A 55,796-nucleotide genomic window follows, 5' to 3' on the forward strand; every position below is an offset into this window, starting at 1 on the left:
GGTCCCATTCCGAACCCGGAAGCTAAGCCCTCCAGCGCCGATGGTACTGCACTCGACAGGGTGTGGGAGAGTAGGACACCGCCGAACACAACATCCCAAAATGCCCTGACCTCACGGTCAGGGCATTTTGCATTCGAAACCACTACCCACACAACACAATCGAAAGAACGCGTCCGCACTGTGTACCGCGCTGGATTCGTGTGGCACAGTCGTGTTCGATGAAACTTCCCGTCGACGGCCAGCGCGTCCACAAGGTTCTGCTCGATTTCGACCTGACCATCGAATTCGACAGCGGTGCCACTGTCGCGTTCAGTGAAGTCGTCGTCGATGATCTTGTGGTCGACGAAGACAATCAATTCGAGGGACTCAGGGCGTTCGCCGTGTTACTCGGTCTAGTCTGCGATGACGCCGAGTTCGACGAATCCGGTGTTCTCCGTCTGACATTCGACGGACGGACGCGAGTTGTGGCCCATCCACGACCGGAGGTCGAGTCGTGGGAATTCTGTGCGGCCGACGGGTCGACCGTGCTGTGTGGTGCCGAGGGCAGCGTCGAATCGTGGCCGGCACCGCCGCACCGAAGCGACGAAGTATCCACTCGGGAGGGTCTGCCCTCGATCGGTGCGACCGTCGTTCGTATATCTATCGGCGACGATGCCTCCGTAGAATTCTCCGAGGGAACCTGCCTGAATTTCGATCTACCGCTCGACGCGGGTTACTTGGTGCTTCGGGAGAGCGTTACTGCCAGTTCCGACGCGGGCGGAGACTGGGTCGTCGAGTTGTCGTCGGGGCACGTCATCTTCTACCGACCACGCACCACATAGGGCTTGCCGAACTGAGTTGCGACACCGTCCGAGTACAGCACCGAGTCGGGTGGTCGAGTACTGACCCCCGGAAGACCCGCAGCGGCAACCAATTGATCCGAGCAGTGGGTCAGTTCCGCGTCGACCAGGGCCCAATGTCGATGCACGTTCGGCACGTACAGCAGGCGTCCGCCCAGCGCGGTGTGCAGTCCCCACCGCGCGGTGAGGAAGACCGCCAGCGGGTCGTCGGACATGTCGCGTGTGCCCCGCACGATGCCGAAGTCCGTCGTCGCACCGCGCTTCGGCGGTGCCAGCCGTCGGCTTCGGTAGGAAATTGTCCGCTGGTCGTCGTCGATATCGATCGATGCCCACCGGTAGGGGATACGTGCGGCATTGGTGCCCACGACGACTGCGAGTCGGGTCGCCTCGAGGGAGCGAAAGACGACACCGCGTCGACCTTCTGCGTCGATCGAGTACAGCCGCACATTGATCTCGCCGAAGGTCCCGAAGTACGGCACCGGGTGCCGATATCCGAGACCGGCGCCGACCATGTGGAACCCGATGAGACCGACCCACGACGAACCGTCGAACTCGTCCGGTACGCACCCGTCCGGGAACAGCGGCGCGACGACCGAACTCGGTACTCGCCAGTGCAGGAAAACGAGTCGTTCCCACCGCTGGTCCATCAGAATCGGACGAGGCAACAGCGGTGGCCGGGGCCAGAGGCGTCGGGCATCGTCGCGGTTCATGTACTCGAGGGTAGGCGCGCCACGTCAGGAGGCGGTGAATCTGGCGTGCACGCTGGCGGAGATCGTGATGTTCTCGGGCTTCAGGGCTAACGCGGCGGGCCCGGATTGTGCGGCAAGCATGCGGTGGGACGGCTCGGTGACGCCGCGTTCGGCAGACCCCGTCAGCAGTCCGGGATCGGCAACGGCCACGGCCGTCACATTCACCCTTCCCAGGCTCGACGCGTAGGCCTCTGCCTTGGACACAGCATCCTGCACTGCACGTTCGCGGACCTCATGGGTGTGGGCTTTCCTGCTCGGTTCGGTGAGGTCCCAATCGAAGTGGTCGATCGAGACCCCGTCGAGAGCGGATGCCGCGTACACGAAGGCATCCACCAGGTCGAGTTGGCTGAACTTCACTTCGACGGACGCCTCGGCCTGATAGACGTACGGAAGTTGTTCGCCGTCCTGATTGAACGGACGGTGACGGGAACGCCGAACCTGATCGATGGTCCATCGATCGATCGGCCCGTGTTCACTGTTGTAAAGGGGTTCGATGAGGCGAGTGAGCTCACGTACGAGTTGCCCCGCAGGCTCCGACGCGGACTCGGCGCTGCGGCCGTCGGTACGCACCGTCAGGGACAACGTGCATTGTTCGGGTGGGTATGTCACCTCGCCGTGACCGACGACGGTGATGTCGAGTGCTTCCGGGCTCATGGCGTCCAGTCTGGCATCCAGGCACGGGGATTCATCGAATCTCAACAGTGCTGGCCGACGCGTCAGGTGCGGAGGACAATCGGGTCATGCTCCCTGTGCTCGATCTCGAGTCGTCCGAACACGACCCACAGACCTTCCGACGGGCTCTGCGCGAGGCAGCCCACGACTCGGGGTTCTTCTACCTCGTCGGACACGGCATCGGCACCGACCGGATGGCCGACGTGTTGCGTTCGGCGCGGGCATTCTTCGCGGTGCCCGACGCCGTCAAGGACGAGATCAGTCAACTGAAGAGCCCACACTTTCGCGGCTATTCGCGAGTGGGCGGCGAGCTGACCAACGGTCGGGTCGATTGGCGCGAGCAGATCGACATCGGTCCCGAGCGGCCGGCGATCGAGCACGCGCGGGGCTACTGGAATTTGCAGGGACCGAACCTGTGGCCGTCCCGGCCCGAGGGCTTCCGCGAGATGTTCGAGCAGTGGGAGCAGTCGGTGTCGCAGATCGGACTCGCGCTGCTCCGACATTGGGCGGCCTCTCTCGGCGCGGACGAGCACGTGTTCGACGACGCGTTCGGCACCGCGCCGGCAACGTTGATGAAAGTCGTGCGCTACCCGGGGACGCCGGATCACTCACAGGGTGTGGGTGCGCACAAGGATTCTGGGGTGTTGACGCTGCTCCTGGTCGAACCCGACTCGGCCGGGTTGCAGGTGGAGACGACCACGGATACCTGGGTCGATGTGCCACCTCTGGAGGGCGCATTCATCGTCAACATCGGTGAGCTGTTGGAAGTGGCGACGGGCGGCTACCTCCGCGCGACGCGGCATCGGGTGATCGCCCCCGGGCCGGGTACCGACCGGGTATCGGTGCCGTACTTTCTCAGTCCCGCACTCGATGCCGTCGTACCGATCATCACGCTGCCACCGGAACTGGCACGGCACTCACGTGGCGTCGAGGACGATCCCGCCAACCCCATCTACGACACCTACGGGGCGAACGCCTGGAAATCCCGTACGCGCGCACATCCCGACGTGGCTCTGTTACACCACGGCATCGTTCCCGCCGGGCACAGCTCCGCTCAGTGACGCTGTCTGCGACCCTCATTCGAGGCGCGCCACTGTGCCCAGGCACCGGTGCACCACAGCGCCCACACGATCAGAAGAGGTTGGAACAGCAGTCGGATGCCGCGTGCGGCATCGGAGTCGAGACCGAACGCGTCGGTGTGCGTGACGAATTGAGAGATGTTTCCCGGGAAGACGGCGACGAAGAAGGCGGCCACCACCCATCCCACGAGCACTGAGCGAGCAGTCCAGAACAGGAGCGCAAGACCGAGAACGATCTCGACGACTCCCGAAGCCAGGACGACGACGTCGGTGTCGACGGGCATCCATGTCGGTACCTGGGCCGCGAAGGTGCTGCGTGCCCAGAACAGATGGCTCAGACCGGCGAAGACGAGAAATGCTCCCAGCACGATCCGGCCGATGGTCCGAGATATCGATTTCGTCATTGCGCCATGAGACACCACGGGCACACTGGTGACCATGACCGGGACCACCACGACCGAGCATGCGTCGACCGATGCCACTCGGCGGCGCTGGGTACTGCACGTCGATCTCGACCAATTCATCGCAGCGGTCGAGGTGCTGAGGAACCCCGAACTCGTGGGCAAAGCCGTGGTGGTCGGCGGCAGGGGAGATCCGACCGAGCGTGGGGTGGTGTCGACGGCGTCCTACGAGGCACGGGCGAAGGGCGTCGGATCCGGAATGCCGCTGCGGATCGCAGCGAAGAAGATTCCCGACGCCGTTTTTCTTCCCGTCGACAAGCCGGCATACGACGAGGCGTCGGCGACGGTGATGGACACGCTGCGTTCCCTCGGGGTGGTGGTGGAGGTGATCGGCTGGGACGAGGCCTTCCTGGGCGTCGAGACCGACGATCCGAGGACATTCGCCAGGACCGTGCACGACGCGGTGTTCGGTGCGACCGGGCTGCATTGCTCGGTCGGGATCGGAGACAACAAGCTTCGAGCGAAGATCGCCACCGATTTCGACAAGCCTCAGGGTATCTACCAACTCACCCAGGACAATTGGTACGAGGTGATGGGAGAGCGCGGCACCGATGCGCTGTGGGGAATCGGCAAGAAGATCTCCACCCGGCTTGCTGCACTCGGTATCACCACCGTCCGTGAATTGGCCGATGCGGACGACGCAGACCTTGCCGCGGCGTTCGGGCCGAAGATCGGGCCGTGGCTCGGTACGAAGGGGCGGGGGATCGAGCTGTCTCCGGTGACGTCCGAACCGTGGGTCGCGCGATCACACAGTCGGGAAGTCACGTTCCAAACCAACGTCGCCGACTGGACCGTGATCAGGGCCGAGGTCGCGAATTTGACGTCGAAGGTGCTCGCAGACATCGAAAGCGAGAACCGGCCTGCGGTCCGCGCGGCCTTGAAGATTCGGTATGCCCCCTTCGAGACGCATACCGTCAGCGCGCCGATCGCGGGCCCGCCTACCTTCGATTCTGCGATTCTAACGTCGGCCGCGGTGGCGCTGGTGGATCGGCTCGACCACAGCCGAGAGGTTCGCTTGATCGGTGTGCGACTGGAAATGGTTCCGCCGCAGCCGAAACCAGCGTCCTAGTTCACTTTCGGCCGGCAGCCCACTTCATTCCCCAGCCGTACTTCTTGTCGAGATCGGCTTGGCTGCCCTGGATGTACTCCACCTCGCGCGTCACGGTGATCCCGGCGGACGTGTTCTGCAGTAACGCGATCGAGCAGATTCGCGCCGAGTTCTCGGCCGAGTCCAGGCGAACCTCCACCTGCGGGCCGCTGGTGGGGTACAGGGTCACCACGCCGTCGACCGCAGCCCAGTTGGGTGCGCCGTCGTAGATCATCGCGAAGATCAGGATGCGCGTGAATTTGTCGGGGTCGGCGAGATTGATGTGCATGTTCTCCCCGCCGCTGACCGAACCCGAGCGGTCGTCGCCGTCGAGCGCGATGAACGGCGGCTGCTGCAACGAACCGAAGCTGTTTCCCAGTGCCTGAACGACGCCCTTGGAACCGTCGCGCAGCTCGTAGAGACAGCCGAGGTCGAGGTCCACCCCTCCGGTGCCGTACGACGCGGCAGCCAGCTTCGCCAGAAAGCCCTTCTTCTTCGGTTGCGCGGCAGGTGCCCCACTCGACCAGTTGAGGTTCACCCGCATCGACCCCTGCTTCTCACCGGACTTGGTCAAACTGATGGTGGGTGACGCCTTGGACAGCGTCACCTTGCTCAGATTCACCGACGCGGCGGGCTGGGCGGGCTGAGAGGGCTTGCGGGTGTAGTCGATGGCCATCGTGGAGCCTTCCGAAACGGTCGAGTTCCGGATCGCGATGTCCGGTTTGGGCGGTCCGTCGAGAATAACCGCAACCGGGGTCGACGACGTGGGCCGGGAGTGCACTATGGAGTTCTCACGTTCGAAACCGAAAGGAACCGATGAACCCGGTCGTAGAGGTCGCGCAAGGGAAACTCAGTGGTCGCACAGTTGAGGGGGTGAGTGCCTTCAAGGGAATCCCGTACGCGGCACCGCCCTTCGGTGCACACCGCTTTCAGGCACCACAGCAACCCGAGTCGTGGGAGGGCGTCCGGCAGGCCACCGAATTCGGCCCGACGGCTCCCAAACCCGGATTTCCCAGCCCGATCGACCAGATTCTGTCCGAGGTGGCGATCAACGGAGACGATTGCCTGAACGTGAATGTCTGGACGCCCGACGTCGAGGCTGCGGGGTTGCCGGTACTGGTATGGATTCACGGTGGGTCGTTCACCAACGGTAGCGGCGCGGTACCCACCTACGACGGCACCGCCTTCGCCCGCGACGGAATCGTGTGCGTCACCATCAACTACCGATTGGGCGTCGACGGATTCCTGGCGATCGACGGAGCGCCCGCCAACCGCGGTCTGCTGGATCAGGTTGCGGCGCTCGAATGGGTGGCCGCCAACATTGCGGCGTTCGGCGGCGACCCCGCCCAGGTGACGGTTGCGGGGGAGTCGGCGGGCGCGATGAGTGTGGGCACGCTGCTGTCGATGCCCCGCGCGAAGGGGCTGTTCGGCCGCGCCATCCTGCAGAGCGGCGGCGGGCACCATGTGCTGACGGAGGAGACCGCAAAAAAGGTGACCGCGGCGTTGGCGTCGGACCTCGGTGTGGAACCCACCGTCGACGGCTTCGGTTCGGTGCCGGTGGCAGACTTGACGGCCGCGCAGACCGCGCTGTCGAATCGTATTGCCAAGCAACCCGATCCGCGTCTGTGGGGCGAGCTGGTCCTCAACGTCATGGCGTACGAGCCGCACATCGACGGGGACGTGGTGCCGGCCCGGCCGATCGATGCGATCGCCGCCGGCTCCACCACAGACGTCGAGATCATGGTCGGATCCAACTCCGACGAACATGCGCTGTTCTTCGTACCCAGCGGGGTGTTCCGGCACATCGACGAGAATCTGCTGCGAATGGCCATGGCGGGCATGGGCGCCGACGCGGACCGGGTGCTCGAGCTTTACCGCGCCGACACACCCGACGCCACCGCAGGTGAGGTCATGATGGCCGCGATGACCGACTGGTTCTTCCGAATTCCTGTCATCCGTATCGCCGAGGCTCGTTCGGGTTCCGCGACGTATATGTACGAATTCGCTTGGCCGTCACCGTCGTACGAGGGCAAGCTGGGTGCCTGCCATGCAATCGAGATCCCGTTCGTCTTCGACAACCTCGCCGAGGGCACCGGAGGTTTGCTCCTCGGGCCGAACCCTCCGCAGAAACTCGCCGACCGGACTCACCGCGCCTGGGTGGACTTCGTCACGGCAGGCGACCCGGGCTGGGCCCCGTACGGGTCGGAGCGAACGGTCATGACATTCGACGAGGAGTCGGCTTCGGTGCAGGATCCTCGTGCGGCGCAGCGGGAGCTGTGGGACAAGATCCGGTAGACGACAGCACCGGTGGTACATGCCGTACCACCGGTGCTGGGTCTCGATCAGGGACGCGGAACGTTACGCAGGTTCGACTTCGCCATCCGAACTGCTTCTCCTACACCGCCGTTGAGAACCACCTTGCTCATCGCGAGCGCGAAGCCCTTGAGCTGCTCGCCGGTGAGGGTCGGCGGCACCGACAGTGCCAGCGGATCGGTGATCAGTTGCACCAGGGCAGGCCCGTCCGTGGCGAACGCGGTTTCGAGTGCGCCGCGAATATCACCCGGCTGGTCTACGCGCTGCGCGTGAATGCCCGCAGCCTTGGCGATTCCGGTGTAGTCGACCTGTGGCACGTCTACACCGAAGTCGGGGAGGCCGTCGACGAGCATCTCGGCCTTGACCATGCCCAGGGTCGAGTTGTCGAACATGACGATCTTCACCGGCAACTTGTACATCGCCACGGTGAGGAGTTCGGAGAGCATCATCGAGAATCCACCGTCACCCGAGATGGAGACGACCTGACGGCCCGGGTGCGCGAACTGCGCGCCGATGGCGTGCGGTAGCGCGTTGGCCATCGAGCCGTGCAGCATCGATGCGACGAAAGCTCTTTTGCCGGTGGGGTTGATGTATCGGGCGGTCCACACGTTGCACATACCGGTATCGGTGGTGAACACGGCATCGTCGTCGGCCAGATCGTCGAGCACGGACGCGGCGAACTCGGGATGGATCGGCACGAGCTTCTCGGCATTGCGGGTGTACGCGCCGACTGTCTTGCCCATCAGATCGTTGTGCTTGTCCAACCACTTCTCTGCGTACCGGCGATCGGTCTTGCGAGTGACCAACGGCTGCAACGCGTTCAGAGTTGCACGCACGTCTCCGTGGATGGGGTACTTCACCGAGGTACGGCGACCCAACTTGGTCGGATCGATGTCGATCTGCGCGGTCGCGACATCCTCGGGAAGAAACTGTTGGTACGGAAAGTCGGTGCCGAGCAGGATGAGCAGATCGGCGTCGTGGATACCGGCGTGCGCAGCTCCGTAGCCGAGTAGACCGGTCATGCCGACGTCGTACGGGTTGTCGTACTGGATGAACTCCTTGCCGCGCAACGAATGTCCGACGGGAGCGCCGATGGTGTCGGCGAATGCCACGACCTCGTCGTGGGCACCCTTGACGCCGTAGCCGGCGAAGATCGCGACCTTCTCGGCATTGTTGATGGCGTCGGCCAGCTGTTGGATGTCGGCGGCGGGCGGAGTGACGACGGGAGTCGACGGAATGGCGATGGGATCCATTGCGCCGGCAGCGGACAGCTCGGCGATGTCACCGGGGAGCGTCACCACCGATACTCCGCCGCCGGTGATCGCTGCGTTGATCGCAGCGCGGAAGACGCGCGGTGCTTGCTCGGCGGTGGAGACGAACTCGTTGTACAGCGAGCATTCGACGAACAGGCGATCGGGGTGCGTCTCCTGGAAGTACCCCGACCCGATCTCGCTGCTGGGAATGTGGGATGCGATCGCGAGAACCGGTGCGCCGGAACGGTGTGCGTCGAACAGCCCGTTGATCAGATGCAGGTTACCCGGTCCGCAGGAGCCGGCGCACACGGCGAGGGTGCCGGTGGTCTGCGCGTCCGCCGATGCCGCGAACGCCGCGGCTTCCTCGTGGCGAACATGGATCCAGTCGATGCCGCCCTTGGCCGACCCTCCGGTCCGACGCACCGCGTCGACCACCGGGTTGAGACTGTCGCCGACGATTCCGTAGATGCGCCGAACTCCGGCGTCGACGAGTCCGCGAACGAGTTGATCGGCCACTGTGGTGGACATAGTTTTTCTCCTCGGATGTAGTAGCGCGCCTCGGGGTCGATGTGCCCTGTGCGCATTCTCGACGCCTTCCCGGCGCCGAGGGTGTACGAAACATAGAAGTGCAGCGCGATCGCTACCGCAAGAGCAAAGCCCAGGTAGAGGCCCGACGCGATCTCCGTCACGTGGCGAAATTCCTGCCAGCACTCATCGAAGACTGGGGCTGTCCTGACGTGCTGTCTGCCGATGGCGACATTCAAATGAACAGGCTCTGTACAGGTTCATTCTTGGGATGTACGGTACTGACATGACCGAGCCCGCTATGACTCAGCGCACACCGGAACGCGCACGGCACAAGCGCCAACAGGTACTCGCCTCGCTCAAGAACACCATCGAGTCCGGCGATATCCCCTCAGGCTCGTTTTTGCCCGGAGAGAACGACCTTGCCCGCGAGTTCTCGGTCAGTCGCGGAACCATCCGATCGGCGCTCAGCGAGTTGGAAGAACAGAACCTCATCCAAAAGCGAAGCGGCATAGGATCACTCGTCACCTTCGATGGTCATCAGATCGAGACTGCGGACGGATGGGCGCGGGCCCTGTCCTCCGCGGGCGTCGAGATGCACACCCGCACTCTCCGGGTCGAGCGCATCGTCGACCCCGAGTTGGCAGCCGAGGCCGGTACTTCCACGTTGAACTTCGTTGCCGTCGACCGAGTGCGGCACGTGGTCGACGGGCGACCGGTGTCGCTGGAGCGTAGCCGTGTTCCGGCGCTCGGTTCGCTTGCGGACCTGCCCGAGAACGGATTGGTAGAAGAATCGCTGACGGCAACCTTGAGGTCTGCGGGGCTCGTGGCTGCCAGCGGCGAGCAATGGGTCTCGGTGGTTCCCGTCGACGCGGCCGATGCAGCCGTTCTCGAAGTGCCGGTGGGCACCCCGTACCTGCACAGCATTCGTGTCAGTCGAGACGCGTCGGGTCGGTTCGTCGAGAAGGTCGTCAGCCTGCTCGCGCCCGACCGATTTCGGCTCCATCTCACTTTCAATTCCTGACCGATGACCCCACTCTCTGCGAGGACTGTTTCGATGTCTGCTTCACGCGATCGCGCCCTCGGGGCTTTCTATGGCCTGGCGCTGGGAGACGCGCTGGGAATGCCGACGCAATCGATGTGTCGCGGGGACATTGCTGAGGATTACGGCCAACTACGCGGATTCGTTGCCGCCGGTCCCCGTCAGCGGATCGCGCACGGCATGTCGGCGGGCTCGATCACCGACGACACCGAACAGGCGATCATGTTGGCCCAGTTGATCATCGACGGTGACGGTAGGGTCGATCCCTCGGCTTTCGCCCGCGCCTTGATCGCGTGGGAGTCCGAGATGTCCGCGCGCGGATCTTTGGACCTGCTCGGACCGTCGACCAAGCGAGCTGTGGAACGAATACTCGACGGCTCCGACCCGAACGAGGCGGGCAAGTTCGGCAGCACCAACGGTGCGGCCATGCGAATCACACCTGCGGCAATTGCGGCATCGTTGGACGGCGGTATCGCGCCGTTCGTCGACGCGATCTACAGTTGCAGTTTCGTCACCCACAACACGTCACTCGGAATAGCCTCCGCCGCAGCGGTTGCCGGAGCCATCAGCGCCGGGATCGCGGGTGCGGAATTGCACGAGGCGGTCGACATCGGTGTCGCCGCCGCCACCGAGGGGGCCACCCGGGGATATTGGGTCGCCGGTGGAAACATCGCAGCCCGTATTCGTTGGGCAGTCGAGCTGGTCGGCAAGTCCGCCGACCGGCCCATCACGGACACAGTGGCAGACGTCATCGGCACGTCCGTCGCGTCACAGGAATCAGTGGTAGCGGCCTTCGCTCTGGCCGTTGCGTACGACGACCCTTGGGACGTCGTACTGGCAGCCGCCACCATCGGCGGCGACACCGACACGATCGCAGCAATAGCCGGCGCAATTCGCGGTGCCGTCGGCGGCCTGGCAGCGTGGCCCGGCGAAGCGATACGAACGGTAACCGACGTGAACAAGCTCGATCTGGAGCCCATCGTCGACCGACTGCTTGCTCTCCGTAACACGAACTGACACAGTTCGACTCACCCTTGGAGCACAACCATGACCTCATCCGCTTCCACGTCTGCATCGGATACGACAGTCGACGTATTGTCCCTGGAAACTCGGGGGATCGAGCCAGTCCCGGACGACGAGCGCAACGGTAATCCGCTGCAGTTGTTCTGGGTGTGGTTCGCCGCGAACATTTCCATTCTCGGTCTACCGCTCGGGGCTACCCTGGTGGTCTTCACCGGTCTGAATATCTGGCAAGCATTGATTGTCGCCCTGGTGGGCGCGGCGGGTTCGTTCGCCATCGTTGGAATCGTGTCGATTGCCGGTAAACGTGGCGGGGCACCGAGTCTCACGTTGTCGCGGGCCACCTTCGGGGTTCGCGGAAACATCGGCCCCACACTGGTCTCGCTGATGTCGCGACTCGGCTGGGAAACCGTCAACACCACGACCGCGGCATTCGTGTTGCTGTCGATCTTCACACTGATCTTCGGTGGATCCGGCGTCGCGAAGGATCATGCCGTCGTCACGATCGTCTCCATCGTCGTCTTCATCGTGCTCACACTGGTGGTCAGCGGTCTGGGGCATGCGGCGATCCTCGTCATCCAACGCTGGTCCACGTGGATTTTCGGTGCGCTGAACATCTTCGTCGCAATCTTCCTGATCGCCACCGTCGACTGGACTGCAGTGACCAGTACCCCGGCCGGATCCATCAGTGCGATGGTCATCGGTGTCGGAACCATCGCTGCTGGAACAGGTATCGGTTGGGCGAATGCCGGAGCCGACATGTCGCGATATCAACGAAAGAGTGTGGGAGCCGGCTCGTTGGTGCTGTCCAGCGCGGCCGGAGCCGGAATTCCCCTCGTTCTGCTGATCGGACTCGGCGCGCTGCTGTCGGCAGGCGACAACAGCCTTGCGTCCGCATCGGATCCGGTTGCGGCAATCCGAGAAATTCTGCCGGCCTGGATGGCCGTTCCGTATCTGATCACCGCATTCGGCGGATTGCTGTTGTCCAACCATCTTTCGGTGTATTCGGCCAGTCTCACCACGTTGACCCTCGGTTTCCGGATCAAGCGGGTCTATGCGGTCGGAGTCGACGTCTTCGTCACGTTCGTCGGCGCCATCTATTTCATGCTGATCTCCGACGGCTTCTACGGACCGTTCATCACCTTCATCTCGGTTCTCGCCGTACCTCTGACGGCATGGCTCGGTGTGTTCATGACGGACATGATCAAACGGAAGACGTACGACGCGGCATCGATCATGAACGTGGGCAACACCAGTCGCTACTGGTACACCGGCGGAGTCAACTGGTACGCCTTCGCGAGCTGGGCGGCGGGAATCGTGGTGGGCTTCCTGTTCACTGCGATCACGGTGGACGGCGACGTGATCTACACCGGACCGCTGTCCGGCAGCTGGATCGGTGACAACGGACTCGGCTGGGTGGCGTCGTTCGTGATCGCCGCCGGGCTCTATCTCGTCACCGGTGGAGCGCGGCGGACCGAGACGGTCTCTCGGTGAGTCCGCGACTGATCCATACCGGTCAGGTGATCGTCGACGTGGTGATGGCCGTACCCGAAGTGCCGGTTCCGGGAGGTGACGTCGTAGCGACGTCACTGAACGAGACCGCGGGCGGTGGACTCAACGTGATGGTCGCCGCGATTCGTGATGATCTGCCGGTGATCTTCGCCGGCAGATACGGGTCCGGTCACTATGGTTCGATCGTCCGCGAAGCTCTGTCCGCCAGCGGTGCCCGCATAGTCAATACCGCACCGTCTGAACAGGACTCGGGGTTCTGTATCGCCCTCGTCGATGCGAACACCGAGCGCACGTTCGTGACCTACCCGGGGGCCGAGGCGGAACTTGGTGTCGGGGACCTCGAGGCGGCAGGGGTGCGGAGTGCAGACTTGGTGTACGTCACCGGCTACGGGTTGGCGCACGAGAGCAACGCCGCAGCATTGACCGCGTGGCTTCCGACGCTTCCCGCAGACGTCACGGTGCTGTTCGATCCGTCCCCATTGATCGCCACGCTGAACCGCGACGTGGTGGACGCCGTTCTCGCCCTTGCCGACATCGTGAGCGTGAATCTACGCGAGGGCATGCTCATGACGGATGAGGTCGATATCGATTCCATCGCGGCCGAATTGGTGACGAGGGTGCGGCCCGATGCGGCGGTGGTACTCCGTACCGGTCCGGACGGTTGTCGAATCGCGGGCGGTAGACGAACGTCGCAATCGGTTCCGGGGTTCGAGGTGCAGGCGGTGGACTCGAACGGCGCGGGTGATGCTCACGCCGGGGTGTTGTTGGCAGGGCTGTCCCGTGGGCTCGGTCTGTACGACGCGGCACTGCGGGCCAATGCTGCTGCAGCACTTGCGGTCACCGAGCGAGGACCGGCGACGGCTCCGCCTCGGTCACGTACCGACGCGTTGATCCGCGGTCGTCCTCTAGACGGGTGAGAGACGACTCCGTCCTGGAACCGTCGAGTCGCGCACGACGAGGGTCGGTGTCAACGCCATCGAGGACACCGGAAGTCCATGGGTGACCGCCAGCAGCATCTCTGCTGCGCGCGTGCCGATTTCGCGGTGTGGGCTGTGAATCGTCGTCAACGGAACGGTCAACTCGCTGCAGATCGAGATGTCGTTGTAGCCGACGACGGCTACGTCGCGTCCTGGTTGCAGACCCGACTGACGCAGCACGCCGAGCACTCCGATGGCGCTGAAATCGTTGGTCGCGAAGATCGCTGTCGGGGGAGTCGGCAGCGACAGAAGGGCGCTCGCCCCGCGCCTTCCGGCATCGGGATCGAACCCCTCTTCCCGTACGTACTCGTCCGGAACGTCGATGCCTGCGTCGCGGAGGGCAGCGCGGCAGCCCTTCAAACGGTCGATTCCGGTGCTGGCCCACGCCGGGCCGGACACGATCCCCACTCGGGTGTGGCCCAGTCCGGCCAGGTGCTCACCGGCGAGGTAGCCGCCCCGATGGTCGTCGCACGTCACGGAGGTCATTCCCGGGTATCTACGGCTGATGAGCACGAACTTGATCCCTCGGCGCTGGAGGTTTTCGAGGTTCTCGCTGTCGAGGCGAGCATCACCGAAGATGAGGCCGTCGACGTTGCGGCCGAGCAACAGGTCGATGCGTCGACGCTGCTGAATCGGATCGTCGTGGGTGTTGGCGACGAAGGTTTCGTACCCGGCACGGTTAGCTGTTTCCTCGATGGCGTCGTACATCGCAGAGAGCACCACATCGGTCAATCGCGGGACGAGTACTCCGAACGCAGTGGATTTCTTGGTGGTCAAGCTCGCCGCGTTGGGGTTGGGGACGTAGTCCATATCGCGGGCCAGCTCGAACAATCGCAGATCTCCGGCGCTCGCACCGGCCGGGTCGAGCGCAACGCGTCGCAGAGCACGGGAGACGGTCGAAACATGCACTCCCGCAGCCGCTGCGACCGTTTTGAGCGTGACGCTCCCCGAACTGGTGCTGTCCACTGGCGGTTCCCCTCGATCCTCCGTCGGCGCTGCCCCGACCCCTGATGACCCCTAAGCTAGCACCGTGCGCAATCGTTTGCGCAACAAGTTGCCCCTAGGAACGGACAATAGATGACAGGTCTTGGTGGTCTCAATCCGTCGCCGACGTCACTCACGCTCGGCCTGGTTCAGCAGCAGGTTCCGCTGATCACGAGCTTGGACGATGTCGACGCGACGACCGATCGCGTGTGCAGGCAGCTGCGCGAGGCGAAGGCCGGGTTCGCGGCGCTCGACCTCGTGGTCTTCCCGGAGTACTCGCTGCACGGTCTACGCAAATCGTCGTGGGCGTCCGACGAGGTGATGTGCGACATGGACGGTCCGCAGGTGGAGCGATTGCGCGACGCGTGCCGTGAGTCGACGGTGTGGGGGTGCTTCAGCATCATGGAACGCAACCCCGGTGGAGCGCCGTTCAACTCAGGAGTAATCGTCGACGATCAGGGGGAGATTGCCCTGTACGTCCGCAAACTTCACCCCTGGACGCCCAAGGAGCCTTGGGAGCCCGGCGACATCGGTCTGCCGGTCTGCCCGGGACCGAAGGGTTCGGTGCTGTCGCTGTTGATCTGTCACGACGGAATGTTCCCCGAAGTCGCCCGTGAAGCGAGCTACCGCGGTGCCAACGTGTTGCTGCGCACGGCCGGCTACAAGTTCCCTCTTCGGCAGTCCTGGCGTATCACCAACGAGGCCAATGCATTCCACAACCTGGCGTACACGGCCTCGGTCTGTCTGGCGGGGGAGGACGGCAACGGCATCCCGTCGATGGGGGAGGCGATGGTGTGCGACTACGAAGGAACGATCATCGAGCGCGGCGATTCCACACCCGATCGGGTGGTGACCGTGTCGATCGAGCCGGCCAGGGCCGACGCGGCACGTCGCGAGTGGGGAGTGGAGAACAACATCTATCAACTGGGGCATCGTGGGTACACCGCGCTCGATGGAGGGGCGCGTGACTGCCCGTACACCTACGTCCGCGATCTCGCCGACGGAACCTACCGGGTTCCGTGGGAGGACGAGGTTCGCATTGTCGACGGGTCCTCGGAGGGGTACGGGCCGCCGCGTCGAGACGGCAGTCCGATCGATACGGCCAGGGCCGGGATGCGCGGCGAGTAAGGCGCAGGTTACGCAGCCGGTGCCCGTGTAACGGTGCCATTAATTGGTTTCGGATTTGTGGCCCAAAGCTCGACATCGACCGAGAATCCCCTCTATCGTCAGGGCAACGCAATCGGTTGCACGACCGGTTGCACAGCAAGCGAAAGAAGGCTCGTTTCGATGACTTCCCAGGTAGGCGACTCTCTGGAGCTCACGGATCGCACCCGCCACGACATCGAATCGATGTCGTCGGGGGATGTGTACAAACTGCTGTCCTGTGCGGTGCAGCCGCGTCCTATCGCCTGGATCTCGACGGTCTCCGGCGACGGCGTCCGCAACCTGGCGCCGTTCAGCTTCTTCAATGTCGCGTCGCGCAATCCGGCGACGCTGATGATCTCCATCGGTGAACGCATCGGATTCCCCGGAGAGTTCAAGGACACACTGGTCAACATTCGCGAGACCGGCGAATTCGTCGTCAACATTCCGTCCGCGGACACCGTGGATGCGGTGACCGCGAGTTTCGCCACCGTCGACGCCGACGTCGACGAGTTCGAGCTCTCGCGCATGACCGCAGTGCCGTCGGTGTCCGTCGCAGCCCCGTCGGTGCTCGAATCCCTGGTGTCTCTCGAATGCCGCACGATGCAGGAAATTGCGCTCGGCACGGACACTCTGGTGTTGGGGACCGTGACGGCGGTGACCAGCAGGCCTGGCCTGCTCACCGCCGACCTGCACGTCGATACTCTCGAACACCGTTTCCTCGGCAGACTGGCGGGCCCGTTCTACACCACCGACATGAACCGGGTGGCGCAGTGACTGCCTCGGCCCGTCTGCGCGGTGTCGACACCGCGGCGGTTGTCGACACCCTCGACATCGCTGTGGTGCAGACCGGTTCGCGGGTGGGAGCCTGGCAGCAGAACATCGACGCGGTGCGCTCGGAGGTGCAGGCTCTCGCCGCGGGCGGATCGAAGGTGATCGTTCTGCCCGAATTGTTCGCCAGCGGTTACGATCTCGACAGCATCGACACGATGGCCGAGTCCGTACCCGGTCGAACGTCGACCGCGCTCGGAGCGCTCGCCGCCGAAACCGACACCGTTCTGGTGACGGCCATCGCGTTTCGTGATGCCGACGGAGTCGTCTTCGACAGCTCACTCGTCGTGGGCCCGGGCGGTCTGCTCGCGTTGGGACACAAGCGTTTTCTGTGGGACCGAGAAAAATCGGTGTTCACTCCCGGCGCGGAGAGCGGACTGCTGGTCAGCACTCCGTTCGGCACCATCGGCGTCGTGATCTGCTACGAGGCAGGGTTCCCCGAGACGGTCCGCGACCTCGTCCAGCGAGGAGCCGAAGTGATCGCCGTACCGTCGGCATTCGGACACGTCCGTTTGCACGTGTGGAAGTTGCTCACCCGTTCCCGAGCACTCGAAAACGGCGTCGTCGTCGCGGCCGCCGGACTCACCGGACAGACCGGCGACGGCCCACGGTTCGCGGGCCACAGCGTCATCGTCGGACCGCAAGGACGCACCATCGTCGAGATGGACGAGAGCGTCGGATCGGTCTCGGCAACAGTGACTCGCCGTGAGTTGCTCGACGCACGCGACGAAATTCCTTATCTGAAAGACCTTGCCCGCCTGGGCGGAATCACCGAGAACGATTCAACCGAGAACCCTCACGAGAGGAACCGAGATGTTCGATCTGCGATCAGCTGATCTCCTGCGCGCGTTCACCCGTCAGCTCGAGCTGTGCAAAGTGCAGCCAGGAGAGCAGGTGGTGATTCTCGCGGAGCCTTCGAGCCGTGGGGATTACGTCTCGGCTGCCTTCGGAGCGGCTCAGAGTTTGGGGGCACAGGTACTTTCGGCCACCGTTCCCGGCGGCAGCCCGGCACCGATGCCGAGCACCCACACCGGTGCGGGCCCCGGTCTTGTGTCGGTCATGAACAGTTCGGTCGCACAGGACATGCTCAAGGGAGCCGATCTTGTGGTCGATCTGACCAGCGAGGGCTTCATCCACGCGCCCATCCAGCAAGAGATCTTGGCTGCCGGCACACGCATCATCTTCGTCTGCGATGCCCCGGACGTGCTTATCAGGAATATGCCGCAGGACGGCGACAAGGAGCGGGTCCAGGCAGGCGTCGATCTGATCCGCAACGGTTCGACCATGCGCATCACCAACGAAGCCGGTACCGATCTCACCGTGCAACTGAGCAATTCGCAGCCCGAGTTCCAGGTGGGCTTCGCCGACGACAAGGGCCGCTGGGATCACTGGCCGTCCACCATGGTGTTGTGTTGGCCGGAGATCTCGAACGGAAAGATCGTGCTGTCCGAGGGCGATATCTTGTTGCCGTTCAAGGAATACGTCCGGGACGAGACGACGCTGACGGTCACCAACGGCCACATCGACGAGGTGACCGGCGGCGGTGAAGCTGCACTGCTCAACATGTTCTTCGCCGACTCCAACGACAAGTGGGCGCGCTACCTGTCCCACATGGGCTGGGGCTTGATGAAGACCGGCGACTGGTTCGCGGCCGCGATGTACGGCAAGGACGACATCATGGGTATGGACGCGCGAGCGTTCGCCGGCAGCTTCCTGTGGTCCACCGGACCGCACCCTGTACTCGGCCGAGACTCATACGCACACCTCGACATCGGAATGCGCGCCTGCACGGTATCCATCGACGGCATCGACGTCGTCACCGAAGGTCGATTGGTGGAGAACTGACATGGCTCCGATCGAAGTGGTCGTCGCCGGCGGCGGCCTGGGCGGGCTGACCGCAGCGCTTTCGCTGCGGCACAGAGGAATCAAGGTGACGGTACTCGAAGCCGCCGCCGAGCTCGGCGAGGTCGGAGCAGGCATCCAGACCGCACCGAACGCCAGCCGCATTCTCATCGCCCTCGGTATGCGAGAGAAACTCGAAGAGATCAAAACCGAGCCGATGGATCAGGTGCGCAGGCGCTGGGAGAACGGGAAGGTCATCGCGCTCACCGCGCTCGGCGAATACTGCAAGAAGACGTTCAACGCGCCGTACTGGCACTACCACCGCGCAGACCTGCACTCTGCCATTCATGCGCAGTGCCTCGACCCCGACGGCCCCGGCCCGGTTGTAGTGTTCGAGACCGACGCGAAGGTCGTCGAGGTCGACCGCACCGACCCGATGCGGCCCGTCGCAGTCACCGGAGCGGGACGACGGTACGAATCGGATCTGCTCATCGGAGCCGACGGAATCCGCTCGACGGTACGCGATCTCATCGGCCTGCCCGACACGCTGGTGTTCTCCGGCGAAATGGCGTATCGCGCACTCATTCCCGGCGACCGTATCGTCAAGGATCCGGCAACCCGCTGGCTCGTAGATCGCTACCAGAGCACCATCTGGTACGGACCCGACCGTCACCTGGTGCACTACATGATCCGCAACGGCGAGTACCTCAATGTCGTTGCGTTGGCGCCGTGTACGGATGAAGTACGTGACGGCGGACCGCGGCTCGTCGGGCCCGAGGAACTGATGGCGACGTTCCCGGACTGGGACGACCGCGCCCACGCGATGCTGTCCAAGGCCGACGAGAACGTGCTGTGCCAGGCGCTCTACTACCGCAGACCCGACCCGCGTTGGACCGACGGCCGCGTCGCGCTGCTGGGCGATGCGTGCCACGCCATGCTGCCGTACCAGGCGCAGGGCGCATCGCAGGCAATGGAAGATGCGGCGGTGCTCGCCGAGGAACTCGCGAAGGTGACCTCGAGCGGAATCGACGACGCGTTGGCGCGCTACGTCTTTCGCCGGGCCCGGCACGCGCGGATGGTGCAGGACGCGAGCCTGCAGAACAAGACCTTCTACCACATACCCGATGGACCCGAGCAGCAGAAGCGGGACGCGACACTGGCGTCGTTCGATGGGGAGTCCGACATCTCGTACGACTGGCTGTGGAGCGGTACACCGCTCGACGACAGCGACGACGAGAAATTCCATTACTCGTTCGTCCGATGACGACCTCGGACCACAACACCGCGCCGGAGGCTGCGATGAAGACTGGTGATCAGGTAGTACAGGAGCTCCCCTGGAAATGGGGAGTGCAGGGCAAGATCTTCATCATCGGCGGGCTGGGTTACATGTTCGACGCCTGGGACGTGGCGCTGAACGGCTTCTTGACCCCCCTGCTCGGAAGTTACTGGGATCTGTCCCAGGCCGAGCGCGGTCTCGTCGCCACCGGCAACCTGATCGGTATGGCCGTCGGAGCCGTCGTGTGGGGAACGATCGCCGACCGCGTCGGGCGAAAACGCGCATTCTCGTTGACGCTGTTGATCTTTGCGCTGTTCTCGGTCCTCGGTGCTTTCGCACCGAGCTTCGAGATCTTCATCGTTCTGAGGTTCCTCGCAGGGTTCGGCCTCGGCGGCTGCATCCCGGTGGACTACGCGTTGGTCAGCGAATTCTCGCCACGTCGCATTCGCGGCAAGATTCTGTCCGCGATGGACGTCTGGTGGCCGATCGGTGCCACCATCTGTGGCGTCGTGGCAACACTGCTCGTCCCGATCGACGGCGATGTTCGCTGGCGCTACATGCTGCTGTTCATGGTTCTGCCTGCGCTGCTGCTGTTCTGGGTCCGGCGCGGCATCCCGGAGTCGCCGATCTACCTCGCCAAGGTCGGCCGAGAAGCCGAGGCCCGCGCCGTCATCGACGACATGGTTACTCGTACCGGATCCGACGCCGTCGAGTACGTCATCGTCGCCGACACCGCTCCGAAGGGTCCGGGTGGAATGAAAGCTGCTCTGACGCAGCTGAAATCGGTGTGGCGCTACAGCCCACGTATCACTGCCGCAGCGTGGATGCTGTTCGTGTCGATCATGCTGCTGTACTACGCCGCGCTGAGTTGGATGCCGTCTATCCTCCGCGCCGAGGGCTACGGGGAATTCGCGGCCTTCGCCGGTACGACGCTCATGACCGGAGTCGGTATCGTCGGTGTGCTCACCTCCGCGTTCATCGTCGAGATCTTCGGACGCAAGTGGGTCATCGGACTGTCCGGACCGATCGCCGGCAGTGCGCTGGTCATGTTCGCCGTCATGCTCGACATTCAATCGGCAGCGCTGATTTGGCTCGGCATCTTCGGGTTCGTCATCCAGCTGACCATCCCGGTGCTGTACTGCTACGTCTCGGAGTTGTACCCCACCAACATCCGCGCCTCGGGATTCGGCTACGCGTCCTCGGTCAGTCGGGTCGCGACGGGCTTTGCGCCACTGCTCTTCGGCTCCGTCATGTGGCCGATCCTGGGTCTGCCGTTGACCTTCGGAATCGTCACCGCGTTCGTGTTGTTCGCGGTGATCTGGATGGCGTACTTCGCACCCGAGACCAAGGGCCGCGAACTCGACACCCTGGTCGACGAACCCACCGAGGTAGTCGCAGGCGAGGCTCGGGTCTGATGAAGCCCGCACAGTTCGACTACCACCGGGCGCGCGATGTCTCGGGTGCGGTGCGCCTGCTGGCCGAGCTGGGCGAGGACGCGAAGATCATCGCCGGAGGCCAGTCCCTGGTCGCCATGATGAACTTCCGCCTCGCCCGGCCCGGGCATCTGGTCGACGTGGGTGGGTTGAACACTCTGAGCTACATCCGCCGAGAATCCGACGGCCTGCACATCGGAGCGCTCACCACCCACCATGACGTCGAATCCGGCGACGTGGGAACAGACTTCGCTGTTCTACGCGATGCCATGCGGTGGGTGGGGCACTACCCGATCCGTACCCGCGGCACCGTCGGTGGCAGCATCGCCCATGCGGACGCCACCGCCGAATGGTGCTTGCTCGCCATCCTGCTGGACGCCCGCATCGTCGTCGAGAGCGTGCGGGGGCGGCGAACCGTCGAGGCAGACTCGTTCTTCTTCGGGTACTACTCCACCGATCTCGCGTTCGACGAGATGATCGTCGAGATCGTGTTCCCGAACCCGGCACCGCATGCCGCAGTGACCGAATACGCCGAGCGGCAGGGAGATTTCGCGATCGTGGGCGCAGCGGTGTCCCTCGATCTCGACGGCGTGGCCGTGGTCGGCGGACGCGTCGCCCTTGCGGGGGTCGGCGCGACCCCGATGCGATCGCCCGCAGGCGAGGCCGCGCTCGCCGCCGGTGGAACATTCGCCGACTGCGCGGACGCCGCAGCCGAAGCACTGGAACTGGAGGACGAGGGCATGTTCACCGCCGAGTACCGCCGCACCCTGGTGCGCACGTTGGTCGTCGAAGCCTGCAGCGACGCACTCGTATCGCAGGGGGTGCCCACGTGAGCGTCGATCAAGTTCTCACGCCGAAATTCGTCGGTACCTCGGTCGCACGCCGGGAAGATCCACGGTTGCTTACCGGCCGTGGCAGATTCGTCGACGACATCGCGATGCCGGGCATGCTGCACGCGCAGTTCGTCCGCAGCACCGTCGCGGCCGGAGCCATCACCGGTCTTGACGTCGGTGATGTCGCCGGAGTCGAGGGAGTGCGCGGCGTCTTCACCGCGGCGGACTTGGACCTGAAGCCGATCCGTGCCGAATTGTCCCGTCCGCTGAGCGAATTCGTGCCCACCGACATGCCGGTGCTGGCGCACGACGTCGTGCGCTACGTCGGTGAGCCGCTGGCCATCGTCGTCGCCGCCGACGCCTACAGCGTCGAGGACGGACTCGAAGCGGCACGAGTGTCGTACCGGACTGTCGCCGCTGTCACCTCCGCAGATCAGGCCATGTCCGAAGGCGTGCCGCTGGTTCACGATTCGGTTCCGAACAACACCGTCGTGGACGTGCAGATGTTCGCCACCGACGGCATCGACGAGATATTCGACGACGCGCACACCGTGGTGTCCGTGCAGTCCAGAACCGGACGTCAAAACGCACTGCCTCTCGAGACCCGCGGATGCATCGCGTACTGGGACGACCGCGACGAGCAATTGATCATCTACATCTGCACGCAGGTCCCACACCAGGTTCGCACCGTCACCGCGCTCTGCCTCGGACTCGACGAGCGCCAGGTGCGCGTCGTGGTACCCGACATGGGCGGCGGCTTCGGGCAGAAGTGCGTCGTCGGTCGCGAGGAGGTCGCGGTCGCCGCGGCAGCGTTGAAGCTCCGTCGTCCCGTGAAATGGATCGAGGACCGCAAGGACGCACTGACGGCCTCGTTCCTGGCGCGCGAACAGCAGTACGACGTGCGGGCAGCGTTCGACTCCGAGGGACACATATTGGGCCTGGACGCGGATGTCGTGTGCGACATGGGCGCGTACTCCTGCTACCCGTTCACCGCGGGTATCGAGCCGCTGATGGCGTCGGCGGAAATGCCAGGGGTGTACCAGGTTCCGGCGTACCGGGTACGAGGGCGCTCGGTGTTCAGCAACAAGGCACCGACCGCGCCGTACCGCGGAGTGTCACGCCCGCAGTACGTGATGGTGATGGAGCGGCTGTTCGAGCGAGCGGCTCGTGAACTGGCGCTCGATGCGGTGGAGATCAGGCGGCGCAACGTGATCACCGCTTTCCCGTACACCGGTGTCAACAACATCACCTACGACCCGGGCTCGTACCTCGAGGCCCTGAACCTGTGCGAGCAGACGCTGCGGGACGGCGGTTGGTACGACTTTCAGGAGCGGGCGACCGCAGACGGCCGACACATAGGCATCGGCTACTCGTGCTTCAGCGAGCGAACCGGATACGGCAGCAGCGCATTCGCGGCCCGCAAGATGAACGTGGTCCCCGGATTCGACATCTCGGAGGTCAGGATGGACACCTCCGGCACCGTCGTCGTGACCACGGGAACGATGAGCCACGGGCAGAGTCACGAGACCACCATGGCGCAGATCGTCGCAGATCGTCTCGGTATCGGCGTCGAACAGGTGAAGATCGTGCAGGGCGACACCGACCGGATCACGTACGGCTTCGGATCGTTCGCCTCTCGCTCCATCACCATCGGCGGCAGCGCGGTGGCGTTGGCGTCGAACAAGCTGGGAGACAAACTGTGTGAGATCGCAGCGCACCTGATGGAGACCCGTGACGACAACGTCGAGCTGGCGTCGGGGCGTGTCCGTCAGCGCGACGACCACTCGAAGTACGTCACCTACCGGGACATCGCCGACGTCGCGTATCTCAAGGCGCAGCTGCTGCCCAAGGGGGTCGAGCCGGGGTTGTCCGCAACGGCGAGCTTCGACGTGTTCAACGACGGCACGTTCTCCAACGCCACACACGGCGTCGTCGTCGAATTACACGAGGGCACCGGGCAAGTGGAGATCCTGAAGTACGTGTGCATCGAGGACTGTGGCGTCGCCATCAACCCCAAGATCGTCGAGGGCCAGTGTCGCGGCGGCATCGCCCAGGGGATCGCCGGTGCGTTGTTCGAGCAGGTGTCGTACGACGATCATGGAAACCCATTGTGCGCCAGCTTCATCGACTACAAGGTACCCACTGCGTGCGAAATTCCAGACATCGAGATTCACCACCTCGAAACTCCCTGCCTGTTCACCGAATCCGGGGCCAAAGGAGCCGGTGAGGGTGGCACTATCGGCGCACCGGCCGCGGTGCTCAACGCCGTCAACGACGGACTACGTTCCACCGGAGTGGAACTGAACGACACGCCGATCACTCCCGTTGCTGTACATGCGGCGCTGGTGAAGGGAAGGCCATGAACAACAAGCAACTGATCGAACTGACCGTCAACGGTACCGAGCACGAGGTGATCACCGAATCGCGTCGCACCCTGGTCGACGTACTACGGCACGACCTGCAGTTGACCGGAACTCACGTGGGTTGCGAGCACGGCGTCTGCGGGGCCTGCACTGTCCTGATCGACGGCAAGCCGGCGCGCGCATGCTTGACGTTTGCCGCGCAGGTGGAGAACTCCGAGATTCGGACCGTCGAATCATTGAGCGTCGACGGCGAATTGAACGATCTGCAACAAGCGTTCGCGGACCACCACGGACTGCAGTGCGGATTCTGTACGCCGGGATTCCTGATGCTGGCCGAGGGATATCTTGCCGACAATCCCGATGCCACCAAGGAACAGATCCGCGAGGTGGTTGCCTCGAACTATTGCCGTTGCACCGGATACCAGACCATCGTCGAGGCCATCGACTCGTGCGCCGAACAGCGCCGCTGCGTCGGCTGCGCGAAAGGAGTTTCCCCGTGATACTGACCAACACCCTCGACATCGACGCGTCCGCGGACGACGTTTTCAGGCTGATCAACGACGTCGAGAAAGTGGCGACCTGTGTACCCGGGGCCGCTATCACCGGCAAGGACGGCGAGACTTTCCTGGGTGGAGTCAAGGTCAAGGTCGGGCCGATCAGCGCGTCGTACGCCGGCACGATTCGGTTCCTCGAAGTCGACGCCGAGACCCGCACGCTCACACTCGAAGCCAAGGGTGCGGACTCGCATGGAAACGGTGATGCCGAGGCTCAGGTCGATCTCGCGGTCGAGTCGATCGGTAACCGTTCGCGGTTGACCCTGAACACCGATCTGGTGATCAGCGGCAAGATCGTCTCGTTCGGCAAGGGCGCGATCGTGGCGGTGTCGAACAAGGTGTTGCAACAGTTCGCCGTCAATCTCGGTGCGTTGCTCAGTGGTTCGGCTACGGCCGATCCCACCGCGCCTGCAGCAGTGAAGACCGCTGTTCCGAGTCCGATGGGCGGCGAATTGAATGCGATGTCTCTGATGCCCGAACCGGTGCGCAAGTACGCACCGGTCGCGGGGATCTTTCTCGCCGGAATGGTCGAGGGCTGGTTGGTCTCCAGAGCCTTCGGACGTCGGTAGGTTCGCGATGCTCGACTTCGCCGGCACACTGCACGATTGGTTCGTAGACGGACGACCGTTCGGTGTGGCTACTGTCGTGGCGACCTCAGGCAGCGCGGTGCGGGACGTCGGTGCGGTCATGGCCGTCGACGCCGGTGGTACCGCCCTCGGCGGGGTGTCCGGCGGATGCGTCGAGGGTGCAGTGTTCGACGCGGCAGTGTCGGCGGCGACGGGTGGACTCGTCGACCGTCTGAGGTTCGGCGTCACAGCCGACGATCCGTTTGCCATCGGACTCACCTGCGGCGGAACGGTCGACGTTGTGGTCGACAGGGTCGATCGAGACAGTCGCCCGCACTACGCAGAACTGTTGGCGCGAATAACATCGCGATCGTCGGTTGCCGAGGTCACGGTCGCCTTCGGTGCTGCGGGCGGACACCTCGTGGTGACTGCCGACGGCTCGTCCGGCTCCATCGGACACCCGGTGCTCGATGAGCGAGCTGTATCGCTCGCTCGGGTGATGTTGGCGGACGGTGCAAGTGGACTGCGGGAAATCGACGTCGACGACGACATCGTCGAGGTCTTCGTGCGATCGTTTCGGGCCCCACCGCTCCTGATCGTCTTCGGCGCGCTCGATCTCGCCGACGCCGTCGCCCACGCAGCAACCATCGTGGGCTACCGCACCGTGGTGTGTGATGCCCGGCCGATATTCGCTACGGAGGAGCGCTTTCCGCACGCCGACGAGGTTGTCGTGGCGTGGCCGCACGAGTATCTGACGGCCCAGTGGGACAAGGGGTCGATCGACGACACCACCGCCCTGTGCGTGCTCACACACGATGCGAAGTTCGATGTCCCGTTGCTCGACGTCGCAGTGCGCACCCCTGCCGGTTACATCGGTGTGTTGGGCAGCCGCCGAACGCACGAGGACCGACGTGAACGTCTTGTCGACAGAGGTGTCGGAGAGGACGCGTTCGCGCGGTTGTCGTCGCCCGTCGGTCTCGACATCGGCGGACGCACCCCTGGGGAGACCGCACTGTCGATCGTCGCCGAAATGGTTGCGGTGTCCAACGGGCGATCGGGCGGGCTTTTGCGTGAGGGCACCGGTCCGTTGCACGGCAGCGCCGACCGTGGCAGCGAGGCTCAGCGTGGCGCGGTCAACTGCGATACGCGCACTGCGCCGGCAGTTCCCAGCACCAGCACTCCGGTCGCGATGGCGAAGGCGATCGCGTACGAATCGCCGATTGCGGGCGCAACCACCAATGGCCCCACCACTTGTCCGACGCCGTAGACGGCAGTCAGTGTCGCCGCGGTACGGCCGATGGGAAGTGTTTGCGCTGTGCTCATCGTCAGCATCGTGATGCCCATGAACGTTCCCCCGAACAACAACGCTGAACATACGGCGGCAAGGGTGTTCCCGGTCAGTGCGGGAAGCACTGCGGCCACGGTCTGCAATGCGAACGCTGCTACCAGAGCTTTGCGCAGGCTGGTTCGGCGTGCCACCCCTTGCCACAGCACTGTCGCCGGTACCGCGGCGAATCCGACGACGATCCACACCACCGGACCCACCGACGTGCTGCTGTGGCCACCGACCGCCGCAACGAGGAATGTGCCGACGATGATGTACCCGAGGCCCTCGAGGAAGTACGCGACGAGCAATGTCCGCCACACCGTGCGGGTTCCGGCGTTCACCTCGCCCGCCTCGGACCGCCCTGCAGGCTCGGGGTGTACCCGAAGCGTCCACGCCGGGGCGACGAGCACCGCGGTCAGTATCGCCGAGCACAACCACAGCGCCTCCCACGACAGATGTGGTCCGGCGAGCAACGTCAGAATGCCCGACGCTGCAATACCTGCACCGACGCCGCCGAATGCGATTCCTGGTGACGCACCGTCGGCTCTGTGCTTGGTGACGGTGCTCGCGCAGGCGATGAACACGGCGGCACTCGCCAGGCCGGCCAGGAACCGCAGCGCCGAAAACGTTGCGGTGGAATGCACTGCAGCCATCGCCAATTCGCTTGCGATGAGCACGAGCGTCCACAGCCTGAACGACGTCGTCGTATTGATCGACGGGCGCACCGACAACACGATCGCGCCGACGAGGTAGCCGGCATAGTTCGCGGTTGCGATGACGGCACCGCTGCTCGGGGTCACCTCCGCCGCGTCGACCATGATCGGTAGCAGCGGCGTGAACACGAATCGCCCGACGCCCATCGCGGCCGCGAGTCCGGCCGCGGCAGCGAACGATAATCGACGGCCGTTCATTGCGATCGCCCTCCTAAGTCGTTAGCCGCGCCAACGGTACGCGTTGGATCCCCGTCTCATCGAACCGAGCAGCAGGGAACCGATCGCACCACCGGTGCGTCCAATACCTGATACCGACTGTGGGGGACGCATGAGTGAGACGAAGTACACCGACGCAGAACGACCTATCTGGGTCCCGTACTGGCCGAACACGTTGGGCCGCCTGTGGCAGGCCGTCATCGCGATTGTCGCGGTGGTAGCCATTGCGATCTATCGCGGACGGCTAGAGGTGCAAGGAAGCGACAATGGGCACACGATCGGATCGATCGCTCTACTTGCCCTCATGGCCTGCGTTTGGATCGGCATCAACGACAACGTGATTCGATGGGGAATCCCCGTCCGATTCGTTCGGCGCGTCAAGGACCACGCGCTCGGTAGCGGCGTCTGCATTCCGCCTCGGACCGCCAAGCTCTGGTTGATCACGGTCGCGTCCATCTCGGTGTCAGGAATGGGGGTCGCCCTGTCGAAGAGTGACGTGTTCGGCGCGGCCGGTATGCCGATTGCTGGAATTGCCATCGTTGTACTGGTGGCGACGCTCGGCTTCCGCAGCAGCGTCGAACTGCGCTTGTTCGCGGACGGATTTGTCAGACGCAGACGGTCGTGCATGTTCTTCTTTCCGCGCACTCACGACATCCTCGTGCGCTGGGGCGATGTGGAGCAGTACGAGGCCTCGACGTACCGAACGTCAGAGAAGCGGGGGAGTGGGTTCACCGAGCCCGTACTGTATGTCCGAGCGACTGGGCTCGGTATCGAGCGTCCCCGCGACCGGCTGGATCAACCGGACCGGATGGCGATTCGCATCCATTTGCTCGCAGCCGAGCCGAATGCCGTTCTGGCATTGATGAAGTGGTGCACCGACGGCCCGGTCAACCGGATCCGTATGACCGGCTACGACTCACCCGACCTGCTGGTGCCACCACCGCTTCGTGAGCGACTGGAATTGTCGCGGTCCTAGCTTCGGCACGGAACCGATAACGGGCTCGCTGCGTCAAACCCGATGACGCCGATTCACCGGGCGTCGATACGGTGCGACTCGGGGGAGCGTCATGACAGTGAATGTGGATCCAGTGATCCTGCGGCAGTTCTCGAATGTGCTGTCGGGAACGGGGGAGGTGATCGCCGAGTTGGACACCCTCGCCCCGTTCCGAGCATCCGAGAATGCGCTGCAGGGTACCGACTTTCGCGCAGCGTGTGCGGCAGCGTCCGCAGCGGCTGCGGGAGCTGTTGCCGCTCTGGCAGGCCGAGCCGAATGCGTTGCGGACATCGCCCGTGGTGTCGCGCAGAACTACGAGATCACCGACGACGACCTTGCCCGCCGCCTCGCTACGATGGACCAGCCGAAATGACCCCGACCGTGCCGCACGTCGCCGGCTGGGAGCCGCAGTCGATGCGCAAGACGATGATCGAACTGGCCGAGATAGTCGAGCGCGTCAACGGCCAACGAACCGGGGTGTTGGAAGAGCAGGACACACTGGCCGAGACGTGGACCGGCGACGCGGCACGCGCCGCAGCCGATCGCGTAGTGGCCGAATGCTCCCGGATGAGCTCCGTCTGCAGCGAAATCGACTCGCTCGCGGCTGCATTCGAAGGTGCAGCCGATATCGTCGAGGCCGCCCAAGCGCACGTGCAGGCTCAGGTGTCCGCAGCTACGACGAGCGGGTTCGCGGTACGGGCCGACGGTGTGGTGAATCCCGAAGGGATGATCGCGCTGATTCCCGACAGCCTGGGTGACGAGAAGACGCGTCGAGCCGACGAACTGCGTTCTGCAGCAAATCAATTGACCGAGGACATCCAGAGTGCTCTGCGCCAGGCCGAGAGTGTCGCTCTCGACGCTGCGCAGCAGCTGGCCGAGCCCACCGAGGTGCTGACGGCGCTCGCCCTCGACAATCCCACCGGAAAGTTCGTCGAGAACCCGGACGGGTCGTTCTCCTGGATGCCGGACTGGCCGTCGACCATCGCGGCGTCGGTCGTCGGAGGCATGGCCGCCGTGACAAGGCGGGCGCTGGAAATACCCGGTGTCGAATCCGTCGACGACGTTGCCAAGAACATCGGACGCGGGCTCGGGGTCTTCGGAGTCGTTGCGGGTGCGATTCCCGGAATTGCGGGAAAAATCGACGAGGGCGTGAACCCGGCCGAGGCCGTGATCGTCGAGGCGACGCCGATAGTCGCGGGAGCAATTACGACCTGGGCGTTCGGAGCCGTGGGTGGCATGGCGGGTTCCATTTTTCCGGGGCCCGGCACGGTGGCAGGCGCTGCTGCCGGGATCGCACTGGGCCAAGTCGTCAGCTACGGCGTGGAGAAGTTGTTCGAGGCGGCAGGAAAATGAGCGAGATCAGAGACGATCGCACGCCACAGACCGAGGACGTGCTGCGTAAGAGCCTGGTAGCACAGAAGTATCCATTGTGGGTGCGGACGTGGCGCAGTGTTCACCTGGGTTGGCTGGTAGCTCTCGGGGTTTCGTCTGCATTCCTTGCCGCGACGATCGTGGCTCCGGTTCTCCTGTTCGAGACGCTTTCTGGGGAGACCGTTCTCCTCGTGTCGCCGCTGGTGCTCGCGGTGCTGATGCCGCTCACAGCGGCCGTGGCGTTGTCCGGCATCGGGTCTGCGCGGCTGTCGCTGTTCGTGCGACCGGTGACTGTCGCCGGAGTCGGCCGAGGCGTGGCAGTGCCGGGGCGGGGGACTGTGTTGTATCGCAGCGGAATACTCGCATTCGCGTTGGTGTCCGGCCTGTCCTACATCCACTGGGGAGGAGACGCACGGGTAAGTACGACGCGTCACGACCTGAGCGTCGTAATCATGTCGCACTTCGGCGCTCCGATATGTCTGCTGTTTTTCGCACTGAGTGTGCTCGTCGTCAATCGGACCCGAATTTCACTGCATCCCGATGGCCTCGTGGAGGAGATCTATCGGCGCCGCGGATGGAAGGCCACCACTGCAATCACGGTTGTCCCGTGGGACGGGATCGTCGAGCTGCAGCCGCGGACGCATCCGAATCCTGCGGTGTCGCATTGACATTGGTACCCCACCATCCGAGTCGTGTATCGCGACCCTGCCGGTGGAACGGATCAGGTGCTGGTCCTGATGGCGTGCGAGAAGAAGGTCGAGCCCAACGCACTGCTGTCCGTACTGCAGTGGTGTCGGGCCAATCCCTGGGGCCGTGCGCAGCTTGCCCACGACGACGCGCGAGAGCTACTGCGACCGCCTCGATTCCTCGATCGCATCGAAGCAGACCGAGCGGCGTCGATGTCGGGTCGACGGGACGTCCGGTGACAACTCAGGAGCAATCGATGCAGAGCGTTCTGCAACAGCAGGATGTCGAGCTCGTGCCCGTACATCTCGACGAATGCGCAAGGTTCGGTCTGGAGCTCCCCGCGCTGCCGGGGTGGGATCTCGTTCCTGCGCATCTGTTTCCGCACGCCACCGCGGTGCTGTGTTCTCCGACAGATGCGGTCGACGGATTCGTTCCCAACGCGGCAGTCTTGACCGGAAAGTTGACGCGGTCACTCGATCCGCAGACCCTGCTGGCATGTGGGTTCGGCGACTCTCGGGCACTTCCGGAATGGATCGACGTCAGCTACGACCGTGAACCGTTCTGCGGTCTACCGTCCGTTTCGATTGCGGGTCGGTACGACTGGGACGGTCGGACGCTGTTCGCTCGGACTAGGTATGTCGTGGTCCACCACATCGTCGATCAGTACCTCGTCCAATTGACGGTCACCTTGCCGGAACGGGTCAGGTCTCGATTGGCTTGGGCAGCAGACGAATTCGTGGACGAGGTTCGTATCGGGAGAAACTAGGTCGTAGGCAGCCTGCGCAGTTCCTCAGCAACGTCATCCGTCGTGCAGATGGATTCGACGATGCCTTCGAGCTCTGCTGCATCCTCTTCTCCCACCAGGCGGGCAATTTTGGCTCTGATCCCGCCGTAATTCATCGGGAAGTGGTCGACATCTCCGACGGGATTCGGGGTCGAGGCAGACATGGCAGTTCCATCTCGGAATTCGATCGTCACCTCGGCAGCCCGGCGCTCGGGTAGAAGCTCATCGAACTCGCCGGCCGAGGAGATATCGACCCGGGCGCTGAATTGTTGCGCGCGAGAGAAAGTGGGACCATCCGGATCGAGCGCGTCGACGTCGATCGCGTCGGACAAGAACGCAGCAGCGACGACGAACGGTAGCGAGAACATCGCGCCGAGGCGAGTGCTCGGATTGCGTTGGAACAGCGGCTCCGCCAGTGAATGTGTACGCACGACGACCCTTGCGATGTCGTCGGCTGACCAGTCGGCATGGCTGCGCAGACTCTGCACGGTGTCGATGGCGGCATGTGTGTAGGAGCAACTCGCATGCTGCTTGGAATAACCTTCGAGAGTCAGCCATCGCTCACCGAGATTCTCGGTGAGCTTCGCCAGATCCAGCGTGCCGATGATCGAGCCCAGTGAATGCTCGATCGCACCGGTGTTGCCCACCACACCCGCACTGGCCAGTCGTGCGGCGTTCGTACCGGCCCGCGCCGCACCGCCGATCCAGAGGTTGCGTGCAAAGTTACCGTCGAGCACCACAGCCCACGGCGCGACCTGTACCAACGCCGCGGACGAATCGATCGCTGCAGCAATGGCATCGCGGTCGCATCCGTGAACGACGGCGGCCGCAGTCGCCGCACCGGTCGCACCCCAATGCCCGTGGGTGTGCCATGCACTGTTCCGCGTCAGCGCATAGCCGAACCTGGCCGCCACTTCGTATCCGGCGACAACGGCGGTGAGGAAGGTGGGACCGGAGATCAGCTGGGGTGCACGTCGCGCTGCTGCAATCGCTGCAGGCACCACGTGCGCGGCGGGGTGTCCAGCGGCGTACTTGTTGCCTTCGTCGAGTTCGAGGCAGCACGAGGCAATAGCGTCGAGTTCGGCAGCCGATTCGACCGTGGTGCCGTGGGGTCCGCCGAGCGGGTGCGTCGAGCCGGGCTCGGCGTTCCAGTGGGCGCGTAATCGTGTCATCTCTGTGGTGCGCGCCCCGGCGAGTGTCACGCCCAGCAGGTCCAACAGAACGAGCCGTGCGCGCTCGACGAGGTTGTCCGGCAGGGGCCGGCCGCGAAGTATGTCGACTGCTTGGGCGAGCCGCGCGACGGAGGCGACGTGTTCCGTTGAGCGAAACGACAATGAACCGTCCATCGGTGAAGGTTAGAAGCAGATGGCTCTGATCGTCAATGACACAACTGATATTGCGTGGACTGTTACTCTGACTACATCGCTTAGCCGTGAACTGGGTCGCTCCACAATGTTCCGCTTGGCGAAACGAATGCATTGCTGACGTGATCGGCGCGCTCAGCGAGTAGAAGGAGACAATCAATGTCCGATCAACTCCTCGATGCCGTCCAGCAGGGCGTGCACACGGTGGATCTCGGGAGACAATTGCGAGTGGGAATGCCGCAGTCGCCCAATCACCCGCAGTTCTGGCACACGCTGCCGCGCAGACACGGGGACATGACACGGTCGGACGGCGGTAGTGCAGCCAACGACATGATCACGACGGGTACCCACGTCGGAACCCACATCGACGCGCTTGCGCACGTGAGTCACAACGGGAAACTGCACGGCGGTGCCGACGCGGGCCAGTCCTGCCTCGGTGGAAAGTACGTGGAGCACGGCGTGCACACCATCGCACCGATGATCCGGCGCGGTGTACTGCTGGACATCCCCAGGCTTCTCGGTGTCGGTCGCTGCGACGGAGGTTACGAGATCACGGTCGACGATCTCGAATCTGCCTGCGCTGCACAGTCGGTCGAGATCGGTACCGGCGACGTAGTGCTGATTCGCAGCGGCTGGGGTCAGCTCTTCGACGAAGGCCTGCCCTACGTCGGAGGCCCTTCCGGCGTGCCGGGGGTCAGCGAAGCCGGGGCTCAGTGGCTCGCTGCCCTGCAGGTGCACGCGGCTGGTGCCGACACCATCGCGTTCGAACGACTCGCCCCCGGCGGAGGTCACGCTCTCCTGCCCGCACACCGAGTGCTGTTGGTGGAGAGCGGAATCTACATCATCGAAGCGTTGGACCTCGAAGAATTGTCGCGTCAGGAGATCTTCGAGTTCACGTTCCTGCTGGTGCCGCTGAACATCTTCGGTGCAACCGGCTCGCCGGTTCGCCCTCTGGCGGTGACGTCCGCATGAGTGAACTCACCCTCGCGCAGCAGGTGGCGCGGTTCGCTGTGAACACGCGATACGAGGATTTGCCGGAAGATGTGGTGGCCTCGGTCGGTATGCGCGTTCTCGATACCCTCGGAATCGCGGTCGCGGCCACGGACCTCGATACCAGCCGCGCCGCCATCGCATGGGCGTGCGAACAGGGTGGCACTGCGACGGCGACAGCCATCGGAGTCGACGTCGCGCTACCGCCCATGCTCGCCGCATTCGTCAACGGGGTGCTCGCGCACTCCTTGGACTTCGACGACACACATCTGCCCTCTATCCTGCATCCGAGCGCCAGCGTGGTTCCCGCTGCCTTGGCTGCCGCCCAGGAACACGGTGCCGACGGCCGCGCCCTGGTGCGCGGCATCGCAATCGGCCTCGAGGTCTGCGTTCGGCTCGGCATGGCAGGTTTTGACCCGGACGCCAAGAACTCGGTGTTCTTCGAGCACGGCCAACACGCAACCTCCATTTGCGGCGCGATGGGTGGTGCCGTAGCGGCTGCCGTCATCGGGGGTGCCTCCGAGACCGGGATCGTCGACACCATGGGCATTGCGGCGTCGATGGCATCGGGCATCATCGAGGCCAACCGCACCGGCGGAACCGTCAAGCGCATGCACTGCGGGTGGGCCGCGCATTCCGCACTGTCGGCCGCGGGACTGTCCAGGCACGGGATCACCGGCCCGCCGACGGTCCTCGAAGGCCGGTTCGGGTTCTTCCAAGCCTGGTTGCACGAACCGGGCCGGGCAAACGAAATAGTCGCCGGCCTCGGTACCGAGTGGGCGGTTCCGGGCATATTCTTCAAGCCGTATCCGGCCAACCACTTCACCCATGCCGCCATCGACGCAGGGGCTGCGCTCCGCAAGCGCGGAATCGTGTTGGAGGACATCGGCACATTGGAGCTGGGCGTCCCGGCCGCAAACCTGCGCACGATCGGTGAACCGATCGAGGTCAAGCGCACTCCTGCAACCGGTTATATGGCTCAGTTCAGCGGCCCGTACGCCGTGGTCGTCGGACTGCTGGGCGGTGGGGGACTCGGTGCCGCTCTCGAGGACTACTCCGACGAGTTGGCCAACGATCCGCAGCGGCGGGAGTTGATGGCAAAGATCTCGGTGGTGCCGGATTCGCGGTGCGACGCCATTTTCCCCCATCAGTTTCCGGCGGTCCTGACGGCCACGATGATCGACGGTTCCGTACTCGTCGAAGAAGTCCTGACGACTCGCGGTGGTCCGGAAAGACCACTGTCGTTCGAGGAGGTGTCGGCCAAGTTCACCAGCAACGCGCAACAGTTCCTGAGCGAGACCGAGCTCGGTGCGTTGGCCGGTCGTTGCCATGCACTCGGCGACTTGTCGAACATCACCGAACTGCTTGCGCCCCTGACGGTATCGAAGAACCAGTAGTTTCGATCGATTACGCGCGAGCCAGGACTTCCCGAGCTCCACGAACCACGGCTTCGTCGACGAATCGGCCGGAGTCGTCGACTGTCGGTCCTCCGTGCGCTGCCTCGTACAGCTCGAGCAACCTCCGAGCGGCGTGCACATCTTCGTCGGTGGGTGTGAGTGCGGAGTTGATGATGGGCACCTGGCTGGGGTGCAGTGCTGTTCGGGCTCGAAAGCCCATCTCGACAAACCGTGCGGTAGTGGTCTCGAAGCCGGCGAGGTCTCGGAAGTCCGTCGAGGTGGGCGCGATCGGGGCTGCGATACCAGCTGCAGCGCAGTCGATCACGATGCTCGTGCGGATTCCGTCGATCACCGTCGCCGTGTTCTCGGAGCGGGTGATGCGCAGGTCTGCCAAGAGGTCGACCTCGCCTATCCCGAACGTGCGAATTCGGTTGCAGCGGGCCATCTCCGGCAAGGCACGCAGTGCGTGGGCGGTTTCGACGAGACCGATCAATTCGACATCGGGGAGCCCTCTCTCGGAGAGAATTCGGTCGGCATGGGTGAGCGAATCCACCGAACATTTTGCAACCATGATGCCGGTGATCCCCACCCTGCCTACCGCGTCGAGATCCTCGTCGAGGAATTCAGGGGTGACGCGAACCCACACTTCGGTGGCTGTCGGCTCTGTGATGTCGAGCCACTGCGCGACGTCGTGGCGCGCTCGTTCCTTGTACGGCAACGGAACTGCGTCTTCGAGGTCGATGATGACGGCGTCGGCCGCGCCTCGTACTGCCTTGTCGAACAGCTCGGGCTTGACCGCAGGAACGTAGAGAAACGACCGGGCGGAGGACAGTGTCATCGGCTTGTACGAGCTTCCAGGATCTGGGTGATCGATGTCGCGGCGGCGACCACCTGGCGGGCATGAATCATGTGTTCGTCGTCAGCAGAGGACGAGTAGCGGAAGGCCGGACCGGACGAACTGACAGAGCCGAGTACATGTGCGGCCCCGTCGAAGAACGGTGCCGCAATGGAGGCAGCTCCGGTGTTCCGCTCGTTCGTGGAGGTAGCGTACCCATTGGTTCGGATGTCCTGAAGTCCTGCGTGGAAGCGACTTTCGTCGGCATCGGGGGAGTGTGCCCGCAGCTCTTGGAAGGCTTCCACCGCAAAGCGTTCGGGCAGGAAGGCCAATATCGCGCGGCTCGATGCTCCTGAGTGCAAGGCGTACTGGGGCCCGATCTCGACCACCATCTTCACCTCTTGCGGGCTCTCGTACTGGTCGAGGTACACGCGTCGATGTCCGACGAGGACCGACAGAGTTGCGGTCTCACGGGTTTGAGCGCGCAGGGAACGCAGAACCGGGGCAGCGACGGACCTGACGTCCAGCTGGCTCCACGCCTTGGTTCCGAGGCCGATGGCCGCAGGACCGAGGGCGTATGTCGACTCTCCCACGACCGGCTGCACGATCGAGCGTGACGCCAGCGATTGCAGGATTCGGTGAACGACAGCTTTGCTCAGTTCGAGTCTGCGCGCGATCTCCGAAACCCCCAGGGCCCGATCGGATTGTGCGAAAGCAATGAGCACATCGGCGACGCGATCTGCCGACTCCGTGCCCGTCGATGTTTCCAGTACCGGCTTGCTGACCATATGTGTCACCTTTCGGATGTGCCTGCGTTCCGCTGGGCGAACCATACCCGTAACAAGAATTTGACGAAAGGTCCTGTTCTGAGCGCGTGATGCATGACATACTCGGTTCCAGCGAGAAAAGTCATCAATCTGATGGTGCGCTCAGCGGAACGATCGAGTTCCGCCCTCTTGTTCGACTCGGCGCCGGTGGGTGCGGAAGGCAGACACAACAATGAAGAAGCTCGTAGGTGTGCTGACAGCGGTTGCGGTCGTGGGTGCGGCAGCGTGTGGATCCTCATCGGGTTCGGACGATTCGGGGCCGATCAAGATCGGCTCGGTGCACCCCACCACCGGTGCGCTCGCCGGTGTGGGTGGTCTGATGAACGACGGTGCAGCGCTGGCAGTTTCCGACATCAATGCGGCAGGCGGCATCGCAGCCCTCGACGGGCGGTCACTCGAACTGGTGTCCGGTGACAGCCAGGGCAAGGCCGAAGTCGGCCAGAGCGAGGCGCAACGCTTGATCGACGACGGTGCCGTGTCCCTCGTCGGTACGTACCAGAGCGACGTGACGCAGAACGTCGCGTCGGTCGCCGAACGGTCTCGTGTGCCCCTGGTCATCGACGTCGCGGTGGACGACAAGATTCTCGAACAGGGTTACCAGTATTCGTTCCGTATGCAGCCGAATGCCTCGAGCATGGGCACCGACGGTGCCAAGGCGCTCGCAGCGATCGAGGAGCAGACCGGCCAGGCCATCGACAGGGTGTCGTATCTGCACATCGAAGGCTCGTTCGGCGACAGCGTCTTCGACGCCTTCGAGGCCGAAGCAGCAAATCAGGGAATCTCCTCCGTGCAGGAAATCACCTATCCGGCAACGAACTTCTCGGACGCGACCACCCAGGTCCGGGAGGCAGCTGTGTCCAATCCCGATGTCATCGTCGCCACCGGGTACTATCCGGACGGTTTGTTGATCGCTCGCGCGGTCGAGCAGTTGAACCTGAACGTCAAGGGCGTGTACGGAATTGCCAACGGCGCGTTCGACGACAGCTCCTTCCCCAGTGATGCCGGTGCTGCCGGCGCGGGCGTTCTCAGTGCCAACTACCACTTCGATGCCACCAGCGACCGCGTCACCGACATCCGTGCCCGCTTCGAGGCTCAGTACGGGCGACCCATGGAAACGGCAGCGATGTTGTCCTACCAGGCAGTCGAAGTCATCGCGGCCGGCCTGGAAGGCGGTGCTTCGACCGACCCCGAGGATCTGCGGGACGCGATCGCAGGCGTCTCGATCGAGGATCCGTTGCTCGCGTTCAGTGGGCCGATCGAGTTCGACGAAACCGGTGAGAACAAGAACGCGACCGTCATCGTCACCCAGGTACGCGACGGTGCGATCGCCCAGGTCTTCCCCGAAGAATTCGCAACGGACGCAATCGAGTTCCCGGTAGGGGCGGGACAATGACGTCCACGACCCCAACCGTCGACAAGGCGGGAAGGCGCGGACTCTCGGGTCTCGGCCCCGGTGCTCCCGTGCTGGCCGCGATCGTCGTCGTCATGGCGGTCATCTATTTCGTCGGTGGTAAGGACCAGGGACTGGTCACCCAGGCGGTCGTCTCCGGTCTGCTGCTCGGCGGCGTCTACGCATTGATCTCGGTCGGGTTGACGCTCATCTTCGGTGTTCTCGGCATCGTCAACTTCGCCCAGGGAGCGATGCTGACGATGGCCATGTACATCGTCTACGCCTTGTCCACGGCAGGCCTTCCGGTCTACGTCGCGACACTCGTGGCGGTTCCGCTGATGTTCGTCTTCGGCATGATCGTGCAGGCGACGTTGCTGACCAAGCTGACGATCAGCGGGAGCCACGACGGCCCGCTGCTGGTCACTCTCGGTCTGTCGCTGTTGATCATCAACGTGCTGTTGATGATCTTCGGCGGACGTCCACAGTCGGTGCAGGCACCGATCGACGGTTCGCTGAACGTGCTCGGGGCCGTCGCATCATGGCCACGTGTGGTGGCGTTCATCGGTGCTGCGCTCGTCGCCGTTGCGTTGACCGCCGTGTTGAAGCGGACGCCGCTCGGCTTGTCGATCAGGGCAGTTGCGTCGAACTCGGAGGGGGCCAAGCTCGTCGGCGTCGACATCGGCCGGGTCTACGCTCTCACCTTCGGAATCGGCGCGGCCTGTGTCGCTGTGGCCGGCGGATTGATGACGCCGTTCACCAGCCTCACGCCGTCGGTCGGCGAGCAGTTCACGATTCTGGCGTTCGTCATCGTCGTTCTCGGCGGACTCGGCAGCGTGGTCGGTGCCGTGGTCGGCGGGCTCGTCATCGGGCTCGTGCAGACGGTCGGCGCGCTCTACCTACCCGGAACGGGCTCGCTGATCCTCGTGTTCGCAGTGTTCGTCCTCGTCCTGTTTCTCAAGCCCGAAGGATTGTACGGAGCTCGCCGATGACAACGACCGGTACCGCACCCACCCCGGTGCACGACGATTCACGACTGAAGGACACGTGGCTCCGTCGCCAACTGATCACGCTGGCAATAGGATTCGTCGTCGTCGCGGCATTGCCGTTGATGCTGGGCGAGCAGGCGCAGACGGTGGCCGTCCGCACGTTGATCTTCGCGATCATGGCAGTGGCCTGGAACATCATGAGCGGCTTCGGCGGCATGTTCAGCTTCGGCCACGCCGCGTTCTTCGGCATCGGTGCGTACACCGGTGCGTTCCTGCTCGTCGAACACGATGTGTCGCCGTGGATCTCGATGATCGTGGCCGCGTGTATCGCCGCTGTGGTGGGCACACTGATCGCCTATCTGTGCCTGCGTTACCGGCTTGCCGGTTCGTACTTCGCGCTGGCCACGTTCGCCTTCGCTCAGATGTTCCTGCTGTTGGTACAGAACCTCGAGGTCTTCAACAAGACCGAGGGCTTCAATGTGCCGATTTTGCCTCGTGATTCGTGGTGGATGCTGCAATTCGAGAAGGGCAGCGCCAACTACCTCTGGATCCCCTTGGTGATACTTGCTCTCGCAGTTCTCGGCACCATCTTTTACACGCGTTCTCGCGCAGGCCAGTTCGTCCAGGCCACCCGCGACGACGAGACAGCCGCAGCATCGCTCGGTATCGATACCATGAAATATCGGCTCATTGCCGTGGCCGCGAGCTGCGCACTGACCGCCGTCGCCGGCGTCTATTACACGCAGTACTACTTCTTCGTCGGACCCGAGCAAGCCTTCGGCTCGGCCGTATCCGTCGAAGCCATCGTGCCGGCCGTCATCGGCGGAATCGGAACCATCTGGGGCCCGGTGATCGGTGCAGCCGTCATCGGGCCGCTGTCCGAGTTGATCAACCAGTTGCTCAGAAATCCGCCGCAATTCCTCGAATTCCTGCAAGGAACAATCGGTTTGGACGTCGCCGCCTATTCGGTGATCCTCATTCTGATCGTGATCTTCCTGCCCAAGGGAATCTTCGGGACGATCCGTGAGAGGTGGAACCGATGAGCCTGTTGAGCATCGAGAACCTGAGCAAGTCCTTCTCGGGAATCCACGCGGTACGCGAGGTCAGCCTCGACGTGCCCGAGCACGAATTCCTCGGCATCATCGGCCCCAACGGGGCAGGTAAGACGACCCTGTTCTCCCTGCTGTCGGGTGAGCAGCCCCCGACAGCAGGCCGAGTGATCTTCGACGGAACGGATATCACCGGATGGCCGGCGAGCAAGATCGCGCGGGCCGGTCTGGTTCGTACGTTCCAGTTGATGCGGCCGTTCGAGTCGATGTCGGTACTCGAGAACGTCACCATTGCCGCACTGTCGAAGCGTAAGTCCCGCAAAGATGCTCGACGCCACGCACTCGAAGTGCTCGACCGGGTCCAACTGTCGGATCAGGTCGGCGGCAAGGTCTCGACCATGTCCACAGCGGGGTTGAAGCGACTCGAACTCGCGCGGGCTCTCGCGATGGAGCCGCGGGTCGTTCTGCTCGACGAAGTACTGGCCGGGCTCGTCCCCGCCGAGCGCGCACCCATGATCGAGTTGTTGCGCAGCGTGCATCAGCAAGGTCAGACGGTGATGTTCGTGGAGCACATCATGGCAGCGGTGATGGCGTTGTCCGAGCGTTTGGTCGTCATGCACGAGGGCGCTGTGTTGACCTCGGGCGACCCGCGCACTGTCGTCGCCGACGAACGTGTCGTCGAGGCCTACCTCGGTGAGGAGAAGACCGCATGATGCTCGAAATCGACGACCTCCACGCCGGCTACCGCAGGCTGGAGATTCTGCACGGACTGACGCTGGGGGTCGACAAGAACGAGATCGTCTCGCTCATCGGTGCCAACGGTGCGGGTAAGACGACGACGCTACGTGCGTTGTCCGGCCTCGTCACCACGTCGGGTGGCCGAATCATGTTGGACGGAAACCCCATTCACGGCATGCGTGCCGATCGAATCGTCAAGGCGGGTCTGGTCCACGTGGCGCAGGACCGCGCGCTGTTCGGTAGCCTCTCCGTAGCAGAGAACCTCGAGATGGGTGCCTACTCGCAGAAGCACGGAACCGTACGCTCGTCGTTGGATTCGGTCTTCGAGTTGTTCCCCATCCTCGCCGAACGCCGGGAACAACGCGCCGACACCATGTCCGGTGGGCAACAACAGATGTTGGCCATCGGACGAGCCATGATGGCGCGTCCCCGGGTGCTGACGCTGGACGAACCGTCCGTCGGGCTGGCACCGAAACTCGCCGCGGAGGTTCTCGACGCTATCGTGCGCATCCGCGACTCCGGCGTGACGGTGCTGATAGTCGAACAGAACGCCGCGCAGGCACTGGCGATCTCCGATCGCGCCTACGTGATCGAGAGCGGCTCGATCGTGTTGACCGGCAGCGGTTCCGAACTGGCACACGACGAACGCGTCAAAGCGGCGTACCTCGGCATTTAGGAGCCCCACGCACATGCACCTCTTGGCTTTCACCCCGATCGACGTCGACTCGGCCGAACTGGCTCGTCGGCAGCGTCGGTACGACCAGTTGGCCCCGTCCGGCGTCACCGTCGAACTCCGCAACATCGGACCCGACGCGCCCGATGCGCTCGACACAGAATTGGACATCAGACGTTCCGAGGATGTCCTGTCTGCGGCCTTTCATGCTCTACGCGACACCGAAGCAGACGGCTTCCTGCCCGACTGCGTGCTGGATCCGTGCGCAGAGGAAGCGGACTCGTTTGCTGTACCCCTGTACGGATTGACTCGACTGACCGCGTCGTTCCACGCGTCCCAAGGAAGCCGCATCGGCGCTCTGGCCCGAAACGAGGCCATCGCCGCCGAACTGGATCGCAGGCTCGGCTTCTATGGACTCGTCGCCGAGGCCACTGTTGTTCTGGGACTGGGTGTTCACGACATCGCCGATACTCGGGCGTGGGGACGAGCAGTGTCCGAGCACGCGCGCGAGTTGCACTGCGACGTCGCAATCAACGCCTGTTCGGCAGTCGACCTGACGGATCCTCCGGTGTCTCCGTGGGTAGTGGACCCCACAGCAACGGCGCTACGACTGCTGGGACTTCGCAGCGAATTGAAGGTCCTCGCATGAGCGCGGAGGGCCCCGATCTCGTCGTTGCAGGTGCGGGCGGCGGACTCGTCGCGGCGCTCAGGGCTGCTCAGCTCGGTCTCGACGTATTGGTGGTCGAGGCGAGCGAACACTTCCGGCGCGGCAACAACACGGCGATGTCCACCGCGATGATCCCGGGCGCGGGCTCGCGGTGGCAACGCGACGCGGGAATCGACGACTCACCGCAGCAGTTCGTCGACGACGTGATGCGCAAGACCAAGGGCACAGCCGACGCTCGGTTGGCCACGGCGCTCGCCGACGTCAGCGCTCCCTTGGTGGAATGGTTGGCAGATCATCTGGAGCTTCCGCTGGCGTTGGTGACCGACTTCGCGTACCCGGGGCACTCCCGATTACGTTGTCACACAGTCGAAGGCCGACACGGTAGCGCGATGCTCGATCACCTCGCCCGCGCTGTGGCGGCCGAGCCTCGGATCGACATGCTGGTTCCGGCGCGCCTCACCGATGTGTCGGTCGACCTCGACGGTGGAGTGGACGCGGTGACTGTCACGCTGCCCGACGGCAACACCGAGGTCATCCCTACTCGCGCAGTACTGTTGGCCACCAACGGATACGGCGCGAACGAGGCTCTCGTGGAGCAGCACGCTCCGGAGATATCGTCGGCGCGGTACCACGGTAGCGAGCACTCCACCGGAGATGCTCTCGCCATCGGGCGCAAGCTGGGAGCGGATGCGGCGTACCTCGACGCATATCAGGGGCACGCGGCACTGTCGAAGAAGGCGACGACGCTCGTCGGCTGGGCCACTGTGATGCACGGCGGAATCGTGCTCGACGCAACGGGCCGCCGATTCGGTGACGAAACCACCGGCTATTCCGAATATGCCGCCGCTCTCGCGGCTCGGCCCGGATCCGAGGGCTGGGTCGTCATCGACAGGGAGGTCTACGACAAGTGTCTGTCGTTCAAGGACTTCGAGCAGACGGTGGCCTCCGGTGCGGCAGTGTGGGCCGATGACGCTGCAACTCTGGCCGACGTGACCGGCCTGCCGGCCGAGGCGGTGGCAGAGGAACTCGCGGCTGTGGCAGGGTATGCACAGGGCGACGTGCCGGATCCGTTCGGCCGCAGCTCTTTCGAGCACACCCTGACCGAACCGTACGCGGCCATCAAAATCGTCCCCGCGTTGTTTCACACGCAGGGCGGCCTCGTCGTCGACGAGAACGCGCGAGTACTGAGGCCCGACGGGTCTGCAATCGACGGACTGTTCGCCTCCGGCGGTGCGGCAATGGGCATTTCGGGCCACGGGGCCGCCGGTTATCTGGCGGGCAACGGGTTGTTGCCCGCGCTCGGGCTTGCGTACCTCGCGGCCAGTTCTCTCACAACTTCCTAACTAGTGAAAAATCTCGAAAGGACAATCATGTCAACGTTGTTGATCATCAACGCCCGAGTCGTGCGACCGGGATCGGCCGCTCCCGACGAGGGGGAGTTCCTCGACCTTCTCATCGAAGACGGCAAATTCACCCGCATCGAAGCGGGAATCGATGCTGCCGGAATCGACACGGTCATCGACGCCGCAGGCAAGGTTGCGTTCCCCGGAGTGGTCGACGCGCATCAGCACTGGGGTATCTACAACTCACTCGGTGAGGACGCCGAAATCGAGTCGCGGGCCTGCGTGCAGGGCGGCGTCACCACCTCGCTGTCCTACATGCGTACCGGGCAGTACTACATGAACACCGGCGGCTCCTACGCCGACGTCTTCCCGACCGTGCTCGAGGCCACCGAGGGCCGACCGTACGTGGACTACGCCTACCACCTGGCACCGATGTCCAAGGGGCACATCGACGAAATCCCGGCACTTATCGCCGAGCACGGCGTCACCTCGTTCAAGATCTTCATGTTCTACGGCAGCCACGGCCTGCACGGCCGCTCGACCGACCAGAGCGAGTTCCTGATGACGCCCAAGGGTGAGCGTTACGATCTGGCGCACTTCGAGTTCGTCATGCGCGGAATTCAGGCTGCGCGAGAACAGTTCCCGGACAAGGCCGATCACATCTCGCTGTCGCTGCACTGCGAGACCGCCGAAATCATGAGTGCGTACACCAAGATCGTCGAAGAAGAAGGCACACTGCAGGGACTGGCCGCCTACAGCGCGTCACGGCCACCGCACTCCGAGGGCCTCGCCGTCACGATCGCGTCGTTCCTGGCCGACGAGACGCAGCTGCCGAACATCAACCTGCTGCACCTGTCCTCGCGCAAGGCGCTGACGGCGGCAATGCGGATGGCGAAGGCCTTCCCGCACGTGAACTTCCGTCGTGAGGTGACCATCGGGCACCTGTTGGCAGATATCGACACCGCCTACGGGCTCGGCGGCAAGGTCAACCCGCCGTTGCGTCCTCGAGACGACGTCGAAGCGTTGTGGGAGCACCTGCTGGCCGGCGATATCGACTGGGTCGTCAGCGATCATGCGTGCTGCAAGGACGAGAAGAAGTTCGCCGAGGACCGCGGCGACATCTTCGCCGCCAAGTCCGGCTTCGGCGGGGCCGAGTACCTGCTCCCCGGTTTGGTCAGCGAAGGCCGCAAGCGCGGGCTGAGCTGGCGCCGGATCGCCGAGCTCACGTCCCTCAACCCGGCGTTGCGCTACGGCCTGCCGGGCAAGGGCGACATCGCCGTCGGGATGGATGCAGACCTCGCGCTGGTCGACCCCGATCACACCTGGACCGTGAGCCCCGAAGACTCCGAGTCGGCCCAGGAATACACGCCGTTCCAGGGCTTCGAACTCGGTGCCAAGGTGACCGACACGTTCGTCCGCGGACAGCGTGTGCTTGCTGACGGTGCCGTCTCCGGCGCGCCCGCTGGTCGCTACCTGCACCGCCCGTACCTGTGACGGGGCCGCTCGAGGGCGTCAAGGTACTCGATATCTCGACGATCCTCGCCGGGCCGCTCGTCGCGCAGATCCTGGGTGATTTCGGTGCCGAGGTCATCAAGATCGAGCACCCGACGAAGCCCGACGGGATGCGGGGACACGGTCTGGACAAGGACGGACACCCGCTGTGGTGGACGATGATCAGCCGCAACAAGCGGACGATGACGTTGAATCTCGGCATCGAGCGCGGAGCGGAGATCTTTCGGCGTCTGGCGGCAGAGGCCGATGTAGTGGTCGAAAACTTCCGGCCGGGCACACTCGAGCGCTGGGGGCTGGGATACGACGTCCTGTCCGAGGTGAACCCCGGCCTGATTCTGTTGCGTGTCACCGGTTTCGGGCAGACCGGGCCGTATTCCACCAGGCCCGCATTCGGAACACTCGTCGAGTCGATGAGCGGCTTCGCCCACCTGACCGGTGAAGCCGACGGCCCGCCGACGCTCCCCGCATTCGGGCTCGCCGATTCCCTCGCCGGAATAGCGGGCTCGTCGGCGGTGTCCATGGCATTGCTGCATCGCACCAACAACGGCGGCAAGGGGCAGGTCATCGACCTCGACCTGTTGAGCCCGATCATGGCCGCGGTGGGCCCGGGCGTCATCTACGCCGACCAGTTGGGTATCGACCAGGAGCGCACCGGAAACAGGTCCAGCAACAACGCACCACGCAACCTGTACAAGACGGCGGACGGCCATTGGCTGGCGATCTCCACGAGCGCCAATTCGATAGCCGAACGCGTCCTGGTGCTGGTGGGTCACCCCGAGGTGCTCGACGAACCCTGGTTCGCGACCGGCCGGCAGCGCGCCGCGCACGCGGATCTGTTGGACGATTACGTCGGGGGCTGGATCGCCGAGCGGACGCGGGACGTCGTCATCGACGAGTTCGAGAAGGCAGGTGCTGCAGTCGCTCCCGTGTACAAACCCAGCGAACTGCTGTCGGATCCGCAGGTCAATGCCATCGAGATGGTGACGACCGTGGAAGACGACGATCTGGGGCCGGTCCGTATGCAGAATGTCATGTGGCGGATGGGCGGTAGCCCCGGCCGAATTCGGCACACCGGTCGACGGCACGGGGCCGATACCGACGTCGTACTGTCCGAACTCGGCTGTACGGCGGACGAGATCGAGGCCATGCGACGCGACAGCGTGGTGTAGATCGATCCCGCGGTAGCGGGTGTCGGAACGCTGCGGCGGGTCAGGCGGGGAGCTGTCGAATCACCGAAGCGACGGCCTCTGCCTGGTCTGCGATACGAGGGCCCCATCGACTCGACAGGTCCTCGTCCATCGGGAAGATCCGGCCGTCGCGGACGGCGGTCATCGATCCCCAACCCGGTCGCGACGAGACGGAAGCGGATGTGACGCCACAGCATTGGGCGTCGGCAAGAAACACCACATCCGGGTTCGACGTGATGACGGCCTCGGCGGCGAGCTGCGGGTAGTCGCCGGCGTCGGAACCGTCGGCGATGCTGGTGAGTCCGAACAGACCGTAGATCTGCCCGACGAAGCTCGCACTCGTCACCGTGTACAACGTGTCGTCGAGTTCATGGAAGTACGTCAGCGGCGCCTCGCGGGTCGGGACGCTCGCGACGGCTGCATCGATCCGGTCACGAGTCCGGGATACGACGGCATCGCCGTCGGCGTCGTGGCCGGTGGCGTCCGCGACGCGCTCGATCTGCGAGTAGGCATCATCGAGGCTCGTCGCGGCAGGCAGCACCAGCGTCGGAACGCCTGCCTCGGCCAGTGTCGACGTCACGAGGCCCAGGTCGGTGGAGGCGATCACCAGATCGGGGTCGTACGCCACGATCGCTTCGAGGCTCGGGGTGAACGCCGACAACCCTGTCTTCGGAGCATCGGCGGGGAAGTCCGATTGATCGTCCACGGCCACCACCTGGTCGCCCGCCCCGACGGCGTACAGCGTCTCCGTCGCCGTCGGGCTCAGCGACACGATCTTCTGCGGAGCAGCGTCGATGGTGACCGAGCCGCCGTCCGAGCCGGATGTGATCGTCCTCGGAAACTCGCCACTCGCCGCGGGTGCCGGATCGGCGGCGGGTGGCGCGTCCGTTTCCTGCGTGCTGCACCCCGCCGCTACGAGCGCGACGACCGCGAACCCGGCTGAGATCATTCGTGCCGATCGACGCTGCACTGCCACTCCTGTGTTGTCCGGTGTCTCTTCGAACGCCAACACTATCGGGGAGCGGTCAACGCCCCAGGCTCCGTGCCAAGTACCTACCGGTGTGGGTGTCCGAGGCCACCAGCTCGTCGACCGTCCCGGTGAAGGTGATCAGCCCGCCGTTGTGGCCGCCGTCCGGGCCGAGGTCGATGATGTGGTCCGCTGCGGCTACGACGTCGAGGTTGTGTTCGATGACGATCACCGACCTGCCCTCGTCGACCATCCCGGACAGCAACGCGATCAAGTTCGACACATCCGACGGGTGCAGACCTGTCGTCGGTTCGTCGAGCACCAGGACCGAAGACGATCCGATCAGTTCGGTGGCGAGTTTGAGACGTTGCCGTTCGCCGCCGGACAGTGACGACAGGTTCTGTCCGAGCGAGAGGTAGCCGAGTCCGACGTCCCGGCAGCGGCGAAGAATGTCTCGAATCTTCTTGACCTCGAAGAAGTCCTGCGCATCCTCGACGGACATCTCGAAGATGTCGGCGATGCTGACGCCGTCGACGGTGTGCCGGATGGCCCCGGAGCGGAAGCGCCTGCCCTGGCAGGTCTCGCAGGTACTCGTCACGGGATCGGTGAACCCGAGTTCGGTGAAGATGACACCGCTGCCCTGGCAATCGGGGCACGCGCCGTCCGAGTTGGGGGAGAACAGCGACGGCGGTTGCCCGGTCTTCTTGGCGAAGTACGCGCGGATCGGATCGAGCAGACCGGTGTAGGTCGCAGGGGACGAACGGCGTGAGCCCCGGATCGGTGCCTGGTCGATGACAACGGCGTCGGGCGCGGCCTCGCGCAGGTGTCCGTGGATGAGGCTCGACTTTCCGGAACCGGCGACACCGGTGACGGCGGTCAGTACCCCGAGCGGGATGTCGACGCTGACATCGCGAAGGTTGTGGGTGGTGGCACCGGAGATGCTCAGCCAGCCCGAAGGCGTACGGGGAGTCCGTATCTCGGCGTCATCACGCCGGAGTGCGGAGCCGGTCCTGGTGTCGGCTCGGCGGAGTTCGTCGAACGTTCCCTCGAACACCACTGTGCCACCGGACTTTCCGGCACCCGGTCCGATCTCGACGATACGGTCGGCGATGGCCATCACCTCGGGGTCGTGCTCGACGACGAGGACGGTGTTGCCCTTGTCGCGCAGCGCGAGCAGCATTTCGTTCAGACGGTGGACGTCGCGAGGATGCAAACCGGTCGTCGGTTCGTCGAAGACGTAGAGCATGTCGTTCAGCGTGGCTCCGAGGTGTCGGACCATCTTGATGCGCTGGGATTCACCACCCGAGAGCGAGGACGTCGCACGGTCCAGGCTCAGGTAGCCCAGGCCGAGATCGACGAGCCTGGTCAACTGCGTGACGATTTCAGCGGTGACGGAGTGCAGGCCCTTGATGTCCCATTGTTCGATACGGTCGGCGAGTTCGGAAACCTGCATGGCGAACGCGTCGGGCAGGGACAGTCCTTCGAGAGTGGCACCGCGGATGGTGTCGTTGTAGCGGGAACCGCCGCAGGCCTCGCAGACGCCGCGCGTGACGATGCGCTCGAAGGCGGCTTTGGACTTGCCCTTGAGTGCATCGGCATCCTTGGCGAGGTAGCTTCGGCGGAACTTCGACACGATGCCCTCGTAGCTCTTCATGACGGCGTCGGGATTGGTCACCTCGACCTCGCCGGGCTTGGCGTCGAAGAAGAGGTGACGCTCGCGCGCCGAGAATTGCTCGATCGGGACGTCGAGATCGAACAGGCCCGAGTCGGCGAACACCCGGTACGGCCATTTGCCGACCTCGAAGTCGGGATGCTTGAACGGGCCCTCGCGCAACGACTTCGACTCGTCCACCAGTTCGCCGAGGTCGACGACCTTCGCCTCGCCGAGCCCCTCGCATTCGAGACACATTCCGGCGGGGTCGTTGAACGAGAAGGCGTTGGCGTAGCCGATGTTGGGCGTGACGGCGCGGGACCACAGCATGCGCAGCCAGTCTCCGATGTCGGTGATGGTGCCGACCGTCGACCTCGGACCACCGAACAGTCGCTTCTGATCGACGATGACGACGGCCGACAGGTTCGCGATCAGGTCAGCATCCGGTCGGCCGTAGGACGGTAGGAACGTCTGCGCGAACGCGGTGAACGTGGAGTTGATCTGCCGCTGGGCCTCGGCGGCGATGGTGTCGAACACCAGTGACGATTTGCCCGACCCGGAGACGCCGGCGAACACGACCAGCGAGCGTTTCGGCAGATCGAGGCCGACGTTGCGCAGATTGTTCTCTCGGGCTCCACGCACGACGATCGTGGACAGGGGATCAATAGGTGGCTGGTCTTGTAGCAAAAGCTGGGGCTCGGTCATCGCGTTGTCGATTGCCTTTCGCCGCGCCCCGAAGGGCGTACACCCACGTTGGTTCACGCAGTGCCGCCGCAGCCTACCGTACGGTGTACGGAAACGCTACCGGTAACGGATCGACGCAAGGGGCGATCCATAGAAGACGGCTGCTGTGGTGGGGGTTTGTCGTAACGAAAGGTCTCGATGTCGACGAGAAGGCATGTGCTCGCGGCTTGCATTGCCGTGTTGCCGATGCTGGCGGGATACAGCACTCCGAGCGCAGACGCCGGCACGGACGTCGAGGCGGTGCCGGGGGGAGGCCTCACGCGCTCTACCGTTGTGCCGAGGATCGTCATTCCCGATACCCCGACGGTCGAGAGGCCCGCACCCGCAGCCCCCGCCTACATGCCTCCGGTTGTGTGTATGAATCTGCAGTCTGCGCAGAAAGCGATCCAGGCGGCCGGTGTCTTCTACTCCCGCAGCGCGGACGCGTCGGGGGAGGGCCGTATGCAGGTCAACGACTCGAACTGGACTGTCGTCGAACAGGATCCGGCTCCCGGCGTCCTCATCGGCGCGGGCGAAGCCGTGCTGTCGGTGGTCAAGATCGGAGAACCGAACAACTGTTGATGGGTGGTCAGCTCGGTAGGCGGTGTCGAGCTTCCGACTCGGCCTCGCTGCCGGGGGTGCTGTAGGCGAGGTGCCCGCCGATCAGTCCGCCGAGTCCTGCGGCTGCGAGGCCGGCCGCCGCCAGAGCTTTGGCGACTCCGTCGGTCTGCTTCCGGCGACGGAGGTAGGAGCCCAGAAACAGGAACACCCCGGTCGCGTTTGAGGCCGCGTGGATGATGCCGACCCGACGCTGAACAGTGTTCATCGTCGACCAGTCGGCCCATCCGGTCGCTATCGCCGGAGGCGCGGACGCGAGACCGAGCGCGACGACAATTTTGGCCGCCCTGGACTGGTTCTTGACGAGGTCGAGCGCGACTGCGCTGGTCCAGCTGCCGATGGTCACCGTCACCAGCGCAGGATGGATGGGGTGCCCGATCCATCTGCCGTGCAGCGCTGATCCGACGGCGCTGTCCGCTACCGCAGGTGCAAGTACGCCATGGATCGCGTTGCTGGGTCCGTCGAGAAACGAGGCTGTCTCGAGGCTGTCCAGTGCTTGTTTGATTGTCATGCAACACCGAATGCCCCGTGATCGGTGAGCGAACCATCGACGTCGAAGTCGAGGCAAGAAGCTTGGACGTCCTATAACGTCATTGTCATGACGAACGGCACCCGAGTCAGCACCGTCGACGGCGTTCTGCGCAGGTCGGCGGCGAAATTTCCCGACCGTCCGGCCGTGACATTCGAAGGCCGCAGCCATAGCTATCGCGAACTCGACACCGCCGTGACGCGAGCCGCCCGTCGGTTGATCGCGATGGGCTTGGACAAGGGTGACCGGGTGGCGGCGTACGGCGTCAACTCCGACGCGTACGTGGTGGCATTTCTTGCCTGTGCGCGAGCAGGATTGGTGCACGTGCCCATCAACTTCGCACTCGTGGGCGACGAGCTGCTGTATCTGCTCGATCAGTCGGGCGCACGGGCTGTGCTCGTCGACCCGGAGTTGTCGAACACGCTCGATTCCGTTCGGAGTGGCACCGCCGTCGAGTTCGTGGTGTCGCTTCCGGATCTGCTCGACGCTGCTGGGGATGATTCGGTCCTCGAGCCGGCCGCGGACTCCACGGACCTGGCGCAGTTGCTCTACACCTCCGGCACGACGTCGAAACCGAAGGGCGCGATGATGTCTCACGGCGCGCTCGTTGCCGAGTACGTCTCGTGTGTGATCGCTCTGGGGTTCACTGAAGACGACGACCCTCTGCTGGTGATGCCGATGTACCACTCGGCCGGGATGCACGTGTTCATGCTGCCGTATCTGTCGGTCGGGGCGACCGTGCGACTGATGCGCAAGCCCGACGTCGCGGAGATTCTGCGGCGGATCGAGGACGAGAAGATCAAGTCGTTATTCCTGGCACCGACGGTGTGGGTTCCGCTCGCCAATCACCCCGACCTCGATTCTCGTGATCTGTCGTCGTTGAAGAAGGCGCAGTACGGGTCGTCGATCATGCCCGTCACCGTGTTGACCCGGCTGCGTGAGCGATACCCGGACATCGAGTTCTACAACTGCTTCGGGCAATCCGAAATCGGTCCGCTGGCAACGGTTCTGCAGCCGTCCGAGCACGAGGCCAGACCGGCGTCGTGTGGTCGTGCGGTGTTCTTCGTCGAGACACGCGTCGTCGACGCGGACGGTAACGATGTGCCGGACGGTGAGCCCGGTGAGATTCTCTACCGCTCGCCTCAATTGTGCGACGGTTATTGGGACAAGCCGGAGGCGACGGCGGATGCGTTCTCGGGCGGGTGGTTCCATTCGGGTGATCTGGTGACTCGGGACGCCGAGGGGTTCATCACGGTCGTCGACCGAATTAAGGACGTCATCAACACGGGCGGAATTCTGGTTGCTTCTCGTGAGGTCGAGGACGCGATCTACACGCACCCCGCCGTTGCCGAGGTGGCGGTCATCGGGACTCCGGACGACAGGTGGATCGAAGCGGTGACTGCTGTCGTCGTGCTCAAGGACGGAAGTGAGGTGTCGGCGCAGGAGTTGATCGACCACGTGAAGGGCAGGATCGCGCCGTTCAAGGTGCCGAAGACCGTCACTTTCCTGGACGAGTTGCCCCGCAACCAGAGCGGAAAGTTACTCAAGCGCGCGTTGCGCGCCTGAGTTGTTCAAGCTGCTCGCTGTTTTCGTCGGTGGTAGCTGGGGAGGGGTTGCTGTCTGGGGTCGACGGATTCGGGTGGGATGGCGTAGGGGTGTCCGTCGTCGCCCATGATGAGCTGCCAGTCGCCGTGGTGGACGAGGCGGTGGCATTCTCCGCAGACGAGCGCGAGGTTGTTCAGGTCGGTGGGGCCGCCGTGTTCCCAGAATTTGATGTGGTGGGCTTGGCACCACTGGGCTGGGCGGCCGCACATGACGCAGCAGGTGTCGCGGATGGTCAGGGCGATGCGTTGGTCGNTGATGTGGTGGGCTTGGCACCACTGGGCTGGGCGGCCGCACATGACGCAGCAGGTGTCGCGGATGGTCAGGGCGATGCGTTGGTCGTCGCTGGCGAGTCTGGTGGTTCGTCCGAGCGCGAGTGGTACGCCGTGGTGGTCGACGATGACGGGGGTCAGGTCGGCGTCGCAAGTGACCAGCTCGGCGAGGAAGCGACTGATGGGGCCGGTCCAGTCGAGGTGGAACGGCCAGTCCGCGTCGCCCGGCTTGGGGAGAGATTTCTGCCCGCCGTTACTGTCACCGCCACGACGGGCCGCGGCATCGCCGCGAGGACCAGCGTCGCCCGGCTCGGGCACAGATTCTTGCCCGGCACCACCACATCCGGATGTCGCATCGCCGCGAGCAGCGATATCCCCTCGGGCCACTCCATCCGGATGCGAGCCGTTGCTGTCGCCGCCGTTCGAGGAGCTCTTCGCGACCGAACCCGTGTCGACCGAATCCGTTGCAGTGCTACCCGTTTGCTTGTTGCCACCGTGGGCGAGCAAGTCCCGCAGGGCAACGATCAGGTGCACCGACGCCCGCGACCCGCCCGCCGACCCACGAGTGCTGCCGCGGAGGTGTCGGTCGAGGATCTGATCTAGTGCATCGGCCCGGCGCTTCGACGGGCTGCGTGGGTCGCGCTCCCCGCCGGGACCTGGTCGCGGTGCTGTCAACTGCGACAGAGCGGTGAGAAGCTTCTCGGCGAGCAACCGGTCCATGTCGCCACCGAACTGAAAGCGGCCGTTGGCGAGAGGGTGCAGGTCGAATCGGTTCAGTGCCGAGTTCTCCGACACCGGTCGCGGTGCAGGCGGCAGCGGAACAGGCTCGGGCGCAGGCGGTTCCGGATCTGGCAGCCTGCCGGTAGAGGTCGCAGCATCATCTCTCCGTCGCTCCTGATCGTGGCGTTCCTGTTCCTGCTGTTCTTGCTCTCGGCGTTGTTTCTCGGCTTTCGCGTGTCGTGCTCGGGCGTCGTCCGCGGCCGCATGCGCCAAAGCCTGCGCGCGGGAGGTGACCTGGCCGGCGGTGTTGCGCATCTCGGCTTTCGCGTGTCGTGCTCGGGCGTCGTCCGCGGCCGCATGCGCCAAAGCCTGCGCGCGGGAGGTGACCTGGCCGGCGGTGTTGCGCATCGCGGTGTCGAGGAGTTCGTCGACGATTCCTTCGCGCCGGTCCTGATCCAACGTCGGGTCGGCCACCAGCACGACGTCGTATCCCTCGGCGATGGCGGCGGCGTGAGCGGCATGGATCCGACCATCGGCGAGGGCGTCGAGCACGGTGGGGTGATCGAACAGCCAGTACCCCAGTGCGTTCTGGCGGGCGGCGGATCCGTCCGTGATGCGCACCGACTTCGCGTACCAGCGGGTGACGGACGAGTGCCCGAGTTTCATCGCCAAGCCGCGTCGGTCGATTTCCGCCAGCAGCGTCAATCGCTGTGCAGCCAAGGTGTTTTCGAGGGAGGTCACATCGGCGAGCTCGGAGACCAATTCCTGGTCGCCGAGCTCGAACACATCCCCCCATGTCTTCACACCACGAAAGCTATACCCACCCACCGACAGGTTTCCGTCAACGCTTCCAGCGGATCCGGATTGGCCCTTTTGCGGTCGAGGGATCTATGACCGACCCCTTCTGTGTGATCTCGACTTCGCCGGCGTCGACCATACGTCGGGCCGCGCGGCGAACGGGCTCCATCAAGTCGCGCCAGGCGTCGTCGGACAGGGCTCGTGCGACGTCCGAGGGGCAGATCGTCGCGTCGCGTGATCGGGCGTCGAGCAAGGATCGGATTTTGTCTTCGAGTTCCTTGTCGGTTGCACTCACTTTGCGCCGCCGGCAGGTGTCGCTGCAGTACTTGACGTCATCCCAGTTCTTCTCCCATTTCTTGCGCCACTCGATCCGCCGACCGCACGACGCGCAGACCTTGTCTGCGGGGTGCGCGGCGGAGGTACGACGGGAGTGGGCCACAGATCGACAGTAACCTCGTTGCCCAGGGCTCCGCCGTTCTCGGAGCGAAACTATCCTTATGGCATGGCGATTCGACCGATCCTGGTTGCCGGTGATCCCCGGCTGACAACTCCGGCAACTCGCGTGACAGTGTTCGACGACGAGCTCGCAGCGCTGGTCGAGGACATGTTCGAGACCAATACTGCTGCACCCGGTGCGGGTCTGGCGGCCAACCAAATCGGCGACCCACGTTCGGTCTTCGTCTACGACCTGCGGGACGGTGGGGTCCGTCACCGCGGACACGTGATCAACCCGGTGCTCGAGACCTCTGGAATTCCGGAGACGATGCCCGACCCGGAAGACACCGAGGGATGCCTGTCCGTGCCGGGGGAGCTGTTTCCGACTGGGCGTGCCCAGTGGGCTCGTGTGACAGGTGTTGATGTGGAGAACAACCCGGTGACGGTGGAAGGCACGGGTTATCTGGCGCGGTGTTTGCAGCACGAGTCCGACCATCTGGCCGGGCTCCTCTACCTCGACCGCCTGCTCGGCCGCCACCGACGTGCGGCGAAGAAGATGATCAAGGAGAGGGGGTGGGTCGGGCCGGGCAACAATTGGTTGCCTGGGGCCGACGCGCATCCGCTCGGGCTGTAATCGCGGCTGTGCCTTATCCGACGGTTAGAACGGGTTGTACACGTAGAGCATCCGGTAATCCCATTCCGACGATCCGGCCGGAATGCGGATGTCGGTGAGCGCGTGGCCGTTTTGAGTGCACCAGGTGCGGGCATGGAACGAGGAACAGTCGATTTGCCGGCTGGTGCCGAATGGGCTGACGATCAATGACTTCTCGCTCGCGCTGCTGTAGGCCGCGGGTTCGAATGCGTTGACGAAGCTCGAAGTGGAGTCCTTGGGGCCGAACGGGTTGTCGTCGGGCGCGGCGGATGCCGTCGGTGCCGCGAGCACCGCTACGCCGATCGTCAGTGCAGCGCCTGCGAGGATCTTCTTCAGCATGGTGACTCCGTTCGTTTCGAGCACGAATACCCGGTGCTCGATGATCGGCAGCAACGGACCGCGCGTTACGGATCGCCTTCGGGTTC

General features: G+C 64.2%; 54 protein-coding genes, 1 rRNA gene and 3 pseudogenes. 40 read left to right on the forward strand and 18 right to left on the reverse strand.

The features are described 5' to 3' along the window. Together rrf and ASH04_RS24085 are read left to right on the forward strand one after the other, a co-directional pair. A 5S ribosomal RNA gene (gene rrf / locus ASH04_RS24080) occupies positions 1 to 87 on the forward strand; the annotation flags it as partial. 131 nt (positions 88 to 218) lie between these two features. Continuing rightward, positions 219 to 821 (forward strand): DUF6188 family protein, encoded by a 603-nt coding sequence (locus ASH04_RS24085; RefSeq protein WP_057474747.1) that lies wholly within the window; start codon positions 219 to 221, stop codon positions 819 to 821. Here the strand turns inward: ASH04_RS24085 and ASH04_RS24090 are convergent. After that, positions 800 to 1,549, reverse strand: coding sequence for a YqjF family protein (locus ASH04_RS24090; RefSeq protein ID WP_235580085.1), 750 nt, complete (start codon positions 1,547 to 1,549; stop codon positions 800 to 802). The two genes, ASH04_RS24085 and ASH04_RS24090, sit on opposite strands and share 22 nt — an antisense overlap. A gap of 24 nt (positions 1,550 to 1,573) precedes the next feature. Further along, a complete protein-coding gene (locus ASH04_RS24095; RefSeq protein ID WP_057474748.1) occupies positions 1,574 to 2,242 on the reverse strand; it encodes an SIMPL domain-containing protein in 669 nt (222 codons plus the stop codon). A gap of 86 nt (positions 2,243 to 2,328) precedes the next feature. Between ASH04_RS24095 and ASH04_RS24100 the strand changes: the two genes are divergently transcribed. Next, positions 2,329 to 3,321 carry an isopenicillin N synthase family dioxygenase gene (locus ASH04_RS24100; RefSeq protein ID WP_057474896.1) on the forward strand — a complete coding sequence of 331 codons (993 nt, stop codon included), beginning with the start codon at positions 2,329 to 2,331 and terminating at the stop codon, positions 3,319 to 3,321. Here the strand turns inward: ASH04_RS24100 and ASH04_RS24105 are convergent. After that, positions 3,315 to 3,743: a DoxX family protein gene (locus ASH04_RS24105; protein ID WP_057474897.1), complete on the reverse strand. Its 429-nt coding sequence runs from the start codon at positions 3,741 to 3,743 to the stop codon at positions 3,315 to 3,317. The two genes, ASH04_RS24100 and ASH04_RS24105, sit on opposite strands and share 7 nt — an antisense overlap. Positions 3,744 to 3,777: 34 nt before the next feature. On the opposite strand from ASH04_RS24105, the gene ASH04_RS24110 reads away from it, so the two are divergent. Beyond that, positions 3,778 to 4,869 (forward strand): DNA polymerase IV, encoded by a 1,092-nt coding sequence (locus ASH04_RS24110; protein ID WP_057474898.1) that lies wholly within the window; start codon positions 3,778 to 3,780, stop codon positions 4,867 to 4,869. A 1-nt stretch (position 4,870) separates the two neighbouring features. Here ASH04_RS24110 and ASH04_RS24115 read toward each other — a convergent pair whose 3' ends face one another. Next, positions 4,871 to 5,563 carry a TerD family protein gene (locus ASH04_RS24115; protein WP_032369113.1) on the reverse strand — a complete coding sequence of 231 codons (693 nt, stop codon included), beginning with the start codon at positions 5,561 to 5,563 and terminating at the stop codon, positions 4,871 to 4,873. Between the two features lie 140 nt (positions 5,564 to 5,703). On the opposite strand from ASH04_RS24115, the gene ASH04_RS24120 reads away from it, so the two are divergent. Further along, positions 5,704 to 7,182, forward strand: coding sequence for a carboxylesterase/lipase family protein (locus ASH04_RS24120; RefSeq protein WP_057474749.1), 1,479 nt, complete (start codon positions 5,704 to 5,706; stop codon positions 7,180 to 7,182). Positions 7,183 to 7,229: 47 nt separating this feature from the next. Here the strand turns inward: ASH04_RS24120 and ASH04_RS24125 are convergent, their stop codons facing one another. Then, complete coding sequence (locus ASH04_RS24125; RefSeq protein ID WP_057474750.1) at positions 7,230 to 8,981, reverse strand: pyruvate dehydrogenase; 1,752 nt, start codon at positions 8,979 to 8,981, stop codon at positions 7,230 to 7,232. Between the two features lie 283 nt (positions 8,982 to 9,264). Between ASH04_RS24125 and ASH04_RS24130 the strand changes: the two genes are divergently transcribed. Genes ASH04_RS24130 through ASH04_RS24145 form a run of 4 tightly spaced genes read left to right on the forward strand, consistent with a single transcriptional unit; the run spans position 9,265 to position 13,469 of the window. Continuing rightward, complete coding sequence (locus ASH04_RS24130) at positions 9,265 to 10,002, forward strand: GntR family transcriptional regulator (protein ID WP_051365410.1); 738 nt, start codon at positions 9,265 to 9,267, stop codon at positions 10,000 to 10,002. 33 nt (positions 10,003 to 10,035) lie between these two features. Continuing rightward, complete coding sequence (locus ASH04_RS24135) at positions 10,036 to 11,037, forward strand: ADP-ribosylglycohydrolase family protein (protein WP_027497883.1); 1,002 nt, start codon at positions 10,036 to 10,038, stop codon at positions 11,035 to 11,037. A gap of 30 nt (positions 11,038 to 11,067) precedes the next feature. Next, on the forward strand, positions 11,068 to 12,534 hold the full coding sequence (locus tag ASH04_RS24140) for a purine-cytosine permease family protein (RefSeq protein WP_027497882.1): 1,467 nt from the start codon (positions 11,068 to 11,070) through the stop codon (positions 12,532 to 12,534). Further along, positions 12,531 to 13,469: a PfkB family carbohydrate kinase gene (locus ASH04_RS24145; protein ID WP_235580086.1), complete on the forward strand. Its 939-nt coding sequence runs from the start codon at positions 12,531 to 12,533 to the stop codon at positions 13,467 to 13,469. The genes ASH04_RS24140 and ASH04_RS24145 overlap by 4 nt, the downstream gene beginning before the upstream one ends. On the opposite strand, the gene ASH04_RS24150 is transcribed toward ASH04_RS24145, so the two are convergent. Further along, positions 13,458 to 14,495, reverse strand: coding sequence for a LacI family DNA-binding transcriptional regulator (locus ASH04_RS24150; RefSeq protein ID WP_057474751.1), 1,038 nt, complete (start codon positions 14,493 to 14,495; stop codon positions 13,458 to 13,460). The two genes, ASH04_RS24145 and ASH04_RS24150, sit on opposite strands and share 12 nt — an antisense overlap. A gap of 111 nt (positions 14,496 to 14,606) precedes the next feature. Between ASH04_RS24150 and ASH04_RS24155 the strand changes: the two genes are divergently transcribed. The 11 genes and pseudogenes from ASH04_RS24155 to ASH04_RS26325 all read left to right on the forward strand — a co-directional run. Then, positions 14,607 to 15,641, forward strand: coding sequence for a formamidase (locus ASH04_RS24155; RefSeq protein WP_057474752.1), 1,035 nt, complete (start codon positions 14,607 to 14,609; stop codon positions 15,639 to 15,641). Between the two features lie 159 nt (positions 15,642 to 15,800). Next, positions 15,801 to 16,433, forward strand: a complete 633-nt coding sequence (locus tag ASH04_RS24160; protein WP_082519408.1) for a flavin reductase family protein — start codon at positions 15,801 to 15,803, stop codon at positions 16,431 to 16,433. Next, positions 16,430 to 17,323 carry a carbon-nitrogen hydrolase family protein gene (locus tag ASH04_RS24165; RefSeq protein ID WP_057474753.1) on the forward strand — a complete coding sequence of 298 codons (894 nt, stop codon included), beginning with the start codon at positions 16,430 to 16,432 and terminating at the stop codon, positions 17,321 to 17,323. The genes ASH04_RS24160 and ASH04_RS24165 overlap by 4 nt, the downstream gene beginning before the upstream one ends. Further along, entirely contained in the window at positions 17,301 to 18,332 is a 1,032-nt protein-coding gene (locus ASH04_RS24170) for a hypothetical protein (RefSeq protein ID WP_027497879.1), read from the forward strand. Before ASH04_RS24165 ends, ASH04_RS24170 begins: the two co-directional genes overlap by 23 nt. Position 18,333: 1 nt before the next feature. Then, positions 18,334 to 19,593 carry an FAD-dependent monooxygenase gene (locus ASH04_RS24175; RefSeq protein ID WP_027497878.1) on the forward strand — a complete coding sequence of 420 codons (1,260 nt, stop codon included), beginning with the start codon at positions 18,334 to 18,336 and terminating at the stop codon, positions 19,591 to 19,593. Continuing rightward, positions 19,590 to 21,020 (forward strand): MFS transporter, encoded by a 1,431-nt coding sequence (locus ASH04_RS24180; RefSeq protein WP_230591857.1) that lies wholly within the window; start codon positions 19,590 to 19,592, stop codon positions 21,018 to 21,020. The genes ASH04_RS24175 and ASH04_RS24180 overlap by 4 nt, the downstream gene beginning before the upstream one ends. Next, positions 21,020 to 21,871, forward strand: coding sequence for an FAD binding domain-containing protein (locus ASH04_RS24185; RefSeq protein WP_032384077.1), 852 nt, complete (start codon positions 21,020 to 21,022; stop codon positions 21,869 to 21,871). The genes ASH04_RS24180 and ASH04_RS24185 overlap by 1 nt, the downstream gene beginning before the upstream one ends. After that, the gene (locus ASH04_RS24190; RefSeq protein WP_057474754.1) at positions 21,868 to 24,234 is read left to right on the forward strand and encodes a xanthine dehydrogenase family protein molybdopterin-binding subunit; all 2,367 of its coding nucleotides are present in this window, start codon (positions 21,868 to 21,870) and stop codon (positions 24,232 to 24,234) included. Before ASH04_RS24185 ends, ASH04_RS24190 begins: the two co-directional genes overlap by 4 nt. Continuing rightward, complete coding sequence (locus ASH04_RS24195; RefSeq protein ID WP_057474755.1) at positions 24,231 to 24,734, forward strand: (2Fe-2S)-binding protein; 504 nt, start codon at positions 24,231 to 24,233, stop codon at positions 24,732 to 24,734. Before ASH04_RS24190 ends, ASH04_RS24195 begins: the two co-directional genes overlap by 4 nt. Then, positions 24,731 to 25,357 (forward strand): SRPBCC family protein, encoded by a 627-nt coding sequence (locus ASH04_RS24200; RefSeq protein ID WP_057474756.1) that lies wholly within the window; start codon positions 24,731 to 24,733, stop codon positions 25,355 to 25,357. The genes ASH04_RS24195 and ASH04_RS24200 overlap by 4 nt, the downstream gene beginning before the upstream one ends. Before the next feature lie 7 nt (positions 25,358 to 25,364). Beyond that, positions 25,365 to 26,375: pseudogene (locus tag ASH04_RS26325) on the forward strand (XdhC family protein); the annotation flags it as partial. Positions 26,376 to 26,473: 98 nt separating this feature from the next. Here ASH04_RS26325 and ASH04_RS24205 read toward each other — a convergent pair. Further along, on the reverse strand, positions 26,474 to 27,592 hold the full coding sequence (locus ASH04_RS24205) for a YbfB/YjiJ family MFS transporter (protein WP_057474757.1): 1,119 nt from the start codon (positions 27,590 to 27,592) through the stop codon (positions 26,474 to 26,476). A gap of 130 nt (positions 27,593 to 27,722) precedes the next feature. Here ASH04_RS24205 and ASH04_RS24210 point away from each other — a divergent pair, with 130 nt between their 5' ends. The 6 genes from ASH04_RS24210 to ASH04_RS26835 all read left to right on the forward strand — a co-directional run bounded on the left by ASH04_RS24210 (position 27,723) and on the right by ASH04_RS26835 (position 31,428). Continuing rightward, positions 27,723 to 28,586 carry a hypothetical protein gene (locus tag ASH04_RS24210; protein WP_057474758.1) on the forward strand — a complete coding sequence of 288 codons (864 nt, stop codon included), beginning with the start codon at positions 27,723 to 27,725 and terminating at the stop codon, positions 28,584 to 28,586. A gap of 91 nt (positions 28,587 to 28,677) precedes the next feature. Next, positions 28,678 to 28,977: a type VII secretion target gene (locus ASH04_RS24215; protein WP_032375308.1), complete on the forward strand. Its 300-nt coding sequence runs from the start codon at positions 28,678 to 28,680 to the stop codon at positions 28,975 to 28,977. Next, entirely contained in the window at positions 28,974 to 29,957 is a 984-nt protein-coding gene (locus ASH04_RS24220) for a hypothetical protein (protein WP_045840882.1), read from the forward strand. Before ASH04_RS24215 ends, ASH04_RS24220 begins: the two co-directional genes overlap by 4 nt. After that, a complete protein-coding gene (locus tag ASH04_RS26825; protein ID WP_057474759.1) occupies positions 29,954 to 30,643 on the forward strand; it encodes a hypothetical protein in 690 nt (229 codons plus the stop codon). Before ASH04_RS24220 ends, ASH04_RS26825 begins: the two co-directional genes overlap by 4 nt. Positions 30,644 to 30,667: 24 nt before the next feature. Continuing rightward, the gene (locus ASH04_RS26830) at positions 30,668 to 30,901 is read left to right on the forward strand and encodes a hypothetical protein (RefSeq protein WP_057474760.1); all 234 of its coding nucleotides are present in this window, start codon (positions 30,668 to 30,670) and stop codon (positions 30,899 to 30,901) included. A 17-nt stretch (positions 30,902 to 30,918) separates the two neighbouring features. Then, positions 30,919 to 31,428 (forward strand): LpqN/LpqT family lipoprotein, encoded by a 510-nt coding sequence (locus tag ASH04_RS26835; protein WP_161631821.1) that lies wholly within the window; start codon positions 30,919 to 30,921, stop codon positions 31,426 to 31,428. On the opposite strand, the gene ASH04_RS24240 is transcribed toward ASH04_RS26835, so the two are convergent. Then, positions 31,425 to 32,792: an MmgE/PrpD family protein gene (locus tag ASH04_RS24240; protein WP_057474761.1), complete on the reverse strand. Its 1,368-nt coding sequence runs from the start codon at positions 32,790 to 32,792 to the stop codon at positions 31,425 to 31,427. The two genes, ASH04_RS26835 and ASH04_RS24240, sit on opposite strands and share 4 nt — an antisense overlap. A 177-nt stretch (positions 32,793 to 32,969) precedes the next feature. Here ASH04_RS24240 and ASH04_RS24245 point away from each other — a divergent pair, with 177 nt between their 5' ends. After that, the gene (locus ASH04_RS24245) at positions 32,970 to 33,782 is read left to right on the forward strand and encodes a cyclase family protein (RefSeq protein ID WP_027497869.1); all 813 of its coding nucleotides are present in this window, start codon (positions 32,970 to 32,972) and stop codon (positions 33,780 to 33,782) included. Next, a complete protein-coding gene (locus ASH04_RS24250) occupies positions 33,779 to 35,197 on the forward strand; it encodes an MmgE/PrpD family protein (RefSeq protein ID WP_057474762.1) in 1,419 nt (472 codons plus the stop codon). Before ASH04_RS24245 ends, ASH04_RS24250 begins: the two co-directional genes overlap by 4 nt. 10 nt (positions 35,198 to 35,207) lie before the next feature. Here the strand turns inward: ASH04_RS24250 and ASH04_RS24255 are convergent, their stop codons facing one another. Both ASH04_RS24255 and ASH04_RS24260 read right to left on the reverse strand, forming a co-directional pair. Continuing rightward, positions 35,208 to 36,035 carry an HpcH/HpaI aldolase/citrate lyase family protein gene (locus tag ASH04_RS24255; RefSeq protein ID WP_057474763.1) on the reverse strand — a complete coding sequence of 276 codons (828 nt, stop codon included), beginning with the start codon at positions 36,033 to 36,035 and terminating at the stop codon, positions 35,208 to 35,210. Further along, entirely contained in the window at positions 36,032 to 36,820 is a 789-nt protein-coding gene (locus ASH04_RS24260; protein WP_032384779.1) for an IclR family transcriptional regulator, read from the reverse strand. Before ASH04_RS24260 ends, ASH04_RS24255 begins: the two co-directional genes overlap by 4 nt. Before the next feature lie 211 nt (positions 36,821 to 37,031). Here ASH04_RS24260 and ASH04_RS24265 point away from each other — a divergent pair, with 211 nt between their 5' ends. From ASH04_RS24265 to ASH04_RS24305, 9 genes are read left to right on the forward strand one after another with little or no spacing between them, the layout of a single operon-like run. Beyond that, positions 37,032 to 38,252, forward strand: coding sequence for an ABC transporter substrate-binding protein (locus ASH04_RS24265; protein WP_027497866.1), 1,221 nt, complete (start codon positions 37,032 to 37,034; stop codon positions 38,250 to 38,252). Continuing rightward, on the forward strand, positions 38,249 to 39,238 hold the full coding sequence (locus tag ASH04_RS24270) for a branched-chain amino acid ABC transporter permease (RefSeq protein WP_032384781.1): 990 nt from the start codon (positions 38,249 to 38,251) through the stop codon (positions 39,236 to 39,238). Before ASH04_RS24265 ends, ASH04_RS24270 begins: the two co-directional genes overlap by 4 nt. Beyond that, positions 39,235 to 40,278, forward strand: coding sequence for a branched-chain amino acid ABC transporter permease (locus ASH04_RS24275; protein WP_052056402.1), 1,044 nt, complete (start codon positions 39,235 to 39,237; stop codon positions 40,276 to 40,278). Before ASH04_RS24270 ends, ASH04_RS24275 begins: the two co-directional genes overlap by 4 nt. Further along, positions 40,275 to 40,997, forward strand: a complete 723-nt coding sequence (locus ASH04_RS24280; RefSeq protein ID WP_027497863.1) for an ABC transporter ATP-binding protein — start codon at positions 40,275 to 40,277, stop codon at positions 40,995 to 40,997. The genes ASH04_RS24275 and ASH04_RS24280 overlap by 4 nt, the downstream gene beginning before the upstream one ends. Then, the gene (locus tag ASH04_RS24285; protein ID WP_032369048.1) at positions 40,994 to 41,698 is read left to right on the forward strand and encodes an ABC transporter ATP-binding protein; all 705 of its coding nucleotides are present in this window, start codon (positions 40,994 to 40,996) and stop codon (positions 41,696 to 41,698) included. The genes ASH04_RS24280 and ASH04_RS24285 overlap by 4 nt, the downstream gene beginning before the upstream one ends. Before the next feature lie 13 nt (positions 41,699 to 41,711). Continuing rightward, positions 41,712 to 42,344 (forward strand): hypothetical protein, encoded by a 633-nt coding sequence (locus ASH04_RS24290; protein ID WP_027497861.1) that lies wholly within the window; start codon positions 41,712 to 41,714, stop codon positions 42,342 to 42,344. Further along, the gene (locus tag ASH04_RS24295; protein WP_057474764.1) at positions 42,341 to 43,705 is read left to right on the forward strand and encodes an FAD-dependent oxidoreductase; all 1,365 of its coding nucleotides are present in this window, start codon (positions 42,341 to 42,343) and stop codon (positions 43,703 to 43,705) included. Before ASH04_RS24290 ends, ASH04_RS24295 begins: the two co-directional genes overlap by 4 nt. A 27-nt stretch (positions 43,706 to 43,732) precedes the next feature. Continuing rightward, complete coding sequence (locus ASH04_RS24300; RefSeq protein WP_032384784.1) at positions 43,733 to 45,199, forward strand: dihydroorotase; 1,467 nt, start codon at positions 43,733 to 43,735, stop codon at positions 45,197 to 45,199. Continuing rightward, on the forward strand, positions 45,196 to 46,386 hold the full coding sequence (locus ASH04_RS24305; protein WP_032384785.1) for a CaiB/BaiF CoA transferase family protein: 1,191 nt from the start codon (positions 45,196 to 45,198) through the stop codon (positions 46,384 to 46,386). The genes ASH04_RS24300 and ASH04_RS24305 overlap by 4 nt, the downstream gene beginning before the upstream one ends. 40 nt (positions 46,387 to 46,426) lie before the next feature. On the opposite strand, the gene ASH04_RS24310 is transcribed toward ASH04_RS24305, so the two are convergent. Beyond that, positions 46,427 to 47,353 carry an ABC transporter substrate-binding protein gene (locus ASH04_RS24310; protein ID WP_057474901.1) on the reverse strand — a complete coding sequence of 309 codons (927 nt, stop codon included), beginning with the start codon at positions 47,351 to 47,353 and terminating at the stop codon, positions 46,427 to 46,429. Between the two features lie 76 nt (positions 47,354 to 47,429). Then, positions 47,430 to 49,727 carry an ATP-binding cassette domain-containing protein gene (locus ASH04_RS24315; protein WP_057474765.1) on the reverse strand — a complete coding sequence of 766 codons (2,298 nt, stop codon included), beginning with the start codon at positions 49,725 to 49,727 and terminating at the stop codon, positions 47,430 to 47,432. Between the two features lie 396 nt (positions 49,728 to 50,123). Here ASH04_RS24315 and ASH04_RS24320 point away from each other — a divergent pair, with 396 nt between their 5' ends. Beyond that, a complete protein-coding gene (locus ASH04_RS24320) occupies positions 50,124 to 50,327 on the forward strand; it encodes a hypothetical protein (RefSeq protein WP_057474902.1) in 204 nt (67 codons plus the stop codon). A gap of 7 nt (positions 50,328 to 50,334) precedes the next feature. Here the strand turns inward: ASH04_RS24320 and ASH04_RS24325 are convergent, their stop codons facing one another. Continuing rightward, the gene (locus ASH04_RS24325) at positions 50,335 to 50,874 is read right to left on the reverse strand and encodes a DUF2231 domain-containing protein (protein ID WP_057474766.1); all 540 of its coding nucleotides are present in this window, start codon (positions 50,872 to 50,874) and stop codon (positions 50,335 to 50,337) included. Between the two features lie 87 nt (positions 50,875 to 50,961). Between ASH04_RS24325 and ASH04_RS24330 the strand changes: the two genes are divergently transcribed. Then, positions 50,962 to 52,458 carry an acyl-CoA synthetase gene (locus ASH04_RS24330; RefSeq protein ID WP_057474767.1) on the forward strand — a complete coding sequence of 499 codons (1,497 nt, stop codon included), beginning with the start codon at positions 50,962 to 50,964 and terminating at the stop codon, positions 52,456 to 52,458. A 5-nt stretch (positions 52,459 to 52,463) separates the two neighbouring features. Here the strand turns inward: ASH04_RS24330 and ASH04_RS27365 are convergent, their stop codons facing one another. The 4 genes and pseudogenes from ASH04_RS27365 to ASH04_RS27375 all read right to left on the reverse strand — a co-directional run. Next, complete coding sequence (locus ASH04_RS27365) at positions 52,464 to 52,706, reverse strand: HNH endonuclease signature motif containing protein (protein WP_235580096.1); 243 nt, start codon at positions 52,704 to 52,706, stop codon at positions 52,464 to 52,466. Positions 52,707 to 52,750: 44 nt separating this feature from the next. Further along, positions 52,751 to 54,152, reverse strand: a pseudogene (locus tag ASH04_RS24335) (DUF222 domain-containing protein); the annotation flags it as partial. A 175-nt stretch (positions 54,153 to 54,327) separates the two neighbouring features. After that, positions 54,328 to 54,579, reverse strand: coding sequence for a DUF3253 domain-containing protein (locus ASH04_RS27370; RefSeq protein ID WP_228139420.1), 252 nt, complete (start codon positions 54,577 to 54,579; stop codon positions 54,328 to 54,330). A gap of 15 nt (positions 54,580 to 54,594) precedes the next feature. Further along, positions 54,595 to 54,723 (reverse strand): annotated as a pseudogene (locus ASH04_RS27375) (DUF2256 domain-containing protein); the annotation flags it as partial. 63 nt (positions 54,724 to 54,786) lie between these two features. On the opposite strand from ASH04_RS27375, the gene ASH04_RS24345 reads away from it, so the two are divergent. Next, the gene (locus tag ASH04_RS24345; protein WP_057474769.1) at positions 54,787 to 55,353 is read left to right on the forward strand and encodes a peptide deformylase; all 567 of its coding nucleotides are present in this window, start codon (positions 54,787 to 54,789) and stop codon (positions 55,351 to 55,353) included. A gap of 24 nt (positions 55,354 to 55,377) precedes the next feature. Here the strand turns inward: ASH04_RS24345 and ASH04_RS24350 are convergent, their stop codons facing one another. After that, positions 55,378 to 55,710, reverse strand: a complete 333-nt coding sequence (locus tag ASH04_RS24350) for a hypothetical protein (protein WP_057474903.1) — start codon at positions 55,708 to 55,710, stop codon at positions 55,378 to 55,380. Positions 55,711 to 55,796: the final 86 nt, after the last annotated feature.

The sequence above is a fragment of the Rhodococcus sp. Leaf233 genome (assembly GCF_001426165.1).
Classification (GTDB): Bacteria; Actinomycetota; Actinomycetes; order Mycobacteriales; family Mycobacteriaceae; genus Rhodococcoides; species Rhodococcoides fascians.

Bases quoted from the DNA above. Each gene is read 5' to 3' on its own strand.
- ASH04_RS24285 (WP_032369048.1), top strand. From the start codon at position 40,994: ATGATGCTCGAAATCGACGACCTCCACGCCGGCTACCGCAGGCTGGAG.
- ASH04_RS24215 (WP_032375308.1), top strand. From the start codon at position 28,678: ATGACAGTGAATGTGGATCCAGTGATCCTGCGGCAGTTCTCGAATGTG.
- ASH04_RS24270 (WP_032384781.1), top strand. From the start codon at position 38,249: ATGACGTCCACGACCCCAACCGTCGACAAGGCGGGAAGGCGCGGACTC.
- ASH04_RS24250 (WP_057474762.1), top strand. From the start codon at position 33,779: ATGAGTGAACTCACCCTCGCGCAGCAGGTGGCGCGGTTCGCTGTGAAC.
- ASH04_RS26835 (WP_161631821.1), top strand. From the start codon at position 30,919: ATGCAGAGCGTTCTGCAACAGCAGGATGTCGAGCTCGTGCCCGTACAT.
- ASH04_RS24255 (WP_057474763.1), bottom strand. From the start codon at position 36,035: ATGACACTGTCCTCCGCCCGGTCGTTTCTCTACGTTCCTGCGGTCAAG.
- ASH04_RS24115 (WP_032369113.1), bottom strand. From the start codon at position 5,563: ATGGCCATCGACTACACCCGCAAGCCCTCTCAGCCCGCCCAGCCCGCC.
- ASH04_RS24110 (WP_057474898.1), top strand. From the start codon at position 3,778: ATGACCGGGACCACCACGACCGAGCATGCGTCGACCGATGCCACTCGG.
- ASH04_RS24220 (WP_045840882.1), top strand. From the start codon at position 28,974: ATGACCCCGACCGTGCCGCACGTCGCCGGCTGGGAGCCGCAGTCGATG.
- ASH04_RS24175 (WP_027497878.1), top strand. From the start codon at position 18,334: ATGGCTCCGATCGAAGTGGTCGTCGCCGGCGGCGGCCTGGGCGGGCTG.
- ASH04_RS24100 (WP_057474896.1), top strand. From the start codon at position 2,329: ATGCTCCCTGTGCTCGATCTCGAGTCGTCCGAACACGACCCACAGACC.
- ASH04_RS24135 (WP_027497883.1), top strand. From the start codon at position 10,036: ATGTCTGCTTCACGCGATCGCGCCCTCGGGGCTTTCTATGGCCTGGCG.
- ASH04_RS24095 (WP_057474748.1), bottom strand. From the start codon at position 2,242: ATGAGCCCGGAAGCACTCGACATCACCGTCGTCGGTCACGGCGAGGTG.
- ASH04_RS27365 (WP_235580096.1), bottom strand. From the start codon at position 52,706: ATGTGCGGCCGCCCAGCCCAGTGGTGCCAAGCCCACCACATCAAATTC.
- ASH04_RS24275 (WP_052056402.1), top strand. From the start codon at position 39,235: ATGACAACGACCGGTACCGCACCCACCCCGGTGCACGACGATTCACGA.
- ASH04_RS24315 (WP_057474765.1), bottom strand. From the start codon at position 49,727: ATGACCGAGCCCCAGCTTTTGCTACAAGACCAGCCACCTATTGATCCC.
- ASH04_RS24140 (WP_027497882.1), top strand. From the start codon at position 11,068: ATGACCTCATCCGCTTCCACGTCTGCATCGGATACGACAGTCGACGTA.
- ASH04_RS24105 (WP_057474897.1), bottom strand. From the start codon at position 3,743: ATGACGAAATCGATATCTCGGACCATCGGCCGGATCGTGCTGGGAGCA.
- ASH04_RS24260 (WP_032384779.1), bottom strand. From the start codon at position 36,820: ATGGTCAGCAAGCCGGTACTGGAAACATCGACGGGCACGGAGTCGGCA.
- ASH04_RS24170 (WP_027497879.1), top strand. From the start codon at position 17,301: ATGTTCGATCTGCGATCAGCTGATCTCCTGCGCGCGTTCACCCGTCAG.
- ASH04_RS24245 (WP_027497869.1), top strand. From the start codon at position 32,970: ATGTCCGATCAACTCCTCGATGCCGTCCAGCAGGGCGTGCACACGGTG.
- ASH04_RS24240 (WP_057474761.1), bottom strand. From the start codon at position 32,792: ATGGACGGTTCATTGTCGTTTCGCTCAACGGAACACGTCGCCTCCGTC.
- ASH04_RS24310 (WP_057474901.1), bottom strand. From the start codon at position 47,353: ATGATCTCAGCCGGGTTCGCGGTCGTCGCGCTCGTAGCGGCGGGGTGC.
- ASH04_RS24160 (WP_082519408.1), top strand. From the start codon at position 15,801: ATGACTTCCCAGGTAGGCGACTCTCTGGAGCTCACGGATCGCACCCGC.
- ASH04_RS24085 (WP_057474747.1), top strand. From the start codon at position 219: ATGAAACTTCCCGTCGACGGCCAGCGCGTCCACAAGGTTCTGCTCGAT.
- ASH04_RS24265 (WP_027497866.1), top strand. From the start codon at position 37,032: ATGAAGAAGCTCGTAGGTGTGCTGACAGCGGTTGCGGTCGTGGGTGCG.
- ASH04_RS24210 (WP_057474758.1), top strand. From the start codon at position 27,723: ATGAGTGAGACGAAGTACACCGACGCAGAACGACCTATCTGGGTCCCG.
- ASH04_RS24185 (WP_032384077.1), top strand. From the start codon at position 21,020: ATGAAGCCCGCACAGTTCGACTACCACCGGGCGCGCGATGTCTCGGGT.
- ASH04_RS24125 (WP_057474750.1), bottom strand. From the start codon at position 8,981: ATGTCCACCACAGTGGCCGATCAACTCGTTCGCGGACTCGTCGACGCC.
- ASH04_RS24300 (WP_032384784.1), top strand. From the start codon at position 43,733: ATGTCAACGTTGTTGATCATCAACGCCCGAGTCGTGCGACCGGGATCG.
- ASH04_RS24155 (WP_057474752.1), top strand. From the start codon at position 14,607: ATGACAGGTCTTGGTGGTCTCAATCCGTCGCCGACGTCACTCACGCTC.
- ASH04_RS24325 (WP_057474766.1), bottom strand. From the start codon at position 50,874: ATGACAATCAAACAAGCACTGGACAGCCTCGAGACAGCCTCGTTTCTC.
- ASH04_RS24130 (WP_051365410.1), top strand. From the start codon at position 9,265: ATGACCGAGCCCGCTATGACTCAGCGCACACCGGAACGCGCACGGCAC.
- ASH04_RS24090 (WP_235580085.1), bottom strand. From the start codon at position 1,549: ATGAACCGCGACGATGCCCGACGCCTCTGGCCCCGGCCACCGCTGTTG.
- ASH04_RS24180 (WP_230591857.1), top strand. From the start codon at position 19,590: ATGACGACCTCGGACCACAACACCGCGCCGGAGGCTGCGATGAAGACT.
- ASH04_RS24195 (WP_057474755.1), top strand. From the start codon at position 24,231: ATGAACAACAAGCAACTGATCGAACTGACCGTCAACGGTACCGAGCAC.
- ASH04_RS24350 (WP_057474903.1), bottom strand. From the start codon at position 55,710: ATGCTGAAGAAGATCCTCGCAGGCGCTGCACTGACGATCGGCGTAGCG.
- ASH04_RS24120 (WP_057474749.1), top strand. From the start codon at position 5,704: ATGAACCCGGTCGTAGAGGTCGCGCAAGGGAAACTCAGTGGTCGCACA.
- ASH04_RS24205 (WP_057474757.1), bottom strand. From the start codon at position 27,592: ATGAACGGCCGTCGATTATCGTTCGCTGCCGCGGCCGGACTCGCGGCC.
- ASH04_RS24320 (WP_057474902.1), top strand. From the start codon at position 50,124: ATGAATCTGCAGTCTGCGCAGAAAGCGATCCAGGCGGCCGGTGTCTTC.
- ASH04_RS24330 (WP_057474767.1), top strand. From the start codon at position 50,962: ATGACGAACGGCACCCGAGTCAGCACCGTCGACGGCGTTCTGCGCAGG.
- ASH04_RS24280 (WP_027497863.1), top strand. From the start codon at position 40,275: ATGAGCCTGTTGAGCATCGAGAACCTGAGCAAGTCCTTCTCGGGAATC.
- ASH04_RS24290 (WP_027497861.1), top strand. From the start codon at position 41,712: ATGCACCTCTTGGCTTTCACCCCGATCGACGTCGACTCGGCCGAACTG.
- ASH04_RS24295 (WP_057474764.1), top strand. From the start codon at position 42,341: ATGAGCGCGGAGGGCCCCGATCTCGTCGTTGCAGGTGCGGGCGGCGGA.
- ASH04_RS24345 (WP_057474769.1), top strand. From the start codon at position 54,787: ATGGCGATTCGACCGATCCTGGTTGCCGGTGATCCCCGGCTGACAACT.
- ASH04_RS26825 (WP_057474759.1), top strand. From the start codon at position 29,954: ATGAGCGAGATCAGAGACGATCGCACGCCACAGACCGAGGACGTGCTG.